53 protein-coding genes and 1 tRNA gene (1 of these 54 cut by a window edge) are annotated in these 55,086 nt (G+C 71.7%); 20 read left to right on the plus strand and 34 right to left on the minus strand.

Annotated features, from left to right (window positions below; genetic code table 11):
- Positions 1-177 precede the first annotated feature (177 nt).
- Positions 178-591 (plus strand): PaaI family thioesterase, encoded by a 414-nt coding sequence (locus ACE101_RS11995; protein WP_379129509.1) that lies wholly within the window; start codon positions 178-180, stop codon positions 589-591.
- 119 nt (positions 592-710) lie between these two features.
- Here the strand turns inward: ACE101_RS11995 and ACE101_RS12000 are convergent, their stop codons facing one another.
- From ACE101_RS12000 to ACE101_RS12010, 3 genes are all read right to left on the minus strand, one after another.
- Positions 711-1,304 (minus strand): invasion associated locus B family protein, encoded by a 594-nt coding sequence (locus ACE101_RS12000; RefSeq protein ID WP_379129511.1) that lies wholly within the window; start codon positions 1,302-1,304, stop codon positions 711-713.
- Positions 1,304-2,086, minus strand: a complete 783-nt coding sequence (locus tag ACE101_RS12005; RefSeq protein ID WP_379129514.1) for a SapC family protein — start codon at positions 2,084-2,086, stop codon at positions 1,304-1,306. Before ACE101_RS12005 ends, ACE101_RS12000 begins: the two co-directional genes overlap by 1 nt.
- 315 nt (positions 2,087-2,401) lie before the next feature.
- Positions 2,402-2,653, minus strand: a complete 252-nt coding sequence (locus ACE101_RS12010) for a hypothetical protein (RefSeq protein WP_379129516.1) — start codon at positions 2,651-2,653, stop codon at positions 2,402-2,404.
- A 64-nt stretch (positions 2,654-2,717) separates the two neighbouring features.
- Between ACE101_RS12010 and ACE101_RS12015 the strand changes: the two genes are divergently transcribed.
- A complete protein-coding gene (locus tag ACE101_RS12015; RefSeq protein ID WP_379129519.1) occupies positions 2,718-3,608 on the plus strand; it encodes an HpcH/HpaI aldolase/citrate lyase family protein in 891 nt (296 codons plus the stop codon).
- A 135-nt stretch (positions 3,609-3,743) separates the two neighbouring features.
- Here the strand turns inward: ACE101_RS12015 and ACE101_RS12020 are convergent, their stop codons facing one another.
- The 4 genes from ACE101_RS12020 to ACE101_RS12035 all read right to left on the minus strand — a co-directional run bounded on the left by ACE101_RS12020 (position 3,744) and on the right by ACE101_RS12035 (position 6,989).
- Positions 3,744-4,550, minus strand: coding sequence for a lytic transglycosylase domain-containing protein (locus ACE101_RS12020; protein ID WP_379129521.1), 807 nt, complete (start codon positions 4,548-4,550; stop codon positions 3,744-3,746).
- Positions 4,551-4,668: 118 nt separating this feature from the next.
- Entirely contained in the window at positions 4,669-4,821 is a 153-nt protein-coding gene (locus tag ACE101_RS12025) for a hypothetical protein (protein ID WP_379129523.1), read from the minus strand.
- 386 nt (positions 4,822-5,207) lie between these two features.
- Positions 5,208-5,420: a dodecin gene (locus tag ACE101_RS12030; RefSeq protein WP_441005378.1), complete on the minus strand. Its 213-nt coding sequence runs from the start codon at positions 5,418-5,420 to the stop codon at positions 5,208-5,210.
- 363 nt (positions 5,421-5,783) lie between these two features.
- On the minus strand, positions 5,784-6,989 hold the full coding sequence (locus ACE101_RS12035) for an MFS transporter (RefSeq protein ID WP_379129526.1): 1,206 nt from the start codon (positions 6,987-6,989) through the stop codon (positions 5,784-5,786).
- A 104-nt stretch (positions 6,990-7,093) separates the two neighbouring features.
- Here ACE101_RS12035 and ACE101_RS12040 point away from each other — a divergent pair, with 104 nt between their 5' ends.
- Complete coding sequence (locus ACE101_RS12040; protein ID WP_379129529.1) at positions 7,094-7,657, plus strand: TetR/AcrR family transcriptional regulator; 564 nt, start codon at positions 7,094-7,096, stop codon at positions 7,655-7,657.
- A gap of 174 nt (positions 7,658-7,831) precedes the next feature.
- On the opposite strand, the gene ACE101_RS12045 is transcribed toward ACE101_RS12040, so the two are convergent.
- Positions 7,832-9,151, minus strand: coding sequence for a serine hydrolase domain-containing protein (locus ACE101_RS12045; protein ID WP_379129531.1), 1,320 nt, complete (start codon positions 9,149-9,151; stop codon positions 7,832-7,834).
- A gap of 676 nt (positions 9,152-9,827) precedes the next feature.
- Here ACE101_RS12045 and ACE101_RS12050 point away from each other — a divergent pair.
- From ACE101_RS12050 to ACE101_RS12090, 9 genes are all read left to right on the plus strand, one after another.
- Positions 9,828-11,087 carry a glycosyltransferase gene (locus tag ACE101_RS12050; protein ID WP_379129534.1) on the plus strand — a complete coding sequence of 420 codons (1,260 nt, stop codon included), beginning with the start codon at positions 9,828-9,830 and terminating at the stop codon, positions 11,085-11,087.
- Positions 11,088-11,538: 451 nt separating this feature from the next.
- A complete protein-coding gene (locus tag ACE101_RS12055; RefSeq protein ID WP_379129537.1) occupies positions 11,539-13,167 on the plus strand; it encodes an outer membrane protein assembly factor BamB family protein in 1,629 nt (542 codons plus the stop codon).
- Positions 13,164-13,700 (plus strand): c-type cytochrome, encoded by a 537-nt coding sequence (locus ACE101_RS12060; RefSeq protein ID WP_379129539.1) that lies wholly within the window; start codon positions 13,164-13,166, stop codon positions 13,698-13,700. Before ACE101_RS12055 ends, ACE101_RS12060 begins: the two co-directional genes overlap by 4 nt.
- Positions 13,701-14,654 (plus strand): cytochrome c oxidase subunit II, encoded by a 954-nt coding sequence (gene coxB, locus ACE101_RS12065; RefSeq protein ID WP_379129542.1) that lies wholly within the window; start codon positions 13,701-13,703, stop codon positions 14,652-14,654. It abuts the gene before it with no gap.
- A complete protein-coding gene (gene ctaD / locus ACE101_RS12070; protein WP_379129544.1) occupies positions 14,651-16,561 on the plus strand; it encodes a cytochrome c oxidase subunit I in 1,911 nt (636 codons plus the stop codon). Before coxB ends, ctaD begins: the two co-directional genes overlap by 4 nt.
- Complete coding sequence (locus tag ACE101_RS12075; RefSeq protein ID WP_379129547.1) at positions 16,558-17,160, plus strand: cytochrome c oxidase subunit 3; 603 nt, start codon at positions 16,558-16,560, stop codon at positions 17,158-17,160. The genes ctaD and ACE101_RS12075 overlap by 4 nt, the downstream gene beginning before the upstream one ends.
- A complete protein-coding gene (locus ACE101_RS12080; RefSeq protein ID WP_379129550.1) occupies positions 17,157-17,516 on the plus strand; it encodes a hypothetical protein in 360 nt (119 codons plus the stop codon). Before ACE101_RS12075 ends, ACE101_RS12080 begins: the two co-directional genes overlap by 4 nt.
- Complete coding sequence (locus ACE101_RS12085) at positions 17,504-18,436, plus strand: cytochrome c oxidase assembly protein (protein ID WP_379129552.1); 933 nt, start codon at positions 17,504-17,506, stop codon at positions 18,434-18,436. Before ACE101_RS12080 ends, ACE101_RS12085 begins: the two co-directional genes overlap by 13 nt.
- Positions 18,437-18,758: 322 nt before the next feature.
- Positions 18,759-19,073 carry a c-type cytochrome gene (locus ACE101_RS12090; RefSeq protein ID WP_379138611.1) on the plus strand — a complete coding sequence of 105 codons (315 nt, stop codon included), beginning with the start codon at positions 18,759-18,761 and terminating at the stop codon, positions 19,071-19,073.
- Positions 19,074-19,077: 4 nt separating this feature from the next.
- Here ACE101_RS12090 and ACE101_RS12095 read toward each other — a convergent pair whose 3' ends face one another.
- The 9 genes from ACE101_RS12095 to ACE101_RS12135 form a co-directional block, all read right to left on the minus strand.
- The gene (locus ACE101_RS12095) at positions 19,078-19,986 is read right to left on the minus strand and encodes a c-type cytochrome (RefSeq protein ID WP_379129555.1); all 909 of its coding nucleotides are present in this window, start codon (positions 19,984-19,986) and stop codon (positions 19,078-19,080) included.
- Between the two features lie 146 nt (positions 19,987-20,132).
- Entirely contained in the window at positions 20,133-22,427 is a 2,295-nt protein-coding gene (locus ACE101_RS12100) for an FdhF/YdeP family oxidoreductase (protein ID WP_379129557.1), read from the minus strand.
- Positions 22,428-22,641: 214 nt separating this feature from the next.
- Complete coding sequence (locus ACE101_RS12105; protein WP_379129560.1) at positions 22,642-23,979, minus strand: NCS2 family permease; 1,338 nt, start codon at positions 23,977-23,979, stop codon at positions 22,642-22,644.
- Complete coding sequence (locus tag ACE101_RS12110) at positions 23,963-26,728, minus strand: molybdopterin-dependent oxidoreductase (protein WP_379129563.1); 2,766 nt, start codon at positions 26,726-26,728, stop codon at positions 23,963-23,965. Before ACE101_RS12110 ends, ACE101_RS12105 begins: the two co-directional genes overlap by 17 nt.
- Positions 26,725-27,552, minus strand: a complete 828-nt coding sequence (locus ACE101_RS12115) for an FAD binding domain-containing protein (RefSeq protein ID WP_379129566.1) — start codon at positions 27,550-27,552, stop codon at positions 26,725-26,727. The genes ACE101_RS12110 and ACE101_RS12115 overlap by 4 nt, the downstream gene beginning before the upstream one ends.
- Positions 27,553-27,813: 261 nt before the next feature.
- Entirely contained in the window at positions 27,814-28,791 is a 978-nt protein-coding gene (locus ACE101_RS12120; RefSeq protein ID WP_379129568.1) for a methyltransferase domain-containing protein, read from the minus strand.
- Positions 28,788-29,840, minus strand: a complete 1,053-nt coding sequence (locus ACE101_RS12125) for a glycosyltransferase family 4 protein (protein WP_379129571.1) — start codon at positions 29,838-29,840, stop codon at positions 28,788-28,790. Before ACE101_RS12125 ends, ACE101_RS12120 begins: the two co-directional genes overlap by 4 nt.
- The gene (locus tag ACE101_RS12130) at positions 29,837-30,241 is read right to left on the minus strand and encodes a 6-pyruvoyl trahydropterin synthase family protein (RefSeq protein WP_379129574.1); all 405 of its coding nucleotides are present in this window, start codon (positions 30,239-30,241) and stop codon (positions 29,837-29,839) included. Before ACE101_RS12130 ends, ACE101_RS12125 begins: the two co-directional genes overlap by 4 nt.
- Positions 30,241-31,161 (minus strand): zinc-dependent alcohol dehydrogenase, encoded by a 921-nt coding sequence (locus ACE101_RS12135; RefSeq protein ID WP_379138614.1) that lies wholly within the window; start codon positions 31,159-31,161, stop codon positions 30,241-30,243. Before ACE101_RS12135 ends, ACE101_RS12130 begins: the two co-directional genes overlap by 1 nt.
- Positions 31,162-31,239: 78 nt before the next feature.
- On the opposite strand from ACE101_RS12135, the gene mdoH reads away from it, so the two are divergent.
- Together mdoH and ACE101_RS12145 are read left to right on the plus strand one after the other, a co-directional pair.
- A complete protein-coding gene (gene mdoH, locus ACE101_RS12140) occupies positions 31,240-33,054 on the plus strand; it encodes a glucans biosynthesis glucosyltransferase MdoH (protein ID WP_379129577.1) in 1,815 nt (604 codons plus the stop codon).
- Positions 33,055-33,093: 39 nt separating this feature from the next.
- Positions 33,094-33,507, plus strand: coding sequence for a DUF3830 family protein (locus ACE101_RS12145; RefSeq protein WP_379129579.1), 414 nt, complete (start codon positions 33,094-33,096; stop codon positions 33,505-33,507).
- A gap of 217 nt (positions 33,508-33,724) precedes the next feature.
- Here the strand turns inward: ACE101_RS12145 and ACE101_RS12150 are convergent, their stop codons facing one another.
- Positions 33,725-34,063 carry a hypothetical protein gene (locus tag ACE101_RS12150; RefSeq protein WP_379129581.1) on the minus strand — a complete coding sequence of 113 codons (339 nt, stop codon included), beginning with the start codon at positions 34,061-34,063 and terminating at the stop codon, positions 33,725-33,727.
- 570 nt (positions 34,064-34,633) lie between these two features.
- On the opposite strand from ACE101_RS12150, the gene ACE101_RS12155 reads away from it, so the two are divergent.
- Positions 34,634-34,924, plus strand: coding sequence for a hypothetical protein (locus tag ACE101_RS12155; protein ID WP_379129584.1), 291 nt, complete (start codon positions 34,634-34,636; stop codon positions 34,922-34,924).
- Between the two features lie 287 nt (positions 34,925-35,211).
- Here the strand turns inward: ACE101_RS12155 and ACE101_RS12160 are convergent, their stop codons facing one another.
- The 4 genes from ACE101_RS12160 to ACE101_RS12175 form a co-directional block, all read right to left on the minus strand.
- On the minus strand, positions 35,212-36,720 hold the full coding sequence (locus tag ACE101_RS12160) for a Hint domain-containing protein (RefSeq protein WP_379129587.1): 1,509 nt from the start codon (positions 36,718-36,720) through the stop codon (positions 35,212-35,214).
- 305 nt (positions 36,721-37,025) lie between these two features.
- Positions 37,026-37,187 (minus strand): hypothetical protein, encoded by a 162-nt coding sequence (locus tag ACE101_RS12165; RefSeq protein ID WP_379129589.1) that lies wholly within the window; start codon positions 37,185-37,187, stop codon positions 37,026-37,028.
- A 125-nt stretch (positions 37,188-37,312) separates the two neighbouring features.
- Positions 37,313-37,388 (minus strand) — tRNA-Phe (locus ACE101_RS12170).
- A gap of 112 nt (positions 37,389-37,500) precedes the next feature.
- A complete protein-coding gene (locus tag ACE101_RS12175) occupies positions 37,501-39,144 on the minus strand; it encodes a DEAD/DEAH box helicase (protein WP_379129591.1) in 1,644 nt (547 codons plus the stop codon).
- 239 nt (positions 39,145-39,383) lie between these two features.
- Between ACE101_RS12175 and ACE101_RS12180 the strand changes: the two genes are divergently transcribed.
- Complete coding sequence (locus ACE101_RS12180) at positions 39,384-39,869, plus strand: hypothetical protein (protein ID WP_379129593.1); 486 nt, start codon at positions 39,384-39,386, stop codon at positions 39,867-39,869.
- Between the two features lie 40 nt (positions 39,870-39,909).
- Here the strand turns inward: ACE101_RS12180 and ACE101_RS12185 are convergent, their stop codons facing one another.
- The 7 genes from ACE101_RS12185 to ACE101_RS12215 all read right to left on the minus strand — a co-directional run bounded on the left by ACE101_RS12185 (position 39,910) and on the right by ACE101_RS12215 (position 47,593).
- On the minus strand, positions 39,910-40,353 hold the full coding sequence (locus tag ACE101_RS12185) for an HIT family protein (RefSeq protein ID WP_379129595.1): 444 nt from the start codon (positions 40,351-40,353) through the stop codon (positions 39,910-39,912).
- A gap of 20 nt (positions 40,354-40,373) precedes the next feature.
- Positions 40,374-41,540: a M20 aminoacylase family protein gene (locus ACE101_RS12190; RefSeq protein ID WP_379129598.1), complete on the minus strand. Its 1,167-nt coding sequence runs from the start codon at positions 41,538-41,540 to the stop codon at positions 40,374-40,376.
- A 108-nt stretch (positions 41,541-41,648) separates the two neighbouring features.
- Positions 41,649-43,097, minus strand: coding sequence for a COG3904 family protein (locus ACE101_RS12195; RefSeq protein WP_379129601.1), 1,449 nt, complete (start codon positions 43,095-43,097; stop codon positions 41,649-41,651).
- A 298-nt stretch (positions 43,098-43,395) separates the two neighbouring features.
- Complete coding sequence (locus tag ACE101_RS12200; RefSeq protein ID WP_379129603.1) at positions 43,396-43,737, minus strand: DUF3140 domain-containing protein; 342 nt, start codon at positions 43,735-43,737, stop codon at positions 43,396-43,398.
- Positions 43,738-43,800: 63 nt separating this feature from the next.
- Positions 43,801-46,038 carry a xanthine dehydrogenase family protein molybdopterin-binding subunit gene (locus tag ACE101_RS12205; protein WP_379129606.1) on the minus strand — a complete coding sequence of 746 codons (2,238 nt, stop codon included), beginning with the start codon at positions 46,036-46,038 and terminating at the stop codon, positions 43,801-43,803.
- 23 nt (positions 46,039-46,061) lie between these two features.
- Complete coding sequence (locus tag ACE101_RS12210; RefSeq protein WP_379129608.1) at positions 46,062-47,075, minus strand: FAD binding domain-containing protein; 1,014 nt, start codon at positions 47,073-47,075, stop codon at positions 46,062-46,064.
- Positions 47,072-47,593, minus strand: coding sequence for a (2Fe-2S)-binding protein (locus ACE101_RS12215; protein ID WP_379129609.1), 522 nt, complete (start codon positions 47,591-47,593; stop codon positions 47,072-47,074). The genes ACE101_RS12210 and ACE101_RS12215 overlap by 4 nt, the downstream gene beginning before the upstream one ends.
- A 268-nt stretch (positions 47,594-47,861) precedes the next feature.
- On the opposite strand from ACE101_RS12215, the gene ACE101_RS12220 reads away from it, so the two are divergent.
- The 3 genes from ACE101_RS12220 to ACE101_RS12230 all read left to right on the plus strand — a co-directional run bounded on the left by ACE101_RS12220 (position 47,862) and on the right by ACE101_RS12230 (position 50,189).
- Complete coding sequence (locus ACE101_RS12220; RefSeq protein WP_379129611.1) at positions 47,862-49,244, plus strand: M20/M25/M40 family metallo-hydrolase; 1,383 nt, start codon at positions 47,862-47,864, stop codon at positions 49,242-49,244.
- Between the two features lie 83 nt (positions 49,245-49,327).
- A complete protein-coding gene (gene speG / locus ACE101_RS12225; RefSeq protein ID WP_379129613.1) occupies positions 49,328-49,876 on the plus strand; it encodes a spermidine N1-acetyltransferase in 549 nt (182 codons plus the stop codon).
- A 79-nt stretch (positions 49,877-49,955) separates the two neighbouring features.
- The gene (locus ACE101_RS12230; protein ID WP_379129616.1) at positions 49,956-50,189 is read left to right on the plus strand and encodes a hypothetical protein; all 234 of its coding nucleotides are present in this window, start codon (positions 49,956-49,958) and stop codon (positions 50,187-50,189) included.
- Between the two features lie 40 nt (positions 50,190-50,229).
- Here ACE101_RS12230 and ppa read toward each other — a convergent pair whose 3' ends face one another.
- Together ppa and ACE101_RS12240 are read right to left on the minus strand one after the other, a co-directional pair.
- Positions 50,230-50,766: an inorganic diphosphatase gene (ppa, locus tag ACE101_RS12235; RefSeq protein WP_379129618.1), complete on the minus strand. Its 537-nt coding sequence runs from the start codon at positions 50,764-50,766 to the stop codon at positions 50,230-50,232.
- A 114-nt stretch (positions 50,767-50,880) separates the two neighbouring features.
- Positions 50,881-51,387, minus strand: a complete 507-nt coding sequence (locus tag ACE101_RS12240; RefSeq protein WP_379129620.1) for a GNAT family N-acetyltransferase — start codon at positions 51,385-51,387, stop codon at positions 50,881-50,883.
- Positions 51,388-51,645: 258 nt separating this feature from the next.
- Between ACE101_RS12240 and ACE101_RS12245 the strand changes: the two genes are divergently transcribed.
- On the plus strand, positions 51,646-52,371 hold the full coding sequence (locus tag ACE101_RS12245; protein WP_379129623.1) for a tyrosine-protein phosphatase: 726 nt from the start codon (positions 51,646-51,648) through the stop codon (positions 52,369-52,371).
- 240 nt (positions 52,372-52,611) lie between these two features.
- Here the strand turns inward: ACE101_RS12245 and ACE101_RS12250 are convergent, their stop codons facing one another.
- From ACE101_RS12250 to ACE101_RS12260, 3 genes are all read right to left on the minus strand, one after another.
- On the minus strand, positions 52,612-53,514 hold the full coding sequence (locus ACE101_RS12250) for a DMT family transporter (protein WP_379129625.1): 903 nt from the start codon (positions 53,512-53,514) through the stop codon (positions 52,612-52,614).
- A 128-nt stretch (positions 53,515-53,642) separates the two neighbouring features.
- Complete coding sequence (locus ACE101_RS12255; protein WP_379129628.1) at positions 53,643-54,404, minus strand: carbonic anhydrase; 762 nt, start codon at positions 54,402-54,404, stop codon at positions 53,643-53,645.
- 575 nt (positions 54,405-54,979) lie between these two features.
- Positions 54,980-55,086 carry the 3' portion of a hypothetical protein gene (locus ACE101_RS12260; protein WP_379129631.1) on the minus strand. Its footprint extends 58 nt past the window's final position, so the window shows 107 of its 165 coding nt (coding positions 59-165); the start codon falls outside the window, past its right edge; its stop codon occupies positions 54,980-54,982.

Raw genomic sequence — 55,086 nt, forward strand, 5'->3', positions numbered from 1 at the left:
CGATGAGACGGATGGGCGTCGATCCCGCGCGGGACGTTGCGCCGGTGCGACAGCACGGATCGCCGCGCCCACCATGCCGGCTCCGGTGCGGGCCGCGGAGCGGATCCTGCCGGAGGGTCTGGCGGGCAGGATGCGACGATGGGACAAGGCATCCATGCGCCACCGGAGACCTGCGCCGTGACAGCCCCCTTCGACCCGGCCGCGGCCGGTTGGCACACCGTCGAGATGTCCGAATTCATGGACCTGATCGGACCGGTCTGGCAGCGCCGCAGCGATGACGGCATGCTCTACGGCCTGCTCGTCGCGGAGAAGCACCGGAACCGCAACGGGGTCGCCCATGGCGGCGTGATGGCGACGCTCCTCGACATGGCGATCGGCCGCACCGCGTCGGACGCCCAGGGCGGTCGCAAGCAGGCGACCATCGGCCTCGACGTGCAGTTCCTGGCTCCCGTGCAGGTCGGCGATTTCCTCGTCGCCGCGTGCCGCACGGTGCGGGCCACGCGCACGATCATGTTCATGCATGGGGAGTTGCGCGTCGGGGATCGCGTCTGCGCCGTCGCGCAGGGGACCTGGAAGATCCTGGGTGCCTGAGCGGAACCGCCTGATGCGATCCCGCCCGGGTCCCCGGGTTCGCGTCATCCGCCGAAGCGGCGGCCCTCCCGGCGGACGAGGCTTGAGCCCGGGCCCATCCCCGGCCGCCGGTCGCTGGATCAGCGCTCCCTGGCGAGCGCGTCGAGCGCCGGGCCGAGCCCGCGGAACGAGACCGGGATCCCCAACTCCCGCCCCGCCGCGTCCTTGAACGCGAGCCGGCCCGTCCCCACGCCGTCCCGCCAGCGCTTCAGCGCCTCATCCTCGGCCGGCCCGTCCGCGAGGCAGCCCCCCGGCACGCAGCGCCGCCACGCGAGGTCCAGCGCCCCGGCCTCCTTGCCGTCCTTGTCGTCGCCCGACACCCGCACCCCCGAGGGGAAGCTCACGCTCACCGGCAGCAGCGCCGTCACGCGCAAGCCCGTCTCGCCCGCCGGGCGTCCGATCGCGACCTGCGCGATCGGCGCGGCCTGACCCTGGATCTGCATCGCCTGCGACGCCTCGCACAGGCGCACCGGCTTCTCACCCTCGGCCAGGCGCTGGCAGCGCAGTACCCAATCCCCGAAGCTCGCCGTGGTCAGCCCCGGCTCGGCCGATACCGCCGGAGGGCTCGCCGGGGCGGCCGCGGGCCTGGTCGGACCCGGCTGCGCCGCGGCGGCGCCCGCGAGGAGGCCGAGGGCGGCGAGGGCCGTCCGGCCGGGGATCATCGCGATCGACATCAGGCGCCGGCTTCGAGCGGGGCCGCAGGCGAGGACGGCTGTCCCGGCACCGCGAAGGTCAGGGTGAAGTCGGCTACCGTCTGCAGGCTGACCAGATGCGCGTAGACCGCCGCCAGGACGCCCTCCCGGCGCAGACGCGCGACGCCCTCCTCCGGCAGGGCGCCGAGCGCCGCCTCGTCGACGCCCATGACCCCGTGCAGGGTGTGCCCCTCGCCCGTCGCCGGGTCCTGGCCCTGGACGGTCAGGGCGCGCAGCAGCCCGAGATCCTGCAGCGTCCGCCCGAACGCCGTGGTGCGCCGGGCAGCCTCGGCATACTCGACCACGAGGCGCACCCGCTCCTGCAGCAGCGGCGTGTCGCTGCCGTCCGCGGCGAAGAGGGGCTGGCGGCCGCTCTCCTCCGCGTCGGAGGCGGGGCCGACCAGCGCCGCGTCGGCATCGTCCAGGCAGATGACGGGCGGGGCGCCCTCGGTCTCGCCGAGGATGAAGGGGTAGCGGCGCAGATAGGCCGGCAGGTAGCGGCCGGTCCAGGCGCCCTCGCCGTCGATCAGCGCGGAGCGGCCGGGGACGAGACCGGTGAGGAAGACCGGGGTTGGGCCGAGGCTCTCGGGCAGGAACAGGATGGGAAGATGACGGCAGGCGGCGGCGAACTCGTCGACGACGGCCGGGACGAGGTGGCTGGCCCGCGCGAAGGCGAAACGCTGCGGGTTGGCGAGGCTCCAGGTGCGGTGGGCGTCGCGGTCGAGGGGCACGACCGAGCGGTAGAACAGGGGCAGGGTGCTCATCGGATGATCCGGGTGCGAGGGGCGGAGCCGCAATCACGGCGCGGGCGGGTTTGCGGCGGCCTGGGGCCGGCTGGGGCGACGAAGCAGGAGCCGGTGCCGGTGAGGCAGGCGGCGGGGCTGTCGACGCGCGGATCGCTGAAGGACGCTCCGCTCGCCCCGGGCTCGCCGACTGCCACATCGCCGCCGGCGGGGGAAGCGGCGTCGGGTCGGCCTGGATGGCCTGCGTGATCGTGCTGTCCGGGATCGGCGCGAGGCTGTCGCCGTTCACCAGGCCCTGGCTGCCGATCGTGTCGGTCAGGTCCGCGCCGCGGCACCTCACCGCATGGTGGGCCGAGGCCGCCATCGGGCGAGGCCGGCCTCGCACTTCTGGAACTCCGGCCGGGCGCCGAGCCGCGGGAGCGGCTCCGGGCCGTCGATCCCGAAGCCGGCACTGAGGCGGCCGGAGATCACGCCGTCGGTGGGCAGGAGCCGGACGAAGTCGTCACCGGTGCGGGCGATGGGCGGGGAGAGGCGTTCGCCGGGGTCGAGGGGCACACAGCGGAACCAGTTGCGGGGGACGGCCGACATGATGCCTTGTCGCTGCACCACCCCCGCGGCACGATCCGCCCCTCTTCAGGAAAGGCTCGAACAGATGCGTCGACCGATCGCGGCTCGGAGGACCTGGATGTTCGTGGCGGGCGCCGACGAGGCGGCCTTGCACGCCGCAGCCCGGTCGGGAGCCGACGTGCTCATCCAGGATCTGGAGGATTTCACGCCCGCCCATCTCAAGGTCAGGGCGCGGCTCCTCTGCCGGCCGACCGTTCAGGCTTGGCGTGACGCGGGTGCGATCCCGGCCGTTCGCGTCAACCCGCTCGAACATGTCGGCTACGAGGATCTCGCCGCGGCCATGCAGGCCGGGGCCCAGGCGATCCTGCTGGCCAAGACCGCCAGCCCCGACCAGATCCTCGCCCTCGACCGCCAGATCACCCGGCATGAGCGCGATCACGGCATTCCGGTCGGGTCGACCGAGATCATCCCCAACATCGAGACCGCGGCAGCTCTGATCCGTGTGGTGCCTCTCGCCGAGGCCAGCTCCCGTGTCACGGCGATGCTGATGGCGAGCGAGGACATGGCGGCCGATCTCGGCGTCGCGCGCACCCCCGGCTCCGAAGAGCTGGCTTATCCGAGGTCTCGGTTCCTCGTGGAATGCATCGCGGCCCAGGTGCTGGCCATCGACTGCCCGTTCACCTTTTCCCGCCGCGAGGACATCGAGCGGGATCTCGACTTCGCCGTCGCGCGGGGGTTCAAGGCGAAGGCCCTGGTCGATCCCGGCCAAGTCGGCCTCGTCAACGCCCGGCTGACCCCGTCGGAGCAGCAGATCGAGGAGGCCCTTCGCCTGATCGCGGTGTTCGAGAAGGCCCGCGCCGAGGGAGCCCGGCAGCCCGAACTGGATGGCCATCGCATCGAGGTGCCCAGCTACAAGGCCGCTCAACGTCTCCTGGATCGGGCCGCCCTGTTCGGATTGCGGCCCGCGGCCACCTGAGCGAGCCGGGCGGCCTGCGCGGAATTCGGCATCGGATCGCGAGAGGGCGGGGTCCGACCTTCCCCCGCCGACGCTTCAGCCTCCACGCCGTCGCAACGTCGGCGCCGAACCGGCGACCTCTTCGGCGCGCGGCGCTCAGGGCCGTCTCGACAATTCCGTGACGGCAGCCCCATCGCCGCCGTTGCGCCAATCATCGGCCGGTCGCCCGGTGATTCTCGTCACGTAGTCCCGCGTTTCCCTGGGCAGGGCCGAGCGGCCTTGCAGCCAATCGCGTACGCGGCGGGGCCCCGCGTTGTAAGCCGCCGCGGCCAATCCGAGGCTGCCGAACCGCGTCCGGTATTCCTTCAGGAGTTCCGCCGATTTCGGGATCGCTTCGAACGGGTTGAACGGATCCAAGAGCCCGCGCTCGCCAGCCGTCGCCGGCATGAACTGCGCAACGCCCTGCGCCCCCGCCCGGCTGACCGCCTGATGGTTCAGGCCGCTCTCCTGCTTCAGAAGCCGGAGCAGGAAGTCCGCCGGGATGTCGTTGGCTGCCGCGGATCGCTCGATGAAATCCGTCATACGCTGCCGGTCGCCGAAGAAGGCGGCCGACCAGGCATCCTCGATCGTGGGGACGCTCAGCCGCCCGGCGATTACCGCGTCTCCGATTCCGGCGGCCCGGCTCGCATAGGAATGTGCGGCGCCGCCCGGCATCGAATCCGCGACGATGCGCGGGATGACCACGTCCGGAATGCTCGGCGTCGCAATGACCGCCGCATCCGAAGATCCGCCGCCACGATCCGTTGGGAACAGCCCCACCGGGGCCAGCAACATCAACACGGCCCAACCGGCCGGACGCAGGGCAGCCCGGCTCGGCACCGCGCCGACGGCCATCCGCCTCAAGACGCACCGAGCAACGCCGGCCCGGTATTCCTGCACACTTCTCTGCCGCAGAGCGCGCATGATGAGCTCCAGGCTGAATTGATCAGCTGAAGAAGCGGACGGAAGCCTCTCATGCCAAGCTTGCATGCCCGATGTGCTGGTACAAGTGAGGGCAATGGGTTGAACACACCCGATGTCGTCAGCCCGCCGAGGAGTCCCACGCGATGGGTTGACCGCGGCGCCCGAGGCGGTTGTCCTCTGAACTGCGTGAGTTCATGAACTTGTAACCTTGAAAGAGCGGAAACGCCCCGGCGATCATGATCACGGCACCGGTCGCCAACAGCACCTCCATCCCACAGCCTCCTGCTTGTCGCCCGCTCATCCCGGCGGTTGGTCCAGGCACAGTGAGGCAGAGGGGCCTCGCGCAAGTTTTCATTTGTTAAGAAACACTTGAGCCGCGCACGAACGCCAAGCGTTGTAGCGCAGGTGCCACACGGTCGAATCGCCGCCGGGTCCGGACTGCCGGCACCATCGCGGCGGGGGCGAGCATCCGGGCATCATCCGCCGCAGCGGTCGCCGGTCCGGAGAATGGTGCAGGAACAAGAACACCATCAGAATTCATGTGTTCAATTCCGCCTGACGCATGATCCGAGCGCGTTGCGGCCGGATCACGCGTCAGGTTGATGCTTGCGCCGCATTCCCAGGGGTGATGCGGCATCCGCTTCGTCGGGCGCTGCTCTAGCGGTCGTCCAGCCGGAAGCCGACCTTCAGCGTGACTTGAAAATGGGCGATCTTGCCGTCATCGACGTGTCCGCGCGTCTCGACGACCTGGAACCAGCCGATATGGCGCAGGGTCTTGGCCGCGTCCGCGACGGCATTTCTGATGGCATCATCCGAACTCGTGGCGGATGTGCCGACAACCTCCACGACGCGATAGGTATGCTCCGACATGATGCGTCCTTCCTGGTGTCACCGAGGGGCGCTCTGGACGAGCGGGGTGGTCTGCGAGCCGGCACCGGAGACGCTCAGGCCTTCACGGCGTGGGAGCACCGCGCCGGGATCGAGAGCGAGCGGTTGGGCGGACGGGCTCCGACGACCACGGGCATGGTACAACTCCGGCGGCGGACCGGGAGGGCAGTGCCGTGCGGGACGTGCGATCACCATCATCCTCGGATGCTAGCGTGATCGTGCGGGGCGGGCTCCGGCCATGTCCCGAGCTTAGGCGGAATCCGTGTCGGCGCTCAATGGTATACTCATCCAATATACTATCGAGCGGGAGCATGTCGTCCCGCTTCCTCCGGCCGCCCCCTCCGGTCAGCCCGCGGCTGCCGGCCGGGACGACAGGATTCGTCGCGCGAGGAGGCCGGCGGCGCTCATCGCGATGATGACCGCCGCATAGACGTCGGCCGTGGCCGCGTAGCCGATCTCGCGCACGAGGTAGCCGGCGAGGATCGCGGGCAGGCTGAAGGCCAGGTAGCTCTGAAGATAATAGGCCGACAGGAGTTCGGCCCGCTCGGCCGGCTTCGCGAGCGGCATGATGGTCCCCATCGATCCGAGGAAGCTCGTTCCGAAGCCGGCTCCGCCGAGCATCGTCCCGCCGATCAGGACCGGCACGGCCCCGCCATGCATGCCCGCAAGCACGATGACGAGGCCGGACGCCATGGCGAGCGTCCCGACCGTGAGATTGGCCGCGGCGGGCTTGGTCCGCCGCGCGGCGATCGCGACGGCACCGGCCAGCATGAGGACCGACACGACCGCACCGCCCGTCAGCGGCGTCCGGCTCCCCGTCGCGGCGACGACCAGCGCGGGGACGAGGGAGAGATAGAAGCCGCCGAGCATCCAGGTCGCCACGTTGATCGGCGTGACCGCGGCGAGGGGCCGCCTGGCCTGCGGCGGCACCACGATGCGCGGCTTCAGGGAGCGCAGGATCCCGGCCCGGCGCTCGCCGGTCTCGGGCGTCAGCCAGAGGATGGCCGCCTGGGCGGCGAACACGGCCCCCAGCATCGCGTAGACGAGGTGGAGCGGATGCGGTCCGTACTGCACGAGGGCGCTCGTGCCGAGGGCGCCCATCGCCATGCCGAGAAGCGGCGCGAGCGCGTTGACGAGCTGCCCGCGCCCGCGGTCGATGTCGACGAGGGCGGCACCCAGCGAACTCGCCGCGATGCCGGTCGCGAAGCCCTGGACGAGACGCGCCGCGAAGAGCCATCCGGCTCCGTCCGCCGCCGCGAAGAGCGCCATTGCCACCAGCTCCAGCAGGAGGGCTGCGAAGATCACGGGCCGTCGTCCGAGATGATCCGAGACGGAGCCGGCGACGAGCAGCGCCTTCAGGAGCGCCAGGGCATAGACCGCGAACACCGCGGTCGTGAGGACGGGAGAGAGGGCGAAGGTCTCCTGATAGATCCGATACAAGGGGGTTGGAGCGGAGGAGGCGGCGAGAAAGGTGCCGAGGACGACCGCGTGGAAGGAGAGCGCATGGCGGGCCGCGACGGGCGCGCCCCTGGATTCGCCGCCGATGATCATCTAAGCCTCGTAAGGCTAATGCGTTGCGTTAAGCGGATAGCGCCTGAGCGCGACAAAAGCAAATTATTTGCGTTTGCGGCGGGCATGAGCGGCAGGGTTGCGAGATGACCGGGAGGCAGGGTCCGCGTCCGGGCGGACGCAGCGCGCGAGTCCAGGCTTCGGTTCAGGCAGCGGTGCGCGAGCTCCTGGCGAAGACCGATCGTGCGGAGGTCACGGTGCCGCTGATCGCGGCGGCGGCCGGGGTGACGCCGTCCACCATCTACCGGCGATGGGGCAATCTCGGGGAACTCCTGGCCGACGTCGCGGTCGAGCGGCTCCGCCCGGATGCCGAGCCGGTCGACACCGGCAACGGACGGACCGACCTGGAACTGTGGGCGGAGCAATACGCGGACGAGATGTCGTCGGCCCCCGGACGCGCGCTGATCCGGGACGTCCTGGCGGCGGCGGACACGCATTGCGCGCAGCGATGCTGCACGTTCTCCCGCGACCAGATCGCGATTATCGCCGGACGCGCCGCGGCCCGGGGCGAGGATTTTCCGGATCCGGAGGCCGTGCTGGACGGGGTCGTGTCGCCCATCGTCTACCGGATCCTGTTCGGCGACGTGCCGAGCCGCGAGCGGATCCGCGACCTCGTGAGCCGCACGCTGGCGGCCGGCCGGTCGACGTGACGCGCACGGGCCCGGCGCCTCCGGCCCCGCCGGCTTGGGGAGCGTCCGGCCGCGTCATCCGGCCGATGACGAAGGCGGATCGCGCCGGCTTCCGGAGGGCCGGCCAAGCGAGGGCGGCCGGATCTTCGACGGGCGCGGGCGGAGGACCGGGCCGGAGCCCGGCCTCCCCGTGCCTCAATCGGCGATCGCACCGTAGACGAGCTGCTTGATCTCCCGGCGGTAATAGGCGCGGCTCGGCCCCGGGGCCTGGGTCATCATCACGACGGCGAGGTCCTCCTTCGGGTCGACCCAGAAGAAGGTCCCGGCGTAGCCGGCCCACATGAACTCCCCCTTCGAGCCCGGCACCCCGGCGATGCCGGCCTCCTTGCGGACCATGAAGCCGAGGCCGAACGTGTAGCCGGGCACCCCCATCAGGAGCTCGCCGGGCGTGGTCACCGGCCGGATGCGGTCGCCGAGCTGGTCGGCGGTCATCAGCTCGACCGTGGTCCGGCTCAGGACCCGTGCTCCGTCGAGAACCCCGCCGTCGAGCATGGCCTGAGCGAAGCGCAGGTAGTCAGCGGCGGTGCCGTAGCCGCCGGCGCCGCCGGAATCGTTCTTGGGGACCGCCCCGTCGATGAGCCGGTTCGGGGCCCCCGTGGCGGGATCGGTGGGGAGGGGCAGGGCGATCCGGTCCGTCTTGTCGGCCGGAACCGAGAAGCCGGTCTCGGTCATCCTGAGGGGCCGGAACACCCGCTCCTCCAGATAGGCGCCGAGCCGCTGGCCGGATGCCTTCTCCACGACGCGGCCGAGCACGTCGACCGCGAGGCTGTACTGCCAGACCGTGCCGGGCTGGTAGGCGAGCGGCGCGCCCGCGAGGCGGCTGGTGAATTCCTCGGGCGAAAGGTCGGTGGTGTTGTAGTCGAAGTCGGGCTTGTACAGGCCGGCCTTGGCATAGGCCGCCTTCACGGCCGGGTTCGTGGTGATCTCGCCGTAGGCGAAGCCTGCGGTGTGGCGCAGGAGGTCCTGGACGGTCGGGGCCCGCTCGGCCGCCACGAGTTCCACGCCCTGTTCCCCCAGCGCGTTGGGGCGGGGGGCCGCGACCTTCAGGTCCTTGAACTCGGGCAGGTATTTCGAGACCGGATCGGTCAGCTGGATCCGGCCGTCCTCGACCAGCGTCATGGCGCCGACCGAAGCCAGCGGCTTCGTCATGGAATAGATGCGGAAGATCGCGTCCCTGGCGAGGGGCGCGTTCGCGGCCTTGTCGCGGAAGCCGAAGCTCTCCGCGTAGGCGAGCCGGCCGCGGCGGGCGATCATCACGACGGCCCCGGGCAGCCGGCCGGCCGCGACCTCCTCGTCCATGACGCGCTTGATGGTGGCGAGCTTGGCCGATGAGAGCCCGACCTCCTCGGGGCGCGCCGCCGACAGGGTCTCGCCTGCGGCGCGCGGGCGGGGGCCCATATCCGCGAGGGCCACGCTGCTCGCCGTGGCGACGAGCGCCGCTCCGAAGCAGGACATCGCGAACCGGCGGGATATGGGCGCACGCCCTCCCTCGCTCCACCGCATGGCGTCTCTCTCCCGATCTCGTGCCGGACCTCTGGCGTGCCCGTGGCTCGAAGCTACGCCGTCCCCTGCCGGCCCGCCAGTCCGGCTTCGACGGAACGCCTGTCCGAGAGTTCACGGGCACATCCCGATCGGCTTGAGCCTGGGAACGGCTGTGGAGGGTGGTTTCGGATCTCGGTAGCATGGTCGAGCCGGGCGGATGTCGACCCTTGGCTCTCAAGGATGGCCGCGAGCGTGGGTGGCCATGCGGCCGGCGATGCCAGCAAGGCGACCGGCACCTTCGATGAAGGCTGAATTGCTCCGTCGCGCGCACGCGTCGATCCGCGATCCGTTCGCAATCCCAATCATTGTTAATGAAAACCGTTGCTCACGGGCAACAAGTCCAGATTCCGGCTCCGAATCCCCGCAATTGTTGTTTTCGGAAAGCGCTGCCAAGCGGCCGTCTCGCGGTGGGACCGCCCACGGAAGCTTGGCTTATGGGATCTTCTCTCGAACGATCATCTTGCCGCGGTTGGCATTGCGCAGGCCGTCCCGGGCCTGCGGGCGTGAACGGCGCAGCTCCGCAGGGGCGCCGGGCCGGCGCTTGGCGGGCCGTTCCGCACCGTGCTCGCGGCCGTCACGGAGATCGGCGATGACCGCCCGGCGGGAGGGGCGGGTCTACCTCGTGGCCGTGGGAACCCACGGAGACGTCCTTCCCATCATCGCGCTCGGGGTCGCCCTCGCGAAGCGCGGCCTCGCGGTGACGCTTGCGGCTCCGGCGCCGTTCTGTGCGCTCGCAGAGCGCGCCGGACTGGCCTGCCACGCGCTCGGCACGCAGGACGAGTTCTCGGAGGTCGTCCGTGCGGCGCCGCTCTGGCGGCCGATCCGGGGCGCGCGATCGCTGTTCTCCGCCGTCGCCCGCGCCGCCGAGCCCACCTTCCGGTGGCTCGAAGCGAATTGTCGGCCCGGCGTGGACGTCGTCGTGGCGTCGTCGCTCGCGGTCGGCGCCCGCGTGGCGCAGGACCGCCTGGGTCTCTCGGTCGTCACGCTCCACCTCATGCCCATGCTCATCGAGAGCCGGCTCGCCCCGCCGCGCCTGCCGGGCCTGCCGCTCCCCGACATGCTGCCCGCGCGCCTGCGCGCGTGGCTGGGCCGCGGCGCCGACCCGCTGGTGATCGGGCCGGCCGCGCTCCCGGGCCTGAACGCCTTCCGCGGGCGCCTCGGCCTGCCGCCGGTCAGGCGGCTGCGGCACTGGTGGAACAGCCCGCAACGGGTGCTGCTGGCAACGCCCAGCTGGTACGCGGCCCCTCAGCCCGATTGGCCGGAGCAGCTGGTGCAGATCGGCTTCCCCCTCGCCGATCTCTACGGCGACACCGACGGGCTCACCCAGGACGTCGCGGGCTTCCTGGCGGCGGGCACGCCGCCGCTGGTCTTCACCTACGGCTCGGCGATGAGCCAAGCCCGCCGCTTCTTCGCGACGGCGGTGGAGACCTGCCGGCGCACGGGGCGGCGGGGCATCCTTCTCACCGGCCGGCCGGATCAGGTCCCGCCCGACCTGCCGGCCGGCGTGCACCACGCCGCCTATGCCCCGCTGAGCCGTCTCCTGCCCTCCTGTGCGGCGCTGATCCATCACGGCGGCGTCGGCACGGTGGCGCAGGCGCTGGCGGCGGGCTGTCCTCAGCTGATCGTGCCCGTCGCCTTCGACCATGCGGATGAGGGGCGACGCGTCGAGCGACTGGGCGTCGGGGCCACCCTGCGCCGTCGGCGGTTCACGCCGGCCCGGGCCGGCCGTGTCATCGGACGGCTGATGTCGTCGCAATCCGTGGCGAAGGCGTGCTCCGATGTGCGGGCGCGGATGCGGTGCCAGGACGGCATCGCGCGGGGCTGCGACGAGATCGAGCGGATGCTCTGACCCTCCGCCTCTCGACGCCCGTGGGAATCAGCGGTCCTTGCGGCTCGGATCGTCCTTGGGATTGATGTAGTTGAGATCGCGGCGGAGCCTCCGCTCGAGACGCTGCTCCCGCTGCAGGTTCGGACCACTCGGCCACTCAACCTTGGCTGAGTGGCACGATTTCCGTGCTGGCCCACAAGTTAGCTATCGAACGGAGATACCTTCTCTGAAGACCCGCGACGTCGATCGGCTAACCAATGGAATGGCCTACGGCTTTCGGATTCGTACTCGCGCAGCTCAAGCAGCCGGAGCGGCCCGCACAGGGTCGGCTCGTTAACGGAAGAAGACGAGGCGGCATGACCCGCGGCCGCAGCCATTGGTCCGCTCAGCCGTTGGACATCGGTTGTGGTCTCGACGGCGTGAGTGGGTGGCGGTGAATATGAGCCGATGGCGGTCTCGTCTGGGCCTGGGCTTGGGGCTGGCAGTCCTGCCGGCCGTCGCGCAGGAGCCGGATCCGCCCGCCCCGCTTCCGGCATGGTCCTTCCGCACCGGCTCGCCCGGCGGGCATACGGGCGCGCCCCTCGCGGCAGGCGGCCGCCTCTTCGTGCCGACGCCGTTCCCGCACGCGCTCCACGCCCTCGACGCCGCGAGTGGCCGGGTGCTGTGGACCTTCCGGCCGCGGCCCGACCCGATGGCGGAGGGCTACGCCGCCGGCGGGCCGGTGAGCACGGCCCCCGTGGAGGCTGGGGGGCGGCTCTACCTCAACACCCTCGACGGGCACACGCTGGCGCTGGATGCCGCCACCGGCACGGTGATCTGGGACGTGGCGACCGCGCGCGTGGCGGCGGGCGAGACCCTCGCCTCCGCGCCGCTCGTCGCCCGCGGGCGGGTGCTGGTCGGTGGCGGCGGGGACGATTTCGGGGCGCGCGGCTTCATCGCCGCCCTCGACGCCGCCAGCGGGCGCGAGCTGTGGCGCCGTTTCTCGACCGGGCCGGACGCGGAGGTGGGCATCGGGCCGGATTTCCGGGGGCCGGGGGGCGCGGATCTCGGCATCCGCACCTGGCCGCCCGCGGCGTGGCAGCAGGGCGGGGGCGCGGTCTCGGGGCCGCTGCTCTACGACCCCGACGCCGACCTCGTCTTCCACGGCACCGGCCATCCGGCGCCCTGGAACCCCGACCAGCGGCCCGGCGACAACCGCTGGACCTCCGGCCTGTTCGCGCGCGACCTCGATACCGGGGCGGCGCGCTGGTTCGTGCCGCTCAACCCGCACGATCTCTACGCGCTCGGGGGCACGGCTCCGAGCCTCCTCGTCGACCGCGACTGGCAGGGCGCGCCGCGCAAGCTGCTGATCCATCCCGACGCCAACGGCATCCTCTACGTGCTCGACCGGCTCACCGGAGAGATCCTCTCGGCCGAGCCCTTCGCGAGCGTGAACGCCACCACCGGCGTCGATCGCGCGACCGGCGCCCTGAAGCGCGATCCGTCCAAGGCCACGCGGTTCCAGGTGATGGCGCGCAGCGTCTGCCCCGCCTGGATCGGCGCGGCCGGCGGCACGCCCGCCCTCTCGCCCGACGCGGCGCTGATCTACCTGCCGGTGCGCACCCTCTGCATGGATATCGAGGCGCGCAACGCGAGCTACGTGGCCGGCACGGCCTTCGTCGGGGCGAATGTGCGGGTGAAAGCGGCGGCCGGCGTGCCGCGCGGCGCCCTCGTCGCCTGGGACCTCGCCGCGGGCAAGCCCGCCTGGAGCGTGCCGGAGACCTTCCCGCTCGGCGGCGGCGTGCGGGCGATCGACGGCGGGCTCGTCGTCTACGGGACGCTCGACGGCGTGCTCAAGGCGGTGGATGCGCGGAGCGGCCGGCCGGTCTGGCAGCATCGGCTCCCGTCCGGCGTGGTCGGCGACCCGGCCGTGGTCGCCGGGCCGGACGGAAGCCGCCTCCTCGCCGTGCTGGCCGGGCTCGGCGGTCCGCTCGGGCAGGCGGCGCGCGCGGGCATCGACCGGCGCGATGCCACCGCGGCCCGCGGCATGGCGAATGCGCTGCCCGACCTGCCCCGGCCCGAGGAGGAGGGCGGCGTGCTCGCCGTGTTCCGCCTGCCATGAGACGCGCCCTCGTCCTCGGCGTCTGCCTCTGCGCGCTCGCGGGCTGCAAGCGCGAGGAGCGGCAGCTGCGGCTCGATCCCCCGGTCGCCGAGGCGCTCGACGGCTTCGCCCTGATGCCGAACCGCATCGGCGGCGCCCCGCCCGATATTTATCCTGTGCAGGGCGAGCCCTATGCGGCGAACGCCTATAACCTGGGTCAAGGCAAGCGCCTCTACGAAGGGCTCAACTGCAAGGGCTGCCACGCGGATGGCGGCGGCGTCTCCGGCCCGGCCTTCCTGGACGGCTGGTGGCGCTACGGCCCCGACATCGTCTCGATCGTGGCGACCCTGCGCGACGGGCGCCCGAACGGGATGCCCGCCTACAGGGACAGGATGACCCTCGAACAGATCTGGCAGCTCGCCGGCTACGTGCAGACGGTCGGCGCCTACTCGGCCAAGACCGCCGCCCCCAGCCGGTCGGATGCGATGCAGTCCCGCCCGGCCGAGAACCGCGCGCCCGCCGCGTCCGGCGCGCCATCCCCGCCGAGCCGCTAGATGCTCCAGGGCTGGCAATCCGCCCTCGACGCGCACGGTTCGCAGGCCCTGCATCTGCGCGATCTCACCGGCCTGCTGACGCTCGTCTGCGGGCTGGTCTGGGTCGTGGTGGTCGCGGTGCTGATCGGGGCGGTGCTGCGGCGGCGCCCGGGCGCCGGCCTCGTGCCCGAGCCGGACCGGGCGCGCGAGGCGCGCATCGGCCGGGTCGTGGGCGGCGGCGTCATCGCCACCGCCGCGATCATCACCGGGCTCACCGTCGCGAGCTTCCTCACCACCCGCAACCTCGCCGATGCCGATCCCGAGGCGCTGCTGATCCGCGTGCGCGGCTACCAATGGTGGTGGGAGGTCGCCTATCTCGATCCGAGGCCCGACCGCGTGCTGCTCACCGCGAACGAGATCCACGTGCCGGTCGGCCGCCCGGTTCGCCTGCAACTCGTCGGCGCGGACGTGATCCACTCCTTCTGGGTGCCGAGCCTCGCCGGCAAGATGGACATGATCCCGGGGCGCGACAACGAACTCTCCTTCACGGCCGAGCGCCCCGGCACCTATCGCGGCCAATGCGCGGAGTTCTGCGGGTTGCAGCACGCCCATATGGCGGTCCTCGTCGTCGCCGAGCCGCCCGACCGCTTCGCGGCATGGCGCCGGGCCCAGCTCGGCGCGGCGGCGAGCCGGGAGGGCGAGGCGGGGCGCGGGCGCGCGGTCTTCCTGTCGAAGCCCTGCGCGGCCTGCCACACGGTGCGGGGCACGCCCGCCGCCGGCACGCTGGGGCCCGACCTCACCCATGTGGCGAGCCGCCGGACCATCGCGGCGGGCCTGCTCCCGACGACCCCGGGCGCGCTCGCCGCCTGGGTCGCCGACCCGCAGACGATCAAGCCCGGCAGCACCATGCCGATGGTGTCCCTGTCGCCCGAGGAGCTGCGTGCCGTGACGGCCTATCTCGCGAGCCTGCGATGATCCCCGCCGCGACGCCCGACACGCGCGACACGGATCTCGCGCGCGACGCCCTCGAGCGCCAGCTCGACCGGATCTGGCGCACGCCGCAGGGCCTGTGGGGAGCGCTGACCACCGTCGATCACAAGATCATCGGGCGGCGCTACATCGTCACCGCCTTCGTGTTCCTGCTGCTCGGCGGCGTGCTGGCGCTGGCGATGCGCTGGCAGCTCGCGCAGCCGGAGAGCCGCCTCCTCGGGCCGGACCGCTACAACCAAGTCTTCACCATGCACGGCGCGACCATGATGTTCCTGTTCGCCGTGCCGGTGATGGAGGCGATGGGCGTCTTTCTCGTGCCGCTGATGGTCGGCACCCGCAACATCGCCTTCCCGCGGCTCAACGCCTTCTCGTACTGGGTCTATCTCTTCGGCGGCCTGCTGCTCTGGGGCGCCTTCCTGGTCGATATGGGGCCGGATGTCGGCTGGTTCGGCTACGTGCCGCTCTCCGGCCCGCAATACGCTCCCGGCAAGCGGGCCGACATCTGGGCGCAGATGATCACCTTCACGGAGGTCGCGGCCCTCGCCGTCGCGGTCGAGATCGTGGTGACGGTGTTCAAGCAGCGCGCGCCGGGCATGTCCCTCGACCGCATCCCGCTCTTCGTCTGGGGGGCGCTCGTCACCGCCTTCCTGGTGATCATGGCGATGCCGGCGATCATGGTGGCCTCCACCGCCCTCATCCTCGATCGGCTGGTGGGCACGCACTTCTTCAACCCGGCCGAGGGCGGGGACGTGCTGCTGTTCCAGCACCTGTTCTGGTTCTTCGGCCATCCGGAGGTCTACATCATCTTCCTGCCCGCGACCGGGATGGTGTCCTCGATCCTGCCGACCTTCGCGCGCCGGCCGGTCTTCGGCTACCTGCCGCTGGTGCTCGCGCTGATCACGATCGGCATCCTCTCCTTCGGCCTGTGGGTGCACCACATGTTCGCGACCGGGCTGCCGCGGCTCGGCGAGAGCTTCTTCACCGCCTCCTCAATGGCGATCGCGGTGCCGGCGGGCGTGCAGATCTTCTGCTGGCTCGCCACGCTCTGGGACGGGCGGCCGGTCTGGCGCGTGCCGCTCCTGTTCGTCCTGGCCTTCATCGTCACCTTCGTGCTCGGCGGCCTCACCGGCGTGATGGTGGCCTCGGTGCCCTTCGACACGCAGGTGCACGACACCTACTTCGTCGTCGCGCATTTCCACTACGTGCTGATCGGCGGCGCGGTCTTCCCCTTGCTCGGGGCGGTGTATTACTGGTTCCCGAAGATGACCGGCCGGATGATGAGCGAGCGGCTCGGGCGCTGGGTGGTGGGGCTCATCTTCCTCGGCTTCAACCTCGCCTTCTTCCCGATGCACCTGCTCGGCCTCGCCGGCATGCCGCGGCGGGTCTACACCTATCAGGCGGAGATGGGCTGGGGCGCCGCCAACCTGTTCGTCAGCCTCAGCGCCGTGATGCTGGCGGCCGGCTTCCTGCTCTTCGTCGTCGATGCCCTGCGCAGCGCCCGGTGGGGCGAGCCCGCCGGCGACAATCCCTGGGACGCGCCCACCCTCGAATGGGCCACCAGCTCGCCGCCGCCGCCCTACAACTTCGCCCGGATCCCCTTCGTGACCGGGGCGAACCCGCTCTGGCAGGAGCGCGACGGCCTGCCCGTGGTCACGGGCCTCCGGGTCGAGCGGCGCGAACTCATCGTCTCGTCGGTCGGCGACGCGCGGCCCGAGGCGCGCGAGGCCTCGCCGCGCGACTCGATCTGGCCGCTCCTCGCCGCCATCGCCACGAGCGTGATGCTGATCGGGTCGATCGTCTCGCCCTGGGCGGTGGTCTGGGGGTCGGGTCCCGTGGCGGTCACGCTGATCGGCTGGTTCTGGCCCAAGGGCTCGCCGGAGGACGAATCGTGAAGGAGCGCGCGGTCCTCGACGTCTCCCGCCTGCCGCTCCACGGCATGGGTTCGGCGAGCGTGACATGGTGGGGCACCCTCGGCTTCATGCTGCTGGAGGGGACCGGCTTCGCGCTCGTCGTCGCGATCTACCTCTATCTCTACGGGCTCGCCCCGGAATGGCCCCTCGGGGCGCCGCTCCCGGATCTCGGCCCCGGCACCTGGCTCACCGGGATCCTGCTCGCGAGCCTGGTGCCGAACTCCCTCGTCAACCGCTGGGCCGGGCAGGAGGACCTGCGCAAGGTCCGCATCGGCATCCTGATCATGACCGCCTTCGGCATCGCGCCGCTCGTGGTGCGGATCTACGAGTTCCCGGCCCTGCACGTCTGGTGGGACGCCAATGCCTACGGCTCCATCACCTGGGTGATGCTCGGCCTGCACACCACGCACCTGATCACCGACCTCGCCGACACGCTGGTGCTCGCCGCGATCATGTTCTCGCGGCACGGTCGCAACAAGCGCCGCTTCGGCGACGTTCAGGACAATGCGCTCTACTGGACCTTCGTCGTGCTGACCTGGCTGCCGCTCTACGCCTGCCTCTACTGGGTGCCCCGGCTGTGACGGCGCGGGCGGGCCAGCCGCCGCCGGGCCTTCTGGCGCCCGCCGGCTTCGTGGTCGGCCCCGTGCTCTGGGCCGTGACCACGCAGCTCGGCCTGATCCTGCCCGAGGCGACCTGCGGCGCGCCGCTGCGCCTGCCGGCGCTCGCCGCCTTCCCGGCGGCCCTCCTGTCGCTCGCGGCCTCCTGGCTGTCCTGGCGCGCCGCCCGGCCCGGCATCGCGCCCCGGGCCGAGCCTTCGGGCTATCCCGCCGCCTTCCCGTTCGTCGGCCGCGCCGCCGCGCTCGCGGGTCTCGTCTTCGCCTACGCGCTCGCGCTCCAGGGCCTCGCCGCCCTGGTGCTCTCGGGATGCGAGCGGTGAGGGCGCTCGCTCTCCCGGCGGCCGCCGGGGGCACCGCCCTCGCGCTCGCCACCGGCGCCCGGCTGGCGGACGCGTCTCCCCTCGGGCCGCTCTGCGGACCGGCCGGCTCCGCCTGGACCCTCGATGCCTGGGTGACGGTGCCGCTCGCGGTCTCGCTCGCGCTCTACGCGACCGGCGCCCTCCGCCTGCGGGCGCGGGCCGGCCGCGGGCGGGAGCATCTCGGTCGGCGCGTCGCCGCCTTCGGGCTCGGCTGGCTGGCGCTCGCGGGGGCGCTCGTCTCCCCGCTCCACCGCTGGGGCGAGGGGCTGTTCACCGCCCACATGATCGAGCACGAGATCGTCATGGCGGTGGCCGCGCCGCTCCTCGTGCTGGCGCGGCCCTGGCCGGTCCTCCTGTGGGCCCTGCCGCGGGCCGGGCGCCGGCCCACCGCGCGGGCCGTGCGGGCGCGGCTCCCGCGCGCGGCCTGGGCCGTCCTCACGCAGCCCGCCGTCGCGAGCCTCCTCCACGCGGTGGCGATCTGGGCCTGGCACGCGCCGGCGCTGTTCGACGCGGCGGTCCTGAACCTCGCGCTCCATCGGGCGCAGCACCTCGCCTTCCTCGTCACCGCGCTGCTGTTCTGGTGGTCGCTGGTGCGCCGCGACCGGCCCGGGGCGGCGACCGGCACCCTCGCGCTGACCATGCTGCATACGAGCCTGCTCGGGGCGCTCCTGGCGCTCTCGCCGCGCCTCCTCTACCCGGGCCAGACGGCGGGAGCGGGCGCCTGGGGCCTGAGCCCGCTCGAAGACCAGCAGCTCGCCGGGCTCGTCATGTGGATTCCGGCCGGAACCATCTACGCGGCGGCCGCGCTCGCCTTCGCGGCGCATTGGATCCGGCGCTCCGGCGCGACCTGGAAGGGGAGCGATGCGGTCACGCAGGTCTAGAGCCTTGTCCGACGAAGGGGATCCCGGTTCGTCGCAGACAATGCGGCACAATCAAAGGCCGAAAGCAGCACCCGATCGCAGTGGGATCGGGTGCTGCTTGAGCGGCGTGGGCTTCGTCCTGACGCTCCTCGCCCTCGGGGCGGGCGGTGTCCTCGCCCGCGGCGTCGCGCGACGCCCGGCTCCGGCCGTCCCGCCCCCCGGATCCGCCGATCCCCTGCCGGGCCTGCGCTACCGTCCGCCCGTGCCGCTCGGCGTCGCGGCCGGCACCATCGCGCTCCTCATCCTCGCGGGCCTCTATCTCGGCTGGACGGCCTACGCGTCGATGAGCGAAGCCCGCGCCATCGCGGTGGCGCTCACCGGGGGAGATCCGGCGCGGGCACCCGCGCTCATTACCCGCTACGGGTGCGGCGGCTGCCACACCATCCCGGGCGCCCCGGGCGCCGACGGCAAGGTCGCCGCCCCGCTCGACGGCTTGCGCCAGCGCGTCTATCTCGGCGGCGTCCTGCGCAACACCGCCCCGAACCTCGTCGCCTGGATCGTGGACCCGCCCGCCCATGCGCCGCGCACCGCCATGCCGGTCACCGGGATCACGCCGGACGAGGCCCGGGACGTGGCCGCCTACCTCTACGCGCAGTGAGCGCTCACGGCGTCGCGGTCGGCCGCGGCGGCAGCGACGTGACGTAGATCGCGATGGCGCGCCGGTCGCTCTCGGGCAGCGTCGCGGTGTTCGTCACCACGTCCGCCATGGTGGCGCCGACGAAGCGGAAGGCGCGCGTCTCGCCGGTGGTGAGGAGGCGCACGAGTTCGTCCTCCGAGTAGCGCCCGCGGCCCTCCGGCGCGAGGTTCGGTGCGAAGCCGATCCCCTCCGGGTTCGGCCCTCCGGCGAATTTCCGGCTCGCCTTCACCGCGTAGGCGAGGTTGCGGCCCGAATGGCATTCCGCGCAATGCGCCACGGCCTCGACGAGGTAGCGCCCGCGATTCCAGGCCTCGCTCCGCGACGGGTCGGGCACGATCGGGGCACGGTCGAGGAAGAGCCGCTTCCACAGCCCGATCCCGCGCCGGATCGTGAACGGGAAGGGCAGGTCGTGCGGCGGGGGCCGTCCGCTCACCGCCGGCAAGCTGCGCAGATAGGCCATCAGGTCGCGCAGATCGGCCGCATCCATGCGCGCGTAGCTCGGATAGGGCAGGGCCGGGTAGTAATGCTGCCCGCCCGGCGAGACGCCCGACAGGAGCGCGTTCGCGAGGTCGATGCCGCGCCAGCGCCCGATGCCGTCCACGGGGTCCGGCGAGATGTTCGGCGGCCGGAAGGTGCCGAAGGGGGAGGCGAGGGCCTGCCCGCCGCCGAGGCGCAGCCGGTCCGCCTGCCCCGGCGAGGCATGGCAGGAGGCGCAATCCCCCGCCGCGAAGACGAGCCGCCCGCGGGCCGGATCCCCGCCTTCGAGGCTCGCGGCCTGATCCTCCGAGAAGGCCGGGCGCGGTGCCGACAGGATCCAGGCTCCGGCCGCCCCGGCGATGGCGAGACTGAGACCGAGCCCGATCCACGCGCGCATCGTGTCGCCTTACCCCATGCTCGACCGCCTGCGGCGACGGTCCGCGGGAGCAGCGCCCGATCACGGTGCACTCGGGCGCTGCTCCAGGTCTTTGATGCTATCGCATCGTCTGCGACGAACCGGGATCCCCTTCGTCGGACAAGGCTCTAGACGGAAGCGGTTTCGGCGGACGCCATGATGCGAACCGGGACCGCCTTGGCGGCCGGCGTCTTCGACTGCTCATCATGGTGCGAGATCGGGATGAGCGGGTTCATCTCGGGATAATAGGCGCCGAGACATCCGTCCGGCAGCGAGAAGGGGACGACCTTCAGGCCGGACACCGCCCGCGCCACGCCATCCTCCGCGTCGCTCACCAGGGACACGATCTGCCCCTCGTGCAGGTCCGCCCGCTTCATCTCGTCGGGATTGATCAGCAGCACGTCCCGGGTGCCCTCGATGCCGCGCAGGCGGTCGCTGTAGCCGTAGATCGTCGTGTTGAACTGATCGTTCGAGCGCAGCGTCATCAGGCGATACCGGCCCGGCACGTCGCTGAAGCCGGTCGCGCTCATCGTCTTCGGCGCCGTGAACTCCGCCTTGCCGCTCTGCGTCTTCCAGATCCGCTCCCGCGCCGCGTTGCCCCGGTAGAAGCCGCCGGGCGTCCACAGGCGCTCGTTGAAGCCGTGGAACTCCTCCGGATAGGTCTCGGCGATCTGGTCGCGGATCAGGGCGTAGTCGCCCACCCACTCGTCCCACCTGACCTTCGGATTGGCCGGGAGCGTCGCCTTGGCGATGCCGGCCACGATGGCGACCTCGGACTTCAGATGCTCGCTGGCCGGCTCGCGACGGCCCAGGGAGCCGTAGATGCAGCTGAACGTATCCTCGATGCTGACGGCCTGCGGACCGCTCGCCTGCCTGTCCTCTTCGGTCCGGCCGCGGCAGGGAAGGAGGAAGGCCACCTCGCCGTTGACGAGGTGGCTGCGGTTGAGCTTGGTGGCGACCTGCACCGTGAGGCGCATGGCCGTCCAGGCCTTCTCCATCCGGCCGCGCTCGGGGATGGCGCGCACGAAGTTGCCGCCGAGCCCGAAGAAGCTCTTCACCCGGCCCGACAGGATGCCCTCGCAGGTCTCCACCGTGTTCAGGCCCTTGTCGCGGGGCGGTTCGAAGCCGAACTGGGCGGCGAGCTTGTCGAGGGGCACGAGTTCGGGCTTCTCGGAGATGCCGACCGTGCGTTGGCCCTGCACGTTCGAGTGCCCGCGCACGGGCGAGATGCCGGTGCCGTCGCGGCCGATATTGCCCTTGAGCAGCAGCAGGTTGACCAGGCAGACAACGTTCTCGAAGCCGTGCACGTGCTGGGTCAGGCCCATGCCGTAGAAGGCGCAGACCCGGTCCGCCTCGACATAGACCTGGGCGGCGGCCTCGATGTCCTGCCGCCTGAGCCCGGACTGGATCTCGATCTCCTCCCAGGACGTGGCGCGGACCTGGGCCTCGAAGGCCTCCAGGCCGGTCGTGTGCTGCGCGATGAAATCGACGTCGAGCACGCGCTTGCCCTGCGTCTTCGCCGCGTCGTCGGCGGCGAAGACGTGCTTGCACAGGCCCATCAGCACCGCGATGTCGCCACCGGGGCGGACTTGGTGGTACTGCGTGCTGATCCGGGTCTCCTTGCCCGTCAGCATCTCGACCGGGCTCTGCGGGTTGGTGAAGACCTCCAGGCCGCGCTCACGGATCGGGTTGAAGGTGACGATCTTCACGCCGCGCCTGGCCGCCTCCTGCAAGGGGTGCAGGAAGCGGGGCGAGTTCGAGCCGGTGTTCTGGCCGAAGAAGAACATCGCGTCGCAACTGGACAGATCGTCGAACACCACCGTGCCGACGCTCGCGCCGATCACCGTCTTGAGCGCCACGGAGGTGGTCTCGTGGCACATGTTGGACGAATCCGGCAGGTTGTTGTTGCCGTACATCCGTGCGAACAGCGCGTAGAGGTAGGACGTCTCCAGGCTCGCGCGCCCCGACGAGTAGAAGACGACGGATTTCGGATCGAGCAGCCGCAGTTCGGAGCCGATGTCCCGGAAGGCCTCGTCCCAGTCGCAGGGAACGTAGGTGTCCGTCGCCGGATCGTAGCGCATCGGATGGGTGAGGCGCCCCTGCTGCTCCAGATCGTAATCCGTCCACCCGCGCAACTCCGTGACGGTGTGCTTGGCGAAGAAGTCGGGCGTACAGCGGCGGCTCGTCAGCTCCCAGAGGGTCGCCTTGGCGCCGTTCTCGCAGAACTCGAAGGGGTGGTGGTTGGCCGGCTTGGCCCACGAGCACGAGACGCACATGAAGCCCTTGGGCTTGTTCTGGCGGAACAGCGTCTCGGTGGCGAGGGGCGTCGACCATTCCTTGCCGAAGATCCGCGCGATGCCGCGCACCGAGCCCCAGCCGCCGGACGGGCCGTCATAATGGGCCACATTCTCTTCCCTGGGCATACTCGCTCCTCGATCCCGGACCCGGCGGGCACGGTCCGCTTGGAGGAGTAACCTTCGGTGACTGGTTCGGTTCGCCCGCGACATCTGCGTCGGCTTCGCGGACGGTCCGCGCCTGGAGCGGCGGCCGATCACGTTGCAAGCGGGTGCTGCTCCAGGTCTTTGATGTCACCGCCTTTCCTGCGACGAACCGGGATCCACTTCGTCGGACAAGGCTCTAATGCGCCCCGCCTGATTCCACGAACTTGAACAGGAACAGGGCCGCGATCACCCAGACGATCGGCTTCACGTCCCGCGCCCGGCCGGTGAGGAGCTTCAGCGCCGCGTAGGTGATGAAGCCGAAGGCGACGCCGTTGGCGATCGAGTAGGTGAAGGGCATCAGCAGCGCCGTGACGCAGGCCGGGATCACCTCCGTCAGGTCGTCCCAGTCGAGGCCCACGAGGTCGTGGAGCATCAGGCAGGCGACGTAGAACAGGGCCGGCGCGGTGGCGTAGGGCGGCACCGAGCCGGCGAGCGGCGCGAAGAACAGGCAGGCGAGGAACAACACCGCCACGGTCACGGCGGTGAGCCCCGTGCGGCCGCCCTCCTCGACGCCGGACGCGCTCTCCAGATAGGCGGTGGTGCTCGACGTGCCGAGAAGCGAGCCGATGAAGATCGCGCCGCTATCGGCCATCAGGGCCCGGTTGAGCCGGGTCATCTTGCCGTCGACGAGGAGGCCCGCCCGGCTCGCCACGCCCATCAGCGTGCCGGTGGCGTCGAACAGCTCGACCAGGAACAGCACCAGCACCACGTTGAGCAGTCCCGCCGAGAGGGCGCCCGACAGATCGAGGGCGAACAGGGTCGGGGCGATCGAGGGCGGCATCGACACCACGCCCTGGAAGCCGTTGCCCGCGACGAGGAAGCTCAGCACCGTGACGCTGAGGATGCTGGCGAGCAGCGCCCCCTTCACCTTGCGCACCGACAGCACCGCCACCAGGATGAAGCCGAGCACCGCCAGCACCGTGCTCGGCTTGTGCAGGTCGCCCAGCGTCACGAAGGTGGCGGGGCTCGCCGCCACCACGCCCGCGTTCTTCAGCGCGATGATCGCCAGGAACAGCCCGATGCCCACCGTGATGGCGATCCGCATCGAGCGCGGGATGCCCTCGACGATGAGGCTGCGCAGGCCCGTGAGCGTGACGATCAGGAAGCACACGCCCGAGATGAACACCGCGCCCAAAGCGGCCTGCCACGTGTAGCCCATCTGGAGCACGACCACGTAGGCGAAATAGGCGTTGAGCCCCATGCCGGGCGCCATCGCGATCGGGTAATTGGCGAGGAAGGCCATGATCAGCGAGCCGATGGCCGCGACGAGGCAGGTCGCCACGAACACCGCCCCCTTGGGCATCCCGGCATCGGCCAGGATGCTCGGGTTGATGAAGACGATGTAGGCCATCGTCAGGAAGGTGGTGAGGCCGGCGAGCAGCTCCGTGCGCACGGTGGTGCCGTGCGCCTTCAGCGCGAAGAGCCGCTCCAGCAGGCCGTCCGGATGAGCCGCGGCGTCACGCTTCATGTCCATCGGGGAGTCTCTCGGCTTGGTGGGAGGTCTGGCTCGCCGCCATCACGGCGCGGTAGATCCGGTCCGGCGCGAAGGGCGTCTCGGTGAGCCGCGCGCCCGTCGCCGCCCGGATCGCGTTGGCGAGCGCCGGCACCACCGGGTTGTAGGGGCTCTCGCTCATTGATTTCGCGCCGAGCGGGCCGATCCGGTCGTGCGTGTCGGCGAACAGCACCGTGGTGCGGGGCAGGTCGGCGAAGGCCGGGATGTGGTAGGTCCGGAAGGTCGGGGTGACGACCCGGCCGGCCTCGTCGAGGCGCAGAGCCTCGTAGAGCGCCGCGCCGAGCGCCTGGGCGACGCCGCCCTCGATCTGTCCGCGGCACTGCATCGGGTTGATCACCCGGCCCGCATCCGCCGCGTGGACGCTGCGCAGGATCCGGACCTCGCCGGTCTCCGGCCGCACCGCCACCCGGAAGGCCTGGACGTTGAAGGCGACCGAGCGCGGCGTGCCGTCCGCGCGGCCCTGTCCGGAGAGGGGCCCGAGATCGGCGAGCGGCACCGGGCCCGCCGGCGTCTCCACCGCCCCGTCCGCGAGCCGGCAGGCGGCCGGATCGCTGCCGGTGCGGGCGGCGGCGGCCGTCCGGATCGCGTCCGCGAGGGCTTGCGCGGCGCGCAGCACCGCCTGCCCCGCCACCACCGTGCCGGTGCTGCCATAGGCGCCGGTGTCGTGGGGCACCGCGTCGGTATCCGCTTGCCGGATGGCGATGCGGCCGGGCGCGGTGCCGAGCACGGAGGCCGCGATCTGGCCGTGCACCGTGGTGGTGCCGTTGCCGAACTCCGCGGTGCCGACCGCGAGGGCGTAGCGTCCCTCCGCATCCAGGCTCGCCCGCGCATCGGCGAAATGGCCGCGGGGCGGGATCGTGTCGATCATCGCCATCGCCATGCCCTCGCCGACGCGCCAATCCGGCCCCGGCGGCGGCGCGCCGCCCGGCTCCCGCATGGCGGCCTCCGCGAGCGCGAGGCACTGGTCGAGCCCGTAGGAGCCGTACTGCACGTCGTGCGGCTCCAGGCTGGTGGAGACGAGCGGGTCGCCCGGCCGCACGGCGTTGCGGCGGCGCATCTCGTAAGGGTCGATGCCGCAGTCCCGGGCGAGATCGTCCAGGGCCGATTCGAGCGCGAAGATCGTCTGGCTGAGGCCGTAGCCGCGGAAGGCGCCCGCCGGCAGGGTGTGCGTGTAGACGGCGTAGCCGTCGACGCGCTTGTTCGGGCAGCGATAGGCGCTGATCACCTCGTTGCAGCCGTGATGCAGCACGCCGCCCGCGTGGTTGGCATAGGCGCCGGTCTCGGACAGCACGTCGAGGGCGATCGCCGTCAGGGTGCCGTCGCGCCGCGCGCCGAGCTTCACCCGCACCCGCATCGGGTGGCGGGTGGTGGCGCCGACGAACTGCTCGCTACGGGTGAACTCCCACTTCACCGGCCGCCCGAGGCGCAGCACCGCGAGGGCGACCAGATCCTCGGTGAGCATCTCCTGCTTGCCGCCGAAGCCGCCGCCGACCCGTCCGCAGACCACCTGCACGCGCTCGCGGTCGAGCCCGAGCAGGGCGGCGAGGGCGTCGCGCGTGAGGAAGGGCACCTGCGAGCTGGTGCGGATGACGAGCCGGCCATCCGCGTCGAGCCAGCCGGCGGCGCCGTGGGTCTCCAGATGGGCGTGCTGGATCCGCTGCGAGCGGTAGGTGCCCTCGACCACATGGTCGGCCTCGGCGAAGCCGGCCGTGGCGTCGCCGATGCAGCCATGCACCTCGGCCGCGAGGTTGGGATGGGCGTGGAGCGGCGGCGCGTCCTCGCCGGGCCGGTCGCGCCCGTCATGGACGAGGGGGGCATCCCCGTCGAGGGCCCGCTCGGGATCGAGGAGGGCGGGGCGCAGCGCGTAATCCACCGCGAGGGCGCGGATCCCCGCCTCGGCCGCCGCCTCGCTCTCGGCGACCACGGCCGCCACGCGCTGGCCGACGAAGCGCACCACGCGGTCGAGCATCCGGGTGTCGGGCGCGTCGTCCCGCGGGTCCTGATGGCGCCCGGTGGAGAAGCGCGTCCGCGGCACGTCCTCGTGCGTGAGGATCGCGACCACACCCGGCACCGCAAGGGCGGCGCTGCGGTCGATGCCGCGGATCTCCGCATGGGCGTGGGACGAGCGCAGCACCCGGAGGTGCAGCACGCCCGCGAGCGGCAGGTCGAAGGTGTAGCGGGCGCGCCCGCTCACCACGGCCGGGCCGGCCGGGGCGGGGAGGCTGCGGCCGCACGGATCGCCCTCCGGCGTCTCGGCTTCTGCCACGCCCGCGATGGCGTCCGCGATCGCCCGGTAGCCGGTGCAGCGGCAGAGATTGCCCTTGAGCGCCGCGCCGAGATCCTGCTTCTGGCCCTGGTCGAGGGCCGCGGCGGTCATCACCATGCCGGGGGTGCAGAAGCCGCATTGGTAGCCCTGGGCGGCCAGGAAGGCCTCCTGCACCGGATGGAGATCGGCCGGCACCTCCGCGCCGGGCCGGCAGGGGCCCGACAGCCCCTCGATCGTCGTCACGCTGCGCCCTTCGGCCCGGACGGCCGGCACCAGGCAGCTATGGACCGGCTCGCCGTCGAGATGGATCGTGCAGGCGCCGCAATCGCCCGCGTCGCAGCCCTTCTTCACGCCGAACCAGCCGAGGTCGCGCAGGAGCGTGCGCAGGCACTGGCCGGGGCGGGGCTCCGCGCTCTGGTCGAGCCCGTTCACCGTGAGGATCATGGGCCCGGGTCTCCGTCGAGGGCGCGCCGGATCTCCTCGGCGAGGAGGTGGGTCACGTGGCGGCGCCAGTCGGGCGCGCCGTGGACGTCGTCGTAGTAGAGGTCGTTCGGGATCGCCGCCGCGAGCCGTGCCGCGAGCGTGGCGGCGTCCGGCAGGGTGGGCCAGGCGAGCCGCACCGGCCGGCGGGTCGCGGCCGTCACGGTGAGCGCGGCGCTCCCGTCGGGATCGCGCGTGCCGATCAGGAGCGCGCCCGAGCGGCCGTTGGGGCTGAGCGAGATGCGCCGAAAGGCCGGGCGCCGCCGCAGGGCCGCTGCCGGCAGGTCGATCCGGCGCAGCACCTCGCCGGGCGCCAGCGCCGTCTCCTGCGGCCCGCGCACGAAATCGATCACCGGCAGCCGCCGCTCGCCGCCGTCCTGCCGCCAGATCAGGCAAGTCCCGTCGAGGGCGGCGGCGAGCGCGATCAGCGGGCCGGCGGGGAGCGCCATGCACAGGTTGCCGCCCACCGTCGCCGTGTTCCAGATCTTGAAGGAGCCGAGGAGTGCCCGGCAGCACTGGCCGATCAGCGGCGCCGCGGTCCAGCCGGCCGGACACTCGACCCGGTCGAGCTGCGCGATGGTGCAGGTGGCGGCGATCCGCAGGCCGTCCGCGTCGATCTCGACGGGTGCCCAGCCGAGGCGCGAGAGGTCCTGAAGCCGGGCGAGTCCGGGCTGCGGCTCGGAAAACAGCCAAGTCCCGCCCGCGAGCCACGCGTCCCCCTCCCGCCACGCGGCCAGATCCTCCCGGCTGCGGGGCGTCAGCACGGCCGTGATCGTGTCGAGGTCCATCCCGTCTCCCGATCCGCGTCGGTGCTCAGGCCGACGCAAGATTTCGTCCAACCGCCACGCTGGGTCGATCCGCCGCGATCATGGCCCGGCCCGCCGGCCACGGCGAGAGGGGAATGCGGGGCTGGCGTCGGTCGGAGGGGGCGTGACGGCGCGGGATCGGCTGACCGGAACCCGTCCCGTCACCCGGGTCTCGGGTCCGTTCGTGGGTCGGCAGAGGCCAACGACGACAATGATGCGTGAAGCTTCCTGAAGAGCTGTGGCTCACGGCCCGCTGTGGGACGACCGCGCCCTCTCATACGGTTTCCGGATGATCGCTTCGCGATGCGGAAACCGGCCTCGCTGAGGCGCCGCGCGGGCTCGTGATACGGTTTCCGAAAGTGATCGTCCGGAAACCGTATCATCCCGCGGTAGGGCGAGGAGATCGGCATGCCCGATCACCGCGGCGCAGCCCGGGGCCGCGCGCGCCGTCCGCCATGCCTCCACCTGTCCCTCCGGGGCGAGCCCCGTCGCGCGAACGGCGGCCGCCTTGCCCTCCGCCAGCGCGTCGAGGAGGGGACCGGCAACGATCCGCCAGGGGCTCTCCGCCCGCGTGGTCGCGTAGCCCGACCGGGCGAAGGCGCGGTCCAGGATGTCGGTCGCCCGCGGTCCCGCGGCCGGGCCGAAGCCCTTGTCGCGGGCCTGATGCGCGAGGAAGGCGGCCTGGAGCGCCGCATCGGCCGGATGCGGCGGCGTCCAGGCCTCGCGGCCGTCATAGGTCAGTGCGGTGTAGAAGGCCGCGCCGGCCGCCGCCACCGCCCGCGAGGCCGCCGCGATCCAGTCTTCCGAGACGAGATCGAACAGGGCCGCCGCCGTGACGAGATCCGGCAGAGCGGCCGGATCCAGGGGCAGGCCGGCGGCGAGGTCGTGCACCCGGCACCGCACCCGCAGCACGCGCCCGTCCCGCCGCAGGACCAGATCGTCCCCGTCTCCGGCCGCGTGGTCGGCCCAGTCCGCGAGGGCCGCGCGGGCGGCGGTGAGGAGCGCCGGGTCGTGATCGACGAGGCACCAATGCTGCTCCGCCGGCAGGTGCGGGGCGAGGGCGCGCAGGTTCGAGCCCGTGCCGCAGCCGAGATCGACCACGCGGAGCGGCCCGGGCCGCTCCGCGAGGGCGCGGCCGAGGGCGGCCATCAGGCCGGGGTCGCGCGCGGCGTGGTCGGCCGGCTCGCGCAGGGCGAGCCAGGCGGCGCTAAATCCCGTCACGGGCGCGCCTCCCGCAGGCAGCGCGCGATGGTCTGCGCGGTGTCGGCCCAGCGCGGCAGGCGCCGGCCTGCCGCCCAGGACGCGTCCGCCGCGGCGCGGCGCGCCCGCGGATCGGCGATGAGCGGGTGCAGCGCCGTCCGCAGGGCGCCGACATCCCCCGGCGGCACCTTGGCGGCGGCGGCATCCGGCACCGTGTCGGCCGCAGCACCACCCGTGCTCGCCACGAGGGGCAGGCCCCGGGCCAAGCCCTCGGTCAGCGCCATGCCGTAGCCCTCGAAGAGCGAGGCCGAGACGAGGACGTCCGTCTCCGTGTAGAGCCGATCCAGTTCCGCGCGCGTCACCGCCCCGATGAGCCGCACGCGCTCGCCGAGCGCCCGCTCGGCCACGGTCCGCCGCAACGCCGCGGCGCAGGCCGGGTCGCGGTCGAGGGCGCCCGCGATGGTCAGGCGCCAGTCGAGGTTGCCGAGGCCGGCGAGGGCCTCCACCAGCAGGTGATGGGCCTTGCGCGGGATCACCGTGCCGACCGAGAGCAGGGACACGGTCCCGGTGGTCCGGACGGGCACCCGCGCGGCGGGCGCCGTGCCGGGCTCCGCCACCACGATCGCCTGCGCCGCCACGCCGAAGTCCCGCATCAGGAGCGCGCGGGTGAAGGGGCTCGTCGCGACGATGCGATGCGCCAGGGCGAGGGCGGCGCGCTCGCTCGCCACGAGGGCTTCGGCCCGTGCCGGGGCGAGGCCGGCCTCGAGGCCGAGCGGATGATGCACCAGGGCGACGAGCGGCCGCTCCCCCGCCGCCCGGATCACCGGGGCGGGGAGGGCGCCGTAGGCGAGTCCGTCCACCAGGAGCGCGGCCCCGGCGGGCAGCCGCGCGAAGGCGGCCTCCGTCACCGCCAGATCCTCCGCCGAGGGCTCCGGGAAGGAGCCGGGCAGGGGCAGATGCGTCACCCGCAGCGGCCCGGCCGACCATTCCGCGAGCACGTGGCGGGCATAGGCGTAGCCGCCGGTCGGGGTGGCGAGATCGCCGGGGATCGCGAAGACGGCATCGGTCACGGGGCGAGCGGTCCCTCGAACCACGCGCGGGCCACGTGCGATTCGTGCAGGGTGACGCGCAGGCGCGACACGCCCTCGCCGCCCGGCCCGAGATCGCCCGCCCGCACGGCCTCCGCCATCGCCCGGTGGATGTGGCCGCACAGGAACTCGGTGGTGGTGTTGCGGCCCGCGAAGTCCGGCACCGTGTCGAGGTTGCGGTAGTTGAGCGGCGCCAGGATGCGCTCGAGCGCCTCGGTGGCCCGCCCGATATCGACCACGACCCCGTCCGGCGTCAGCGTCTCGCGGAAGAACGCCACGTCCACCACGAAGGTCGCGCCGTGCAGCGCCTGGGCGGGGCCGAACAGGTCGCCCCGGAAGCTGTGGGCGATCATCACGTGGTCGCGGACTTCGACGGCGTACATCAGGGCTCCTCAGGGGCGTAGCGGATGGCGGTGCAGAGGCCGGGCGCGCCGCGGCCGAGCAGGCGCGGCAGGGCGGCCGGGAGATCCGCGAAGGCGATCTCCTCGGTGATCAGGGCGTCGAGGCGGGGATCGCGCAGGAGGTCGAGGGCCTTGAGCAGGCGGCGGCGGTGGCTCCAGCGCGGGCGTCGCTCGGGCGGCAACTGCCCCACCTGGCTCGACACCAGATGCAGGCGGCGCGGGTGGAAGGCGCCCCCGAGCGGCACCGGCACGGGGCCGCTGCCGTGCCAGCTCAGCTCGACCACGCGCGCCTCCTCGCCCGCGAGCGCGAGCGCCGACGCCAGCCCTTCGGCGCTGCCGCTCGCGTGGATGACGACGTCCGACGCCCCCTCCGCCCCGGGTCGGTTGCGGAACGGCACGCCGAGCGCGGCGGCCGGCGCGGCGCGGGCCTCGTCGGGATCGATCAGGCAGACCTCGGCCCCGGGCAGGCCTGCGGCGAGATAGGCCGCGAGCAGGCCGACCACGCCGCCGCCGACCACCGCGATCCGGTCGCCCGGTCCGGCTCCCGAATCCCAGATCCCGTTGAGGGCCGTCTCCATGTTGGCGGCCAGCACGGCGCGCCGCGGCGGCACGCCAGCGGGCAGGGGACACAGCGCCTCCGGCAAAGCCGCGAAGGCCTCCTCGTGCGGGTGCAGGGCGAAGACCAGCTTTCCGTCCCCCGCGATGCGCCCGACCGCGCAGTAGCCATACTTGACCGGAAACGGGAAATCGCCCTCTTGGGCGGGGGCGCGCATCCGCTCGCGGATCGGCTCCGGCACCCGTCCCTCGAAGACGAGGCGCTCGGTGCCGCGGCTGAGCGCACTCCACAGGGTGCGGACCCGGACCTCGCCGGGGCGAAGAGGGAGCAATGTCTGGCGTCGCAACTCCGCCCGGCCGGGCGCCGTGTACCACAGCGCGGATGCCGTCCCGTCCGCCTCGTCCGCGCCGCCGGATCCCGAGCGATGCCGCACGCTGATTCTCCGGTGCCGGCCGGCGATGGCGCGGCCGTGCCTGCTCCTCTCACGACACCGGCGGGCCTGCAACCCGTCGCGGTCCTGCGCCGCCGCCGCCGGGCGCTGCTGGCGCTCTGCCTCGCGACGCTCGCGGGCTTCGCCGCCGGCCTCGCCCGCGTGCTCGGCGCGGGCGGCTGGGACGCGATCGACGGCATCCTGTTCGCCTGCTGCTGTATCGCCCTGCCCTGGACCGTCCTCGGCTTCTGGAACGCGGTGATCGGCCTGTGGCTGCTGTGCGCGGGGCCGCGGGGCCTCGCCGCGGCCGCTCCCTTCGCGGCGGCGGGGGACCGGACCGATCCGCCGCGCCTGCGCACCGCCGTCGTGATGACCCTGCGCAACGAGGAGCCGGAGCGGGCCTTGGCGCGGCTGCGCCTCGTGCAGGAGAGCCTGGAGCGCACGGGCCACGGCGCGGGGTTCAGCCTCCACATCCTCAGCGACACCGACCGGCCGGCGCTGATCGCCCGCGAGGAGGCGGCCTTCGCCGCGTGGCGCGCCGGCCTCGACCCCGTCCGGGCCGCGCGGCTGCATTACCGGCGCCGGGCGGCGAATACGGGCTTCAAGGCCGGCAACCTTCAGGATTTCTGCGCCCGCGCGGACGAGGACTTCATGCTGCCGCTCGATGCGGACAGCCTGATGACCGGCGAGGCGATCCTGCGGCTCGTGCGCATCGCCGAGGCCCATCCGCGCATCGGCATCCTGCAAGGGCTCGTGGTCGGCGCCCCGGCCGCGAGCCCCTTCGCGCGGCTGTTCCAGTTCGGCATGCGCCACGGCATGCGGCCCTACACCCTCGCCATGGCATGGTGGACGGGGGATTGCGGCCCGTTCTGGGGCCACAACGCGCTCGTGCGCATCGCGCCCTTCGCGGAGCATTGCCGGCTGCCGGGGCTCGCCCCGGGACGGTTCGGCGGCCCGATCCTGTCGCACGATCAGGTCGAGGCGGTGCTGATGCGCCGGGCCGGCTACGAGGTGCGGGTGCTGCCCATCGAGGGCGGCAGCTACGAGGAGAACCCGCCGACCCTCCTCGAACACCTCACCCGCGACGCCCGCTGGTGCCACGGCAACCTGCAATATGTCCGCCTGCTGCGCCTGCCCGGCCTGCTTCCGGTCAGCCGCTTCCAGCTCGTCTGGGCGATCCTGATGTTCCTCGGCGCCCCCGCGACCGCCCTGGCGCTGCTCGTCCTGCCGCTCCGCCTCCTCGACCTTCCGGCGGAGACGCCGGTGGGGCTCGCCGCGGCGCTCTATGGCGGCTGGCTCGCCTTCTCGCTCGCGCCGAAATATGCCGGCTACGCCGATCTGCTGCGGCGCGCCCCCCGCGCCCATGGCGGGGTCCGGCGCATCCTCGCCGGCATCGCGGCCGAGACGGTGTTCTCGTTCCTGCTCTACGGGATCGCCACCGTGCGGCTCAGCCTCGTCATGGCCGGGCTCCTCGTCGGCCGCCGGGTGGCCTGGGCCGGGCAGCAGCGGGACGCGGCGGGCGTGTCCGTCGCCGCCGCCCTCCGGGCCCTGCCGGACGTGACCCTGTTCGGCGTCGCCGTGAGCGGCGCCCTCGCCCTCGTCGCCCCCGGGATCCTGCCCTGGCTGGGGCCGCTCCTCCTCGGGCCGCTCGTCGCCGTGCCGCTCGCGGTCGCCACCGCCTCACCGCGCCTCGGCCGGCTCATGCGCCGCCACCGGCTCTGCGCCGTGCCCGAGGAGATCCGGCCCGTGCCCGAGATCGGGGCGATGCAGGCTGGCGCGGATCCTGCTCTCGTCCGGCACCCGGCCTGACGCGGCGTCGTTTCACCCCCGCACCCAAGGAGATCGCTCGTGCAGGAACTCAAGATCAAGGCCGGTCCCTACGACCTCGTCGGCCGGCTCGAACTGGAGAAGGCCCCCCAGACCTGCGCGGCCTTCATCAAGGCGCTGCCCTTCGTGAGCGAGATCGTGCATGTGCGCTGGAGCGGCGAGGGCGTGTGGATGCCCCTCGGCGAGCTCGATTTCGGCGTCGGCTACGAGAACCACACCAGCTATCCGGCGCCGGGGCAGATGATCCTGTATCCGGGCGGGATCAGCGAGACCGAGATCCTGCTCGCCTATGGCGGGGTGCACTTCGCCAGCAAGGTCGGGCAGCTCGCCGGCAACCACTTCCTCACCATCACCACCGGTATCGAGCACGTCTACGACCTCGGCCGGATGACGCTCTACAAGGGCGCGCAGCCGATCCGCTTCGATCCGGCCTAATACGGTTTCCGAAAGATCACTTTCGGAAACCGTATCACGAGCCCGCGCGGCGCCTGAGCGAGGCCGGTTTCCGGATCGCGAAGCGATCATCCGGAAACCGTATGACACGGCGGCGCAGAGGCCGCCCCGCCCGCGGGGCCCGGAGACGCCTCCGGCCCGCGGGCTTCGCGCCCTGAGCGCGCCCGGCCCCGGGGGCGGGCGCGCCTCTCCGGCGCTCTCAGCGCCCCTGAAGCAGCTTGTCCACCAGGGGCATCAGGGCATCGACGCAGGCCTTCGTGCTGTCGTCCGCGGCGCATTTGAAGTCGATGCCGGTCTCCCCGCGACGGAAGCGCAGGTGGCCGCCCTTCATCATGGCACCCATCATCGGGTGGGGACGCCAGCCGCCCTCGCGCTCGCCATCGGGCGGGCCGCGGCGCGGGCCCTCGGGCCGCCCGCCGTCGCTGGCGGACGGCGGCGGAGGCGGGCCGGGAGGGGCGCCCGGAGGCGTCTGGGCCAAGCTCGCGCTGCTCGTTGCCAGGGCGGCGGTGACGATGATGCCGGCGATCATGCGCTTCATGGCAGATGTGCTCCTTGTCCTCCCCCGGGACGGGAGAGCGGTAGACCCGACGCGTTTCCGAGGTTTGAAGGGCTGGTATCGGCTTGGTGTCCGGTCAGGCCCGACGATGGACCCGGCCGGTCTCGGCGCCGCGATGCTCGCCACGCTCAGGTTCGCCCCTGCACGCCGACCGGCGAGGTCATACGGTTTCCGGATGATCGCTTCGCGATGCGGAAACCGGCCTCGCTCAGGCGCCGCGCGGGCTCGTGATACGGTTTCCGAAAGTGATCTTCCGGAAACCGTATCACAGGGCACGTGGGCCTCGTGGTGCCGGAAACCGATGATGACCCTGCGGGTTGATGACGTAGAGCCTGCTCGACTTGCCGTGACCTGCTTCTGAACCACATCATCGCATTCCGGTCCTCGACCCGAGGTGGAGGATGAGCGAGCCTCGCAGGAGGAGCCGGGGAGGGCCGCGGGACCCGAGTTTGTCCTCCGGGGCCGATTCGCGTCAGGCCAGGGTGAGATCGAGGATCGTGTAACGAGAGTCGAGGCGCCTCACGAATCATCGATCGCATTTGCGGAGGGCGGATGTTCTTCGTGATTGCAGCAGCTCTGAGTGGCGGTGCCGCAGCCATTGTGCTGCTTCACACGCAGGGATGGCTCCTTGCCATCTTGGCGGCCCCGGTCGGCGGCAGCCTCGCGGCGGTCGTCGCCTGCCTGGTCCTCGCTTGGCTGCGCGACCCGGATCCGGAGGAGAGCGACGGCTCGGTCCCGATCGACGAGGCCATCGCGGCCCTGCGCAGCGCCGGGGCAACCGAAAGCAGCTCGGCCCCGGACAAGCCCGACGAGCACCCCAAACAGCGCCCCGGGGCGGCCTGACCTACCCCTGCCGCCCGGCAGCGGGCCCGAATGCAGCCGCGATCTGACGACGATATGCACCCTTGAGATGGGCTTGCATGCCGCGACCATGCTCATGCATCTGCTTTTGGCATCGATGCTGCGCATCCCGCTTCACTTGGGCGATTGGCGTCCCCATCCGGGAGTTCGGTGTCGATGTGGCACAGCGTTATCGGTCTGATCAGCCATCGTTGAGCCCCATACTCCGCGAAATCCGAGCCTGCCCGGTGACCTGCCGGGCAGGCTTTGTCATTTCAGGCTGTAGGCGCTCACGCCGCAACGGCGACTAGTCTAAGACGCGGATCGGACGCGGCTGGCTCTCCGCTGTTTGCGGCTGATCCGCTGGGTGGCTCCTGCCAGCGCAACAAGCTGCCACCACCAAGCTCCAGGCGCAGGAAGAACTCGCCCTGACAGTCCTCCCACAGCGTGCGAGGGAGAACTGCCCGCCCATTCGTCCAACGGTGCTGATCAGCGTCCTTGCCCTCCAAGTCGTAGAACCCGTCTCGCAGGCGTGCGTCGCCGAGGTCGATGTCTCGCTGCACAGACAATCCGTCGTTGATCGTAACCCGTTGCAGATCGACACCAAGCTGGCGCCCGTCGCCGCTGTCATCGACCTGAGCCGGTACACTCGCTCCGGAAATCAGGCGAACATCCTCGCAGCCTGCGGGCAGCAAGAAGCGCGCGACATGACCATTAAGGGTCGGCTGAACAACCTGACCGTCAGCCACAATGTGAAGCCCAGCGAAGCGATCAGGCTTGAGCGACCAGCCCATATCGATCGCCCGGGCTCTCAGCCTCTCACGCGCGGCCTCGACGACCTTGCCGTTGCAGAGGAAGGGGCGGCAGAAGTCCGCGTGAGTGGGAACAGGGGTATCAGGAGCGGCGGCTGCGTCGCCGTTCGCTGCTGCGAAGAACGCTCGATTGCCCATCTCGAGGTAGCTCTCAGCGGGAAGGCCGTCGGCGATGAGGATGTCGTGGCCGTCGAGTTCGACGTGCCAGTAGGTGACCTCGTCGACCTCCACCTGGGCGATGGTAGCGCCGTTGACGACGGAAGAGGCGGGGATCAGCACCTCGCCGAGCAGGTCCAGACAGACGGCGTGACCGGGCGAGACGAAGAGATCCCGCTCGGGCTTGCCGAGGCCGAATGCGTTCTTGAGGATGCGGACGGGGTGCACTTCGTGCGGCTTGGGATGTCTGCGGCAATTCAGTTTCCGGTGACCGATCCAGCGGATGGAGCGGTGCTCACCAGAGGCCGTTACCGCGAGATCACCTACTTGAAGGTGCTCGACCGCTATTTCACCACGCGCTGTCTTGATATGCGTTCCGCTGACGAAACAAACGGGAGACGCGTTGATAACTAGATCACCGCTCGGTGATAAGCCTCCTGACGAAGTGCCGCCAGCCTGGATGTAGTACGTTTGACCGGCAACAGCATCAAATCTGATTACCGATGTCCTGGCGGCAGCCCCGGCATCTGGACTGACATCATCGTTCTCATCGAGTTGAGTGAGATTTGCGTATGAAACCGGCGCAGAGGGGTCAGTGAGAGCATATGCCTGAAGCGTCGTATCGAAATTCGAGCCGAGCGAATTGATCTCGACCGGCCCAGTGGTGGCGGCTGTATATTTGAACCATACCGTATTGCTGACATCCGCGGCCGTGTCTGCTACGATATCTTCGCCGGGTGCCGTGCCTGCATTTGACGTGTTCTGAGAGCTGGTTGGAGACAAAATCTCAGTAGCGTTAACGATGTCGTCATTCATGACGCCGGCAGCCATCGTTATCTCCTCCCTCGTGGCCAAATGCTACATGAGCATACCACCATCAATGAGGCGAGATGTGACGAAACTGCATCAATGAAGTCCGTAATGGGGCTATCGAAAAGGCAAAACCCTTTGACATATGTTACGTATGTCGATCCCGTTTAATCCATCTCATCGTCGCCCTGGAAGCGTTGTGTTGTTTCAGGGCGTCCGATCCAACGAAAAAGCCGGATGAGGCTTGCGGCCCCACCCAGCTTGATCCGCGCCCTCGTGAGAGGGCGACCGCCTCCGAAAGGGAGTGTGACCAGCGAATTCGGGTTTCAATCCGCGCCCCCGCGAAGAGGGCGACAGTTCGAGAGCGTCTCCACCCAGTCCTCCGGCCGGAAGCCGGGACGCGGCACCCGGCCCCGCGACAGGCTGGCGAGCCCGCGGGACCATTCGAGGACGGTGGGAGAGGCGCCGTACTCAGATGTTGTGCTCATGCCCTTGGCCGATCGGGCGCGTGAGCGGGAGCCAGCACGGATGAGAAACGAGCCGCGGTAGCGTCCACGGTAACGAGCCTGAGAGATCAGGCTAAGAAGCACCACTTAAGTTATTGAAGGATAAGTGGTGCCCAGGGGCGGAATCGAACCACCGACACTGCGATTTTCAGTCGCATGCTCTACCAACTGAGCTACCTGGGCTCGCCGGGCTGCGCTGCAGCGGCGATGGCGGGGGTATAGTCAGGGAGAGGCCGGCTGTCCAGCCTCTCTTGAGGCTTCTTGGCGGTTTTTGAAGCCGCCGAAGAAGCGGGCCTCAGCCCCGGCGCTTGCTGGGGCGGCGGGGCAGGTCTGGGACCGCGTCGAGGGCCTCGATCTGGAGGTCGGCGGAGCCGGTGCGGCCGAAGCTGTCGACGAAGCGCTCCGCGGCGCCGCCGCGGATCTCGAACTTCGTCTCGCGCTCGAAGATGCGGATCGCCCCGATCTCGTCGCGCGTCACCCCGCCCCGGCGGCACAGCATCGGCAGCAGGCGGCGCGGATCGGCGTTGTCGCGCCGGCCGACATTGAGGCGGAACCACACGCTCGGGCCGAGCGGCGGGCGCGGACCGTCCCGGCGCGCCGTCGCCGGTGCGGACCGGCCGGTGGGGAAGCCCGGATCGGTGACCTCCTCGGGGGCGGGGAGGCGCGCCCGGTAGGCGCGCACCAGGGCGGCAGCAAGATCCTCCGCCGACCGACGCTCCAGGAGCGCCTGCGCCATCGCCCGGTCCTCCTCGCTCGTCTCGTCGGTGAGGAGCGGGTCGGTGAGCAGCCGCTCCTGATCGAGGGCGCGGATCTCGTCGGCCGGCGGCGGGCCGGACCAGATCGGCACCACGCCGGCGCGCGCCATCAACTCCTCGGCCTTGCGGCGGCGGGAGGGCGGCACGAGGAGGACGCTGATGCCCTTCTGCCCCGCGCGGCCGGTGCGGCCCGAGCGGTGCTGGAGCACCTCGGCATCGTGCGGCAGCTCGGCATGGATGACGAGGCCGAGGCCCGGCAGGTCGATGCCGCGGGCCGCGACGTCCGTCGCCACGCAGACGCGGGCGCGCCCGTCGCGCAAGGCCTGCAGGGCGGCGTTGCGCTCGCCCTGGCCGAGTTCGCCGGAGAGCGCCACCGCGGTGAAGCCGCGCTCGGTGAGCACCGCCTGGAGGTGGCGCACGGCGTTGCGGGTGTTGCAGAACACGATCGCCGTGCGCGCCTCGACCAGCCGCAGGGTGTTGACCACCACGAGCTCGGTCTCGCGCGGCAGGATCCGCAGCGCCCGGTACTCGATGTCGGCGTGGCCGCGGGTCTCGCCCGCCACCGCGATGCGCAGGGCCTCGCGCTGGTAATGCTCGGCCAGGGCCACGATGCCCTTCGGCAGCGTCGCGGAGAACAGCAGCGTCCGGCGCTCGGCCGGGGTCGCGCCGAGGATGAATTCCAGATCCTCGCGGAAGCCGAGATCCAGCATCTCGTCGGCCTCGTCGAGGACGACGGCCCGGAGCCCGCTCGGATCGAGGTTGCTCCGCTCCAGATGGTCGCGCAGGCGGCCCGGCGTGCCGACCACGATGTGGACGCCCTCGGCGAGCAGGCGGCTCTCCCGGCGCGGATCCATGCCGCCGACGCAGGCGGCCACCCGCGCCCCGGCCGCTCCGTAGAGCCAGGACAATTCACGGTGCACTTGAAGCGCGAGTTCGCGCGTCGGCGCGATCACGAGGGCGAGGGGCGCGCCCGGGGCGGGCAGCGTCTCGGCCTCGCCGAGGAGCGTGCCGGCCATGGCGAGACCGTAGGCCACGGTCTTGCCCGAGCCGGTCTGGGCCGAGACCAGGAGGTCGCGGCCGGTGACGGCGGGTTCGAGGACGGCGGCCTGGACCGGCGTCGGATCGGCGTAGCCCCGCGCCTCGAGAGAGCGGGCGAGCGGAGCGGGAACGGGAGGAAAGGCCAAGAACGAAAATCCCAGGAGGCGACGCGCGGGCAGGGGGCTCTGGGGCTCGGACGCACATTCGTCGCGGGCCCGACCGCCGAAGCGGTCCCGACCAGCGCGCACAGTCCCACGGGTCATGATGTGAGGGCGGGCTCGTAGCGCGTCCGGCGCCGCGGGTCCAGCCCCGGGCCCGGAATGGTTTACTCGACATTAACCTTAATGGGGTCTGATCGGCCCGAACCCCGCTCAGGAGATCCGGCGTGTCCGAACCCGCGTACAAGACCCCGACCAGCGCGGCCCGCCAGCCCGCCGGACCGTTGCGGGACTGGCTCGCGACCCTGTCGCGGATCGACGGAACCGAATCGCCGCGCGCCGCGCCGCAGGCCCAGCTTGACCCGTCGCGCGGAGCCCCGCGTCCCCAGCCCGAGGCGCGCCGCGCCCCCGAGGCGGCGCCCGCCTGGGAACCGCGGATCGTGCCGCAGCCCGCGGCCCCGGCGCCTGCCGAGCCCGCCGCGGAGGCGGACGACATCGCCGCGCTGATGGCCGAGAATCTGGTGCTGAAGGCGCGCCTGCGCACCGAGACCGACCGCTACGAGACCCTGCAGGCGATCGTCGCGGAGGAGCTGCGGGCCCTGCGCAGCCACGTCGAGGCGGAGATCCACCGCGCCGACGATCTGCGCGTCGAGCGCGACCTGTGGATGGCCCGCGCCGAGGCCCTCGCCCAGCCGCTGTTCCAGAAGCGCTGAGCGGTGAGATGCGGCGGGCCGGAGCCCGCCGCCCGCGAGGTCACGCGGTGCCCGGCGCCGGGAGCGCCGCCCGGACCTTCTCCGCATGGGCGGCGAGCACGGCCGGATCGGCCATGCCGCGCCCGTGCTGGCGCAGGGGCACGCCCTCGTACCGGGGGATGACGTGCACGTGCAGATGGAACACCGTCTGCCCCCCGGCCGGCTCGTTGAACTGCGTGATCACCAGCCCGTCCGCCGCGAAGGCGGTCTTCACGGCGCCGGCCACTTTCTGCACCGCGGTGAAGAGCGGGCCGAGCACGGCCGGATCGGCATCGAGCAGGCCGCGGCTCGCAGCCTTGGGCACCACGAGCGTGTGCCCGTCCGCCTGGGGCATCACGTCCATGAAGGCGATCACGTGCGCGTCCTCGTAGACCCGGTGCGAGGGGATTTCCCCGCGCAGGATCTTGGCGAAGATGTTGTTCGGGTCGTAGGCGGGAATCGTCATGGGACCTCCGGTCGGGGGTGTCACAGGCCGGCGGCCGAGCGGCGCTCGACCAGCCGGGCCAGATAGGCGCTGCCGAGCGGGATGATGCTGTCGTCGAAGTCGTAGGCGGCGTTGTGGAGCGCGGCGCCGGCCTTCTGCCCGAGCCACGCATAGGCTCCCGGCACGGCGAGCAGCATGTCGGCGAAATCCTCGCTGCCCATCTTCGGATCGGGGTCGGTCTCGACCTTCTCGGCCCCGAACAGCTCGGTGGCGACCGCGATGGCGGCCGCGGTCTGCGCGTCGCTGTTGCGCAGCACCGAGAACACGTCCTGGATCTCCACCGCGATCTCGGCGCCGAAGGTGGCGGCGATGCCCGCGCAGGTCTCGCGCAGGCGCCGGCTCACCATCGCCCGCACGCCGTCGTCGAAGGTGCGGATGGTGCCGGCGAGGTGGGCCTCCTCCGGGATGACGTTGTAGGCGGCACCGGCCTGGACCCGGGTGATCGACAGCACCGCGGCCTGGACCGGATCGGTGTTGCGGCTCACCACCGTCTGCAGGGCCTGGACCAGGGCGGCCTGGACCACCACCGGGTCGATGCCGCGGTTCGGCTGCGCCGCGTGGGCGCCGCGCCCGGTGATGCGGATGTCGAAGAAGTCGGCCGCCGCCATGGCCGGGCCGCGCCGGAGGGACAGCCTTCCGTGCTGTCCGTTCGGCTGGTTGTGCAGGCCGTAGACCTCGTCGCAGGGGAAGCGCTCGAACAGCTTGTCGGCCAGCATGGCGCGGGCGCCGCCGAGACCCTCCTCGGCGGGCTGGAAGATGAACACCGCGGTGCCGTCGAAATCCCGGGTCCGGCTCAGGTAGCGGGCCGCGCCGAGGAGCATCGTGGTGTGCCCGTCATGCCCGCAGGCATGCATGGTGCCGGGCCTGGTCGAGCGGTAGGGAAGGTTGGTCGCCTCCGCGATGGGCAGCGCGTCCATGTCGGCGCGCAGGCCGATGCGGCGGCGGCTGGTGCCGCGGCCGGCGAGCACGCCGACGACGCCGGTGCGGCCGATGCCGCGATGCACCTCGATGCCCCAGGCTTCGAGCCGCTCCGCCACGATGGCGCTCGTCCGCGTCTCCTCGAAGCCGATCTCCGGATGGGCGTGCAGGTCGCGGCGGATCGCCACGAGTTCATCGGCGTCGGCGGCAATGCGGTCGAGGATGGACATGCGGCGGGACCCTCGCGGTGACGCCCGGGCGGGCGAAAGGCGGCGCATCCTTTCGCCGCGGATCCCGGCTGTCCAGAGGGTCGCGCGACGCCGCGCCCTGCGGGAGCGTCACGGCTCCGGCGGAAGCGCGGTGGCTTCGAGGGTGCGGGCCGGCCGGATGCCCGGAAAGAGCAGGGCCCGCAGGCGCGGGGCCGCGTCGGGTTCCGCGAGGGCGTGGCCGAGCGCGTCGCGCAAGCCCCGGCAGCCGGCATGGCGGGTGAGGCCGGGCAGGCCCCGCGGGTGGGCGGGCGGGTCGGTCGCCGGGCCGCCGCGTCCGGACAGGGCCCGCGCGACGAGCGCCCGCGCCCGCGCCGGCGCGCGCGGGTCCCGGCGGCCCAGGATCTCGGCGGCCCCCGCGAGATCGGCCTCGCGGCCGATCGCGATGCAGTCGCCCGCCTCGTCGGGGCCCGCGGCCTCCATGGCGGCGGCGAGGAGGCGGCCGAGATCGACCACGACCGCGTCCGGAGCCCCCGCCAGGATGGCGGCGAGCGCGCGGGCGGCATCGGTCCGGATCACGTCGAGGCCGTGCGCCTCGCTGCGTCCCTGCCGGTAGGACTCGAGATAGGCGGCGGCGACGGCGTCGAGCCGGTCCGGGGCGTGCTCCGCGACATCCCGCATCAGGTCGACCGCGCGGATCACCGCGGCGCGGGCGCCCGCCAGGGTCGGATCGTCGTCGAGGGTGGAATCCGGCATCCGGTCCGATCCCACCACCTCGGTGATCGCGCCCGCCGCCCGCAGGCGCTCGGGCGGGGGCGACCACAGGTCCTTGGCGCGCACGCGCAGCACCGCGTCCACGAAGTCGGGGGACAGCCCGGCGGCGAGGTAGGCCCGGCGCTCGGGCGTGCTGTCGACCTCGATCGTCTCGCCGAACAGGCCGGTCTCGTAGGGCGAGTGGAAGCCGAGCCGCGCCTCGGCCATCAGCACCCGCTCGCGCCCGCGCAGGAAGGCCAGGGTGCAGGCGGAGATGCAGTAATCCGGCACGTAGGTGACGAGGCGGTGCGCCGCCACCACCGCGCCGATGGCGGTCCCCTCGTCCACGAGGCCGCCGTCGCTGGTGAGGTGGAGCCGCGTGACCTGCGGGTTTTCGGCGAGCAGCGCGTCGAGCCGCTCGGCGGCGCCCGGCGTCAGCGTGCCGGACAGGCGCACGTCGCCTCCGCCCGGCCCGAGGGCGATCAGGGTGTCGGGGGTGGTGTCCGCCGGGCCGAGCCGCGCCGCGAGGGCGGGCGACAGCGAGGGATAGACCGCCGTGGCGAGGCCGAGGCCGGCGGCGAGCCCGAGGGTGAGGGCGGCGGCGAGCGCGCGGGGGCGGCGCGCCGGGCGGAGGCTGCGCAGGAGGGCCGTGAGGGCCAGCGCGAAGGCGCCGGCGAGGAGCAGCCCGGCCGCGCTCTCCACGGCCAAGCCGGCATCGCTCGCCGCTCCGTCCGCGCCGAGCGCCGTGTGGCACCCGGCGCCGAGCGCCACGCACAGGGTTCCGAACGGGAGGCCTCCCGCCCGCCCGGTCCACTCAGACAGCCCCATCGGCCCGGCTCCGCCGTCTTCTTCGTCAGGCGCTCATCATCAACGCCCGTTTCTGGATGAGAAGAAGGCAAGTTTCCGACCAGAGTCGGGCCGCCCGCGCGGGGTGCCGCCGCGGGGAACGGATGCCGTGGCCAAGCTCCGCCGCCGGGATGATCCATCCGCGCGAGGCGCGTGATGCAGATGAAACCGGCCGGATGATGCGCCACTCGGTCGCGGCGCCGGCGGAGCGCGGGATCGACGGGTCAGGATCGGAGGCGCGCCCGCGGATCACCGGGGATGCGATGGATGATCCGCCGCCTCACGCTTTCAGCGGATCGTGGCCCCAGTTCATCAGCGCGTAGCGCCAGCGCGAGGTTTCCTTGTCGTGCTCCGGCCCACCCTGCGCGAGGTGGCGGCGGACATAGCCGACGACCTTGCGCATGTGGCCATAGTCCTCGTCGGTGAGATCGGCCTTGCGGCGGTGCTTGATCGCGACGATGCGGCGGCCCTCGCGATGGCCGACGGATTCGCCCTCGCCGTCGCCGCTCCAGCCGACCGACCGGCTCTCCTCGGTTGCGAGCCAGCGTTCGAGTTCGGCGGGGGCCATGTTCACGGCCTCGCCGAACTCCTTCCATATCGTCTCGTGATCCGGCTGGCTCATCGGGCCGTCTCCCCTCGCAACAATCGAGGGGCAACGCACGGGGAGGCCGCCCGTTCTCCAGCGTCAGCCGATGATCTTGTCGATGGTGATCGGGATCTCGCGCATCCGCTTGCCGGTGGCATGGAACACCGCGTTCGCCACCGCGGCGGCGGCGCCCACGATGCCGATCTCGCCGAGACCCTTCACGCCGATCGGGCTCACCTTGTCGTCGTGCTCATCGACGAAGATGACGTCGATGTCGTGGATGTCGGCGTTCACCGGCACGTGGTACTCGCCGAAATTGTGGTTCATGAAGCGCCCGAGATTGTGGTCGAGCATCGATTCCTCTTCGAGGGCCGCGCCGATCCCCATGACGACGCCGCCCAGGATCTGGCTGCGCGCGGTCTTGAGGTTGAGGATCTTGCCGGCCGCGACCGCACTCACCACGCGGGTCACCCGCGCCACGCCGAGATCCTCGTCGATCCGCACCTCGGCGAACACGGCGGAATGCGTGTAGGCCGAGTAGCGCAGGTTGGTGAGCAGGCTCGGCTTCACGGTCTCGGTGGCCTCGACCGTATCGACGCCGCCCGCCCGCATCGCGTCGGCCACCGTCACCTTGCGCGATGGCTCGCCCGCGAGACGGATCTCCCCGTCCACGAAGGTCACGTGGGCGAGATCGGCATTGGCGAGCGGCGACTCGTCGATCCGGCGGGCGAAGCCGAGGAGCTGCTCGGCCACCGCGCGGCAGGCCATCTCCACCGCCGCGCCCGACGAGGCCGCGGTCCAGGAGCCGCCCGCGAGGGGCGCCTCCGGCAGCGCGGTGTCGCCGAGACGCGTGCGCACGCGGGGGAGCGGGACGCCGAGCGCATCGGCGCCGATCTGGCTCAGGATCGTGTAGGTGCCGGTGCCGAGATCGGCGGTGGAGCAGGCGATCTCGAGGCTGCCGTCCGCCGAGAGCCGGGCCCGGGCGCTCGACTTCATCATGTAGGCTTCCCAGACGCCCGTGGCGAGGCCCCAGCCGACCAGCTCGCGGCCCTCGCGCATGGAACGCGGCGCGGCGCTGCGGCGCGACCAGCCGAAGCGGGCCGCCCCCTCCTCGTAGCAGGCGCGCAGGGCCTTGGAGGTGAATTCCTTGTTCTCGCCCTCGTCGCGCTCCGCGTAGTTGCGCAGGCGCAGTTCCAGCGGATCGACCCCGGTCGCGTAGGCGAGTTCGTCCATGGCGACTTCGAGGGCGAAGACGCCCGTCACCGCTCCCGGCGCCCGCATGTCGGCCGGCGTGTAGGTGTCGATCTTGGCGAGCTTGTAGCCGAGTTTGACGTTCGGGCAGTGATAGAGGAGGCCGGACCAGTTGACGACCGATTCCTGATAGTCCTCGAAGGTCGAGGTGCCGGCGATGGCCTCGTGCATCAGCGCCTGGAGGCGGCCGTCCGGGCCGGATCCGAGCGCGACGGTCTGGATCGTCTCGGGCCGGTAGCCCATCGTGAACATCTGGTCGCGGCTGAGGACCACGCGCACCGAGCGCTTCAGATCGAGGGCGGCGGCCACCGCCAGGAAGAGCTGGTATTGCGGGCGAAGCCCCGAGCCGAAGGCGCCGCCGATATAGGGCGAGATCACCCGCACGTCGTCGGGCTTCAGGTTGAACACGCTGCAGACGTAGCCCTGCGTGTTGTTCACGCCCTGGATCTTGTCGTGGATGGTGAGCTTGCCCTCGCCCTCCCAGACCACCGTGGTGGCGTGGGGCTCCATCGGGTTGTGGTGCTCGACGGATTGCTTGTATTCCTGCCGCACCTGGATGGGGGCGCTGTCGAGCGCCCCTTCGGGATCGCCGCGCGGATCCGGCGGCGGCTTGATGCCGGAGCGCTTCTTCGGCGGCACGTAGGCGGCGTCGCGGTTGCGCTCGAGATCGGTGTTGGGCACCTCCTCGGCGTAGATCACGCGGATCAGCGAGGCGCCGTAGCGCGCGAGTTCGAAGCTCTCGGCGACGACGAGCGCCACCGGCTGGCCGCCGAAGCTGATCTCCGGCCCGTTCAGCGCCCGGAAGGGCGAGCCGGGCGGGGCGACCTGGTCGCGGTAATTGTAGTCGAGCCAGGCGGTGCGGGGCCGGTTCTCGTGGGTGAAGACCTGGATCACCCCGGGCACCGCGAGGGCCGCCGCGGTGTCGATGGCGGTGACGCGGCCCCGGGTGATGGCGCTCGACACCACGACCCCGTAGGCGAGGTCGGCGGCCTTGAACTCGGCGGCGTATCTCGCCGCGCCCGTCACCTTGGCGGGACCGTCGACCCGGCTCTGCGCGGTGCCGACGTAGAGGTTGGTGGTGGCCATGCGGCAAGTCCTGCTGGATGCGCCTACTGGATGCGCTTGTCGGTCTGCGATTGCGGCGTGCCGGCGGCGGCCTGGGACAGGCCGCGCACGATCGCGCGCCGCGCGAGTTCGATCTTGAAGGCGTTGTGCGCGTAGGGCTTCGCCTCGGCCAGGATCAGGTCCGCCGCCGCCCGGAAGGTCTCCGGGGTCGCGGGCTGGCCTTCGAGGCGCGCCTCCGCCTCGCGGTTGCGCCAGGGCTTGTGCGCGACGCCGCCGAGGGCGAGGCGCGCGGTGCGGATGGTCCCGCCGTCGAGCGCCAGGGCCGCGGCCACCGAGACGAGGGCGAAGGCGTAGGAGAGGCGGTCGCGCAGCTTCAGGTAGGTGTAGTGGCGGGGGAAGGATTCCGCCGGCAGGTCCACCGAGAGCACGATCTCGTCCGGGGCGAGCGTGGTGTCGCGCTCGGGCCTGTCGCCCGGCAGGCGGTGGAAATCGCCGATCGGGATGGCGCGGGCGCCGCTCGGCCCCTCGACCTGCACGGTGGCGTCGAGGGCCGCCAGGGCCACGCACATGTCGGAGGGGTGCGTGGCGATGCAGTGATCGGAGGTGCCGAGGATCGCGTGGATGCGGTTGACGCCGGTGATCGCCGGGCAGCCGCTGCCGGGCACCCGTTTGTTGCAGGGCGTGCCCTCGTCGTAGAAATAGTAGCAGCGCGTGCGCTGGAGCAGGTTGCCGCCGGTCGAGGCGGCGTTGCGCAGCTGCGGCGAGGCCCCGGCCAGGATCGCGCTCGCCAGGAGCGGATAGCGGGCAACCACCTGACCGTCATAGGCGACGTCGCTGTTGGGCGCGAGCGCGCCGATGCGCAACCCGCCCGCCTGTTCGGTGATGCCGGACAGGGGCAGCCGCGTGATGTCGACGAGCCGGCCGGGCCGCTCGACATTGTACTTCATCAGGTCGACGAGGTTGGTGCCGCCGGCGATGATCTTGGCGGCCGGATCGGCCGCGAGCGTCCGGACGGCCTCGGCCACCGTGCCGGCGCGGGTATAGGCGAAGCGGTTCATTCCGCGGCCTCCTGGCTGGGGAGGCTCCGCGCGGCGAGCACGTCCTCGATGGCATCGACGATGTTCGTGTAGGCGCCGCAGCGGCAGAGATTGCCGCTCATGTATTCGCGGATCTCCTCGCGGGTGCGGGCGCGGCCCTCCGCGATGAGGGCGACCGCGGACATGATCTGCCCGGGCGTGCAGTAGCCGCACTGGAAGGCGTCGTGCTCCACGAAGGCGGCCTGGAGCGGGTGCAGGGTGCCCGAGGAGAGGCCCTCGATGGTGGTCACCGCGGCGCCGTCCCGCATCACCGCGAGGGCGAGGCAGGCATTCACCCGCTTGCCGTCCACGATCACCGTGCAGGCGCCGCACTGGCCGTGGTCGCAGCCCTTCTTGGTGCCGGTGAGGTCGAGTTCCTCCCGCAGGAGGTCGAGCAGGCTGGTCCAGGGCTCGACCTGAAGCTGCCGCTGCTCGCCGTTGATCGTCAGGGTGATGGCGATCCTCTCGCCGGCCCCGCTGGTGCCGCTCTCGCTCAGCATCGGTGTTCCTGGTCGTCGGGCCGGGCGGACCCGGCGGCGGATGTGAGCCCCGGCCTCCTGTCGGCGCGCGGGGGCGCGGCAAGGCCCGGGCGAGACCCCGGGGCGGGGCGGTCGACCTCATAACGGTTCCAACCTGACGACGTTCCCCTGCGGAGCCCGTCTCCCCCGGGGTATGATGGCGCGGAGCCGCGTCCGCCGGGAGCATCGCGGGGGTTCATGCCGCGGTGAGTCTGGGTTACGCCTGCGCCGGTTCTCACGGAGACGCCGCATGTCCGCGCTTGACCCGATCCTCGCCGATATCGACCGCGACCTCGACACCTCGCTCGAGCGGCTGTTCGCCTTCCTGCGGATCCGGTCGATCTCGACCGATCCGGCCTACGCGGCGGAATGCCGGCAGGCGGCCGAGTGGCTGCGCGGCGATCTCGCGGCGATGGGCTTCGAGGCGTCGCTGCGCGAGACCGGCGGCCATCCGGTGGTGCTCGCCCATGCGCCGAAGCCGGGTGCGCCGCACGTCCTGTTCTACGGCCATTACGACGTGCAGCCGGTCGACCCCGAGAACCTCTGGGACGCGCCGCCCTTCGAGCCGCGCCTGATCACCCTCCCGGATGGCCGCCGCGCGATCAGCGCCCGCGGCGCCTGCGACGACAAGGGGCAGGTGATGACCTTCATCGAGGCCTGCCGGGCCTGGAAGGCGATCCACGGCGAGCTGCCGGTCGGCGTGACCCTGCTGATCGAGGGGGCCGAGGAGGACGGTTCCAAGCACCTGCCGGAATGGGTCGCGGCGAACCGCGCGGAACTGAAGGCCGACATCGCCCTCGTCTGCGACACCGGCATGTGGGACAGCGCCACCCCGGCCATCACCACCTCGCTGCGCGGGCTCGCCTATTTCGAGGTCTTCGTGACCTGCGCCGACCGCGACCTGCATTCGGGCCTGTTCGGCGGCGCGGCGGCGAACCCGATCCACGTGCTCTCGCGGATCATCGCCGACCTGCACGACGACCAGGGCCGCGTCACCCTGCCGGGCTTCTACGACGCGGTGCGCGAGCCGCCCGCCGCGGTGCTGGAACGCTGGCGCGCCCTCAACCTCACGCCGGAGAACTTCCTGGGGCCGATCGGCCTCGCGCGATCGGCCGGCGAGCGCGACCGCATGCTGATCGAGCAGGTGCAGTCGCGCCCGACCTGCGACGCCAACGGCATCGTCGGCGGCTATACGGGCGAGGGCACCAAGACCGTCATCGCGAGCCGGGCGAGCGCCAAGATCTCCTTCCGCCTCGTGGAGGACCAGGATCCGGACGCGGTGGCGAGGAGCTTCGACGCCTTCGTCCGCGCCCGGGTGCCGGCGGATTGCAAGGTCGAGATCGTGACCCACAAGGGCTCGCGCGCCCTCGGGCTGCCCTTCGACATGCCGGCCCTCGGCGCGGCCCGCGCCGCCCTCGAGGCCGAGTGGGGCGTGGCGCCCGTGACCATCGGCTCGGGCGGCTCGATCCCGATCGTCGGCGATTTCAAGCGGGTGCTCGGCCTCGACACCCTGCTCATCGGCTTCGGCCTCGACGACGACCGCGTCCACTCGCCGAACGAGAAGTACGACCTCACGAGCTTCCACAAGGGAACCCGCAGCTGGGCGCGTATTCTCGCGGCCCTGGCGGGCTGATCCGGCCGCTCGGCGCGTGACGGCGCGGCGGCCCGCGACTACCATCGCGGGCCGCCATCGGGACGGCGGATCGAGGTCGCATCATGACTGTGAAGCTGCGTCCGCTGGAACGCGAGGACCTGCTCTTCGTGCACCAGCTCAACAACAATGACAGCATCATGCGCTATTGGTTCGAGGAGGCCTACGAGTCCTTCGCGGAGCTGGCGCAACTCTACGAACGCAATATCCACAACCAGACCGAGCGGCGCTTCATCATCGGGTCGCCCGATGCCGAGCGGGCCGGCATGGTGGAGCTCGTGGAGATCAACCACCTGCACCGGCGCTGCGAGTTCCAGATCGCCGTGCATCCCGCCTTCCAGGGCCGCGGCTACGCCTCGCAGGCGACGCGCATCGCCATCGACTACGCCTTCAGCGTCCTCAACATCCACAAGCTCTACCTGCACGTGGACAAGGACAACCGCCGGGCGGTCGGCCTCTACGAGCATTGCGGCTTCGTGACCGAGGGCGTGCTCAAGGACGAGTTCTTCGTCAACGGCCGCTACCGGGACGCGGTGCGGATGTGCCTGTTCCAGCCCGCCTATCTGGCGCGGCGGGGCGGCGGCGACGTGGGCGAGCCGGTCCTCAAGACCTGACGCGCGCCCCCTGACGAACTCCCCCTGGCGCGCCCGCGCGGGCTTGCGTATGGAGGGCCCCCTCCGAGGAGCCCGGCCGTTGCGCGAGACCTTTCACATCGAGATCACCGGCCCGGACGGCCTCGTGCAGCGGGCCTCGGTCCGGGTGGCCGGCCTGGAGGCGGTGCGGGAGCGGGCGCTGCGGCTCTTCCGCCGCGCCCGGGTGCCGCAGCGCCTGGGACCCGCGGCCGAGGCGGTGCGCGTCGTCGACGGGGCCGGGCGCGAGGTCTTCGCCTGGAGCATGTGGGACGAGGGCGGCCTGCGGACCCGGTGAGCCGGCCGGGCCGCCCCGGATCCTCAGGCCTCGCTCGTCCTCAGGCCTTGCTCTTCTTGGCGCGCTCGATCCCCTCGCCGATCAGGCGCTGCGCCTCGGCCTTGTCGCCCCAGCGCACGATCTTCACCCATTTGCCGGGCTCGAGATCCTTGTAGTGCTCGAAGAAGTGCTGGATCTGATGGAGCGTGATGTCCGGCAGATCGGTGTAGTTGTCGATGCGGTCGTAGCGCTTGGTGAGGTGGCGCGACGGCACCGCGATGATCTTCTCGTCCTCGCCGGCATTGTCCTCCATCACGAGGACGCCGACCGGCCGCACGCTCATGATCGCGCCCGGGGCGATCGCCCGGGTGTTGGCGACCAGCACATCGCAGGGATCGCCGTCGCCCGACAACGTGTGGGGGATGAAGCCGTAATTCCCCGGATAATGCATCGCCGTGTAGAGGAACCGGTCGACGACCAGCGTGCCGGCGTCCTTGTCCATCTCGTACTTGATCGGCTCGCCGCCGAGCGGCACCTCGATGACGACGTTGACGTCCTCGGGCGGATTCTTGCCGATGGAAACGGCATCGAGACGCATGAGGGCACTCCTCGCAAGCGGGGCGGTACGCCCCGGGATCGCCCGGTGCTTAGAGACCCGCGCGGATCAACACAAGCGTATTGCGTGTGAGCTCGGGAGACCAGGACGATCCCGTTACGCGAACAGGTAAGCGACCTTCGAGAGGCGCGCACCCGCGATGCGGTCGGTCGCCTGCGCCACGACCTGGCCGCCCAGATGCTCGTAGAAGTCGCGCGCGCGGTGGTTGTCGGCCAGCGACCAGACCGCGATCCGTGCCACGTCCCGGTCCCGCAGGTCGTTGCGCACCGCGTTGAACAGGCGCCGGCCGTAGCCGAGCCCCTGATAGGACGGTGCGAGGTAGATCTCGTCGATCTCGCCCTCGGCCTTCAGCGCGCGGTCGCGGCAGCGGCCGTAGGAGACGTAGCCGACCACGGCCTCGCCCACCTCCAGCACGACGAGGGGACGGTTGCGCCCGGCGGTGGAGCGCCACCAAGCCGGCCCGCGCCGGGCCAGCATGCGGTCCAGGGCCACGCCCGGGATGATGCCCTGGTAGGCTTCCCGCCACGCGGCGTCGAAGACCTCCGACAGCATCTCGGCATCGTCCTGGCGCGCCCGGCGGATGCTGACGACCTGTGTGCTCACGGCTTCCTCCTTACCGCCTCCGACCCTGCGTTGCCCCCTGACGGCAACCGAGCTTGAGCGCCCGCAGGATGCGGCACGGAGCCGAGCAAGCGCAATGCCATGCTCGTGAGCCGGCTTGCATCTTGTCCGATCGTTGCGGAACCGACACGCGGCTGCTACATGCCGCGTCTGTTTCAGGATGACCGGCGGGTTAGGCGGGCTCGCCGCGGCTCCGTTCCCCGGACGGCCTGGGGCCCCTCTGGCAACGATCGTTCCCGCGTGTTCAACCGCTTCCTTCCGCCCGAGACCCGCTACGCCCGCCGCATGGCGCGCATCGCCCGCTGGGAGAAGCCGATCGCCGGCCGCCGCAACCGGCTGCGCGCCTGGATGAACATGCTGCTCGTCGACCACGGCGTGCTGCGGCTGGCCTATCTCAACCGGCACCGCATCGGGCGCGGCCTGCTGTGGCGCTCGGCCCAGCCCGCTCCCCACGACCTCGCGTGGTTCAAGCGGCAGGGCGTGCGCACCATCATCTCCCTGCGCGGCGGGCGCGAGCACGGCTCCTGGCAACTCCAGCGCGAGGCCTGCGAGCGCGAGGGCTTGGTGCTGCGCGAATTCGTGGTGCGCTCGCGCGAGGCGCCGGACCGCGCCATGCTGCTCGCCGCCCGGGACTTCTTCGCCGAGATCGAGTACCCGGCGCTGATGCACTGCAAGTCGGGCGCGGACCGGGCCGGCTTCGCGGCCGCCCTCTACCTCATCCTGCACGAGGGCCGCCCGGTGACCGAGGCCGCCCGCCAGCTCTCGCCGCGCTACGGGCATTTCCGCTTCGCCAAGACCGGCATCCTCGACGCCTTCTTCGACCGCTACCGCGCCGAGGCCGAGACGAAGGGCCTGAGCTTCCTCGACTGGGTCGAGCACCACTACGACCCGGAGGCGCTGCGGCGGGATTTCCAGGCCGGGTTCTGGTCCGACATCCTGGTGGACCGCCTGCTCAAGCGCGAGTGATACGGTTTCCGGACGATCACTTTCGGAAACCGTATCACGAGCCCGCGCGGCGCCTGAGCGAGGCCGGTTTCCGCATCGCGAAGCGATCATCCGGAAACCGTATGATACGCAATCCGCTTGATCCAAGCGGATTGCGTATCAGCAAGCCCGCGCGGCGCTTGAGCGAAGCCGATTTCCGCATTGCGAAGCAATCAACCGGAAATCGTATGATACGGTTTCCGCGGGCGAGGCCCCCGGCCCTCAGCCGCGGGTGGTGAGGAGCACGCCGAGGCCGATCGCCGCGACGGCGAGCGCGCTCGCGAGGCTTGGGATCTCGCCGAGCACCGGGATCGCCAGGAGCGTCGCGATGACCGGGACCAGGGCCGTGAAGGCCGGGGTGCGCCGGCCGATCAGCGCCAGCGAGCGGTTGAAGGCGATGAGGCCGACCACGCTCACCAGCACGCCCTGATAGGCGACCTGCAGCGCCACCTCTCCCAGCGGCGCCGCCGCGATGTGGGACAGGCCGAGCGCGAGATAGGCCGGGACGTAGCCGACCAGCGAGACGACGCAGATCAGCGCCGTCGCCTCCACCGGCCGCAGGGCCGAGCGGCGCATCCGCACCGTGCCGATCGCCCAGAGCAGGGCGGCGGTGAGGAACAGGCCGTAGCCGAGGGCTTCCTCCCGCGTCTCGGCCGCCCCGGCGAGCGCGAGCGCCCCGGCGAGGATCAGTGCGAGGCCCGCCAGCGCCGTGCGGCCCGGCCGGTCCCCGAGGACGAGCATGCCGAGGACCGCCGCCATCAGCGGCATGGTGCCGGGGGTGAGGGCGGCGCCGTGGCCGGCCGGTGCGTAGCGCAGGGCGATCGAGATCAGGAGCGCGAAGGGCGCGCCCTGGCCCAGGATGAGCCACGCGGCGTCGATCCCGTCGCGGCGGGTGAGGCGGCGCAGGCGCAGCGCCACCGGCAGCAGGATGAGCCCGCCGCAGCCGAACCGGATCGCCACGAGGTCGGCGGGGCCGAGCGCGCTGCCGCTGCCCACGGTGCGGCGCGTCACCACGAACCAGCCGCCCCAGATGGTGACGGCGAGGAGGGCCCAGCCGACACCGGCCAGGAACGAGCGGTCGCGGGTCGACGGCCCCTGCGCCGCCGGCGAGGACAGGGACGTCACGGGGCGGCGGGGCCCGTCGCGGGCCTCGCGAATCGCGTTCTCCGCGCCATTCCGGCGTCTCCTCCACTCGGCGTTGCGGAGGCGCTATCATGGAAGCCCGGGCCGCGGCAACGCGCGGCCGGGGAGCCTCAGGGCGACACCAGCACGTAGCGGCGGTGCAGCTTCTGGATCGGCCGCGCATTCATCGGGTACAGGGCGGTGAAGCGCTGGATGTCCTCCGGGGCCACCTCGATCGGATCGACGCAGACCCGCCAATCCACCGTCTCGCTGCACGGGGGCGTCGTCAGCGATCCCTCGTAGGCGAAGTAGCGCAGCGAGGCCGGCAGCAGCGCCTTCATGTCGATCCCGGCCGGGAGCGTCGCGGCCGCTCCGGCCTGCCCGGGCATCGCGTCCATCAGCGCCTTGAAGGCCGGGTTCGCCCGGCCCGGGTTCATGAACACGCCGAGCACGCCGAGAGCGCCCGATTGCGGGTCCTTGTGGACGAAATGCACCTCCATCGGGAAGGAGCGCCCCTCGATGCGGTGCTCGCTCGGGGCGTGGAAGTGGAACTGCACCAGCTCGTAATGCGCCCCGCCCACCGCCATGGTGCTGCCGGAGGCCGGATCGACCTGAATGGTATGACCGTTGTTCACGATGCGGCCGGCGAGCGGCTTCCAGGCAAGCTCGACCCGGGGCAGGCTCGCCGAGGTGCTCCCGACGATGTCCAGGGGCGATTGCTGGCCGCCGACGGAGCAGACGCTCGCGGCCGGATCCATCGTGCCCCAGTGCTCGGGCCCGGTCTCGCCGGCATAGCTCCAGGGGACATGCTCCGCCGCGACGCTTGCGCGGCTCGTGCACAGCGCACAGCCCAGCGCGCCGCCGAGCCCGGTCAGAAATGCTCTCCGCTTCATGGTCACCGCCCCCGTCGCACCAGCCGGTTCGCCCGCCACCCGGCCGCCGACGAGCCGATGCGCCCCGCCGTCCCGGCATCCGGGATCGGGCTTCGGCCGTCTTGGCCAACCGGGAGGGCAGGAGGGCGTGCAGCGCCCCTCGCCGGCGTCACGGCTTTATCATGCTCGCCGTTACGAAAGCGATAATCGGGAACTTGCATAGACCATAGGATATAGATCGAGCGATCGGCGCATTGCGGTGGAATCTTGGGTATCCTCCCCGAGGAGGCGCCAATACTCGGCCAGGTCCGGACGCGATCGATCGCCGTCGCCAGCGAAGACCGGTTGCCCGGGGAATGATCCGCTCGGAGCCGTGCGCGAGCGCGCGTCCCGCCGGAGGGGATCCCGGTTCCGCGCGCGGAACCGCGTCATGCGATTTCCGATTGATGGCTCGGCGATTGCCAAGGCAATCGCGTCGCAAGGCGGAAATCGGCGTCGCTCAGTCGCCGGGCGGGCTCGTGATCCGTGTTCCGGACGATTGCTTCCAGAACACGGATGACGATCGAGAGCGGAGATCGCGTGCGGCGGACGGGCGGTCAGTGCCAGCCCTGTCCGAACCGCCCCGTGGAATGCATCAGGGTGTGGCCGCATTCCAGGCAGATGTAGCGGGTTTCGATGCCGCCGCCGAAGGCCTCGACCACCG

The organism is Methylobacterium carpenticola (assembly GCF_042748905.1).
Lineage (GTDB): Bacteria > Pseudomonadota > Alphaproteobacteria > Rhizobiales > Beijerinckiaceae > Methylobacterium > Methylobacterium carpenticola.

What these genes read in the sequence shown, in the direction of transcription:
- ACE101_RS12000 (WP_379129511.1), bottom strand. Translation starts at nt 1,304, where the DNA reads ATGTCGATCGCGATGATCCCCGGCCGGACGGCCCTCGCCGCCCTCGGC.
- ACE101_RS12005 (WP_379129514.1), bottom strand. Translation starts at nt 2,086, where the DNA reads ATGAGCACCCTGCCCCTGTTCTACCGCTCGGTCGTGCCCCTCGACCGC.
- ACE101_RS12010 (WP_379129516.1), bottom strand. Translation starts at nt 2,653, where the DNA reads ATGTCGGCCGTCCCCCGCAACTGGTTCCGCTGTGTGCCCCTCGACCCC.
- ACE101_RS12015 (WP_379129519.1), top strand. Translation starts at nt 2,718, where the DNA reads ATGCGTCGACCGATCGCGGCTCGGAGGACCTGGATGTTCGTGGCGGGC.
- ACE101_RS12020 (WP_379129521.1), bottom strand. Translation starts at nt 4,550, where the DNA reads ATGCGCGCTCTGCGGCAGAGAAGTGTGCAGGAATACCGGGCCGGCGTT.
- ACE101_RS12025 (WP_379129523.1), bottom strand. Translation starts at nt 4,821, where the DNA reads ATGGAGGTGCTGTTGGCGACCGGTGCCGTGATCATGATCGCCGGGGCG.
- ACE101_RS12030 (WP_441005378.1), bottom strand. Translation starts at nt 5,420, where the DNA reads ATGTCGGAGCATACCTATCGCGTCGTGGAGGTTGTCGGCACATCCGCC.
- ACE101_RS12035 (WP_379129526.1), bottom strand. Translation starts at nt 6,989, where the DNA reads ATGATCATCGGCGGCGAATCCAGGGGCGCGCCCGTCGCGGCCCGCCAT.
- ACE101_RS12040 (WP_379129529.1), top strand. Translation starts at nt 7,094, where the DNA reads ATGACCGGGAGGCAGGGTCCGCGTCCGGGCGGACGCAGCGCGCGAGTC.
- ACE101_RS12045 (WP_379129531.1), bottom strand. Translation starts at nt 9,151, where the DNA reads ATGTCCTGCTTCGGAGCGGCGCTCGTCGCCACGGCGAGCAGCGTGGCC.
- ACE101_RS12050 (WP_379129534.1), top strand. Translation starts at nt 9,828, where the DNA reads ATGACCGCCCGGCGGGAGGGGCGGGTCTACCTCGTGGCCGTGGGAACC.
- ACE101_RS12060 (WP_379129539.1), top strand. Translation starts at nt 13,164, where the DNA reads ATGAGACGCGCCCTCGTCCTCGGCGTCTGCCTCTGCGCGCTCGCGGGC.
- coxB (WP_379129542.1), top strand. Translation starts at nt 13,701, where the DNA reads ATGCTCCAGGGCTGGCAATCCGCCCTCGACGCGCACGGTTCGCAGGCC.
- ctaD (WP_379129544.1), top strand. Translation starts at nt 14,651, where the DNA reads ATGATCCCCGCCGCGACGCCCGACACGCGCGACACGGATCTCGCGCGC.
- ACE101_RS12085 (WP_379129552.1), top strand. Translation starts at nt 17,504, where the DNA reads ATGCGAGCGGTGAGGGCGCTCGCTCTCCCGGCGGCCGCCGGGGGCACC.
- ACE101_RS12090 (WP_379138611.1), top strand. Translation starts at nt 18,759, where the DNA reads ATGAGCGAAGCCCGCGCCATCGCGGTGGCGCTCACCGGGGGAGATCCG.
- ACE101_RS12095 (WP_379129555.1), bottom strand. Translation starts at nt 19,986, where the DNA reads ATGCGCGCGTGGATCGGGCTCGGTCTCAGTCTCGCCATCGCCGGGGCG.
- ACE101_RS12100 (WP_379129557.1), bottom strand. Translation starts at nt 22,427, where the DNA reads ATGCCCAGGGAAGAGAATGTGGCCCATTATGACGGCCCGTCCGGCGGC.
- ACE101_RS12105 (WP_379129560.1), bottom strand. Translation starts at nt 23,979, where the DNA reads ATGGACATGAAGCGTGACGCCGCGGCTCATCCGGACGGCCTGCTGGAG.
- ACE101_RS12110 (WP_379129563.1), bottom strand. Translation starts at nt 26,728, where the DNA reads ATGATCCTCACGGTGAACGGGCTCGACCAGAGCGCGGAGCCCCGCCCC.
- ACE101_RS12115 (WP_379129566.1), bottom strand. Translation starts at nt 27,552, where the DNA reads ATGGACCTCGACACGATCACGGCCGTGCTGACGCCCCGCAGCCGGGAG.
- ACE101_RS12130 (WP_379129574.1), bottom strand. Translation starts at nt 30,241, where the DNA reads ATGTACGCCGTCGAAGTCCGCGACCACGTGATGATCGCCCACAGCTTC.
- mdoH (WP_379129577.1), top strand. Translation starts at nt 31,240, where the DNA reads ATGCCGCACGCTGATTCTCCGGTGCCGGCCGGCGATGGCGCGGCCGTG.
- ACE101_RS12150 (WP_379129581.1), bottom strand. Translation starts at nt 34,063, where the DNA reads ATGAAGCGCATGATCGCCGGCATCATCGTCACCGCCGCCCTGGCAACG.
- ACE101_RS12155 (WP_379129584.1), top strand. Translation starts at nt 34,634, where the DNA reads ATGTTCTTCGTGATTGCAGCAGCTCTGAGTGGCGGTGCCGCAGCCATT.
- ACE101_RS12160 (WP_379129587.1), bottom strand. Translation starts at nt 36,720, where the DNA reads ATGGCTGCCGGCGTCATGAATGACGACATCGTTAACGCTACTGAGATT.
- ACE101_RS12165 (WP_379129589.1), bottom strand. Translation starts at nt 37,187, where the DNA reads ATGAGCACAACATCTGAGTACGGCGCCTCTCCCACCGTCCTCGAATGG.
- ACE101_RS12185 (WP_379129595.1), bottom strand. Translation starts at nt 40,353, where the DNA reads ATGACGATTCCCGCCTACGACCCGAACAACATCTTCGCCAAGATCCTG.
- ACE101_RS12190 (WP_379129598.1), bottom strand. Translation starts at nt 41,540, where the DNA reads ATGTCCATCCTCGACCGCATTGCCGCCGACGCCGATGAACTCGTGGCG.
- ACE101_RS12195 (WP_379129601.1), bottom strand. Translation starts at nt 43,097, where the DNA reads ATGGGGCTGTCTGAGTGGACCGGGCGGGCGGGAGGCCTCCCGTTCGGA.
- ACE101_RS12200 (WP_379129603.1), bottom strand. Translation starts at nt 43,737, where the DNA reads ATGAGCCAGCCGGATCACGAGACGATATGGAAGGAGTTCGGCGAGGCC.
- ACE101_RS12205 (WP_379129606.1), bottom strand. Translation starts at nt 46,038, where the DNA reads ATGGCCACCACCAACCTCTACGTCGGCACCGCGCAGAGCCGGGTCGAC.
- ACE101_RS12210 (WP_379129608.1), bottom strand. Translation starts at nt 47,075, where the DNA reads ATGAACCGCTTCGCCTATACCCGCGCCGGCACGGTGGCCGAGGCCGTC.
- ACE101_RS12215 (WP_379129609.1), bottom strand. Translation starts at nt 47,593, where the DNA reads ATGCTGAGCGAGAGCGGCACCAGCGGGGCCGGCGAGAGGATCGCCATC.
- ACE101_RS12220 (WP_379129611.1), top strand. Translation starts at nt 47,862, where the DNA reads ATGTCCGCGCTTGACCCGATCCTCGCCGATATCGACCGCGACCTCGAC.
- speG (WP_379129613.1), top strand. Translation starts at nt 49,328, where the DNA reads ATGACTGTGAAGCTGCGTCCGCTGGAACGCGAGGACCTGCTCTTCGTG.
- ppa (WP_379129618.1), bottom strand. Translation starts at nt 50,766, where the DNA reads ATGCGTCTCGATGCCGTTTCCATCGGCAAGAATCCGCCCGAGGACGTC.
- ACE101_RS12255 (WP_379129628.1), bottom strand. Translation starts at nt 54,404, where the DNA reads ATGAAGCGGAGAGCATTTCTGACCGGGCTCGGCGGCGCGCTGGGCTGT.